The 57671-nt window shown below is 38.9% G+C and carries 47 protein-coding genes and 2 rRNA genes (1 of these 49 only partly in view); 22 read left to right on the forward strand and 27 right to left on the reverse strand.

Going from position 1 to position 57671, the window contains the following annotated elements; genetic code table 11:
• Positions 1–230 precede the first annotated feature (230 nt).
• From ACPF7B_RS00155 to ACPF7B_RS00185, 7 genes are all read left to right on the forward strand, one after another.
• Positions 231–3142, forward strand: a 23S ribosomal RNA gene (locus ACPF7B_RS00155).
• Between the two features lie 181 nt (positions 3143–3323).
• Positions 3324–3438, forward strand: a 5S ribosomal RNA gene (rrf, locus tag ACPF7B_RS00160).
• A 448-nt stretch (positions 3439–3886) separates the two neighbouring features.
• Complete coding sequence (locus ACPF7B_RS00165) at positions 3887–4471, forward strand: spore coat protein U domain-containing protein (protein WP_490505621.1); 585 nt, start codon at positions 3887–3889, stop codon at positions 4469–4471.
• 46 nt (positions 4472–4517) lie between these two features.
• Positions 4518–5051 (forward strand): Csu type fimbrial protein, encoded by a 534-nt coding sequence (locus ACPF7B_RS00170; RefSeq protein ID WP_490505622.1) that lies wholly within the window; start codon positions 4518–4520, stop codon positions 5049–5051.
• A gap of 103 nt (positions 5052–5154) precedes the next feature.
• Complete coding sequence (locus tag ACPF7B_RS00175) at positions 5155–5859, forward strand: fimbrial biogenesis chaperone (protein WP_490505623.1); 705 nt, start codon at positions 5155–5157, stop codon at positions 5857–5859.
• Positions 5860–5929: 70 nt separating this feature from the next.
• Positions 5930–8275 carry a fimbria/pilus outer membrane usher protein gene (locus ACPF7B_RS00180; protein WP_490505624.1) on the forward strand — a complete coding sequence of 782 codons (2346 nt, stop codon included), beginning with the start codon at positions 5930–5932 and terminating at the stop codon, positions 8273–8275.
• Between the two features lie 22 nt (positions 8276–8297).
• Entirely contained in the window at positions 8298–9338 is a 1041-nt protein-coding gene (locus tag ACPF7B_RS00185) for a Csu type fimbrial protein (RefSeq protein ID WP_490505625.1), read from the forward strand.
• Positions 9339–9397: 59 nt separating this feature from the next.
• Here ACPF7B_RS00185 and ACPF7B_RS00190 read toward each other — a convergent pair whose 3' ends face one another.
• The 7 genes from ACPF7B_RS00190 to uvrB all read right to left on the reverse strand — a co-directional run bounded on the left by ACPF7B_RS00190 (position 9398) and on the right by uvrB (position 18784).
• Positions 9398–10366, reverse strand: coding sequence for an NAD(P)H-quinone oxidoreductase (locus tag ACPF7B_RS00190; protein ID WP_490505626.1), 969 nt, complete (start codon positions 10364–10366; stop codon positions 9398–9400).
• Positions 10367–10574: 208 nt separating this feature from the next.
• Positions 10575–13490, reverse strand: coding sequence for an FAD-binding and (Fe-S)-binding domain-containing protein (locus tag ACPF7B_RS00195; protein WP_490505627.1), 2916 nt, complete (start codon positions 13488–13490; stop codon positions 10575–10577).
• Position 13491: 1 nt separating this feature from the next.
• The gene (gene zapE / locus ACPF7B_RS00200; protein WP_490505628.1) at positions 13492–14622 is read right to left on the reverse strand and encodes a cell division protein ZapE; all 1131 of its coding nucleotides are present in this window, start codon (positions 14620–14622) and stop codon (positions 13492–13494) included.
• The gene (gene tadA, locus ACPF7B_RS00205) at positions 14609–15124 is read right to left on the reverse strand and encodes a tRNA adenosine(34) deaminase TadA (protein WP_490505629.1); all 516 of its coding nucleotides are present in this window, start codon (positions 15122–15124) and stop codon (positions 14609–14611) included. Before tadA ends, zapE begins: the two co-directional genes overlap by 14 nt.
• Before the next feature lie 23 nt (positions 15125–15147).
• Entirely contained in the window at positions 15148–15726 is a 579-nt protein-coding gene (locus ACPF7B_RS00210; protein ID WP_490505630.1) for a YggT family protein, read from the reverse strand.
• A gap of 76 nt (positions 15727–15802) precedes the next feature.
• On the reverse strand, positions 15803–16633 hold the full coding sequence (proC, locus tag ACPF7B_RS00215) for a pyrroline-5-carboxylate reductase (protein WP_490505631.1): 831 nt from the start codon (positions 16631–16633) through the stop codon (positions 15803–15805).
• A 108-nt stretch (positions 16634–16741) separates the two neighbouring features.
• Positions 16742–18784, reverse strand: coding sequence for an excinuclease ABC subunit UvrB (uvrB, locus tag ACPF7B_RS00220; protein WP_490505632.1), 2043 nt, complete (start codon positions 18782–18784; stop codon positions 16742–16744).
• A 139-nt stretch (positions 18785–18923) separates the two neighbouring features.
• Between uvrB and lon the strand changes: the two genes are divergently transcribed.
• The 5 genes from lon (at position 18924) to ACPF7B_RS00245 (ending at position 24373) form a co-directional block, all read left to right on the forward strand.
• On the forward strand, positions 18924–21374 hold the full coding sequence (gene lon, locus ACPF7B_RS00225; protein WP_490505633.1) for an endopeptidase La: 2451 nt from the start codon (positions 18924–18926) through the stop codon (positions 21372–21374).
• Between the two features lie 129 nt (positions 21375–21503).
• A complete protein-coding gene (locus ACPF7B_RS00230; protein ID WP_490505634.1) occupies positions 21504–21785 on the forward strand; it encodes an HU family DNA-binding protein in 282 nt (93 codons plus the stop codon).
• A gap of 182 nt (positions 21786–21967) precedes the next feature.
• Positions 21968–22516, forward strand: a complete 549-nt coding sequence (locus ACPF7B_RS00235; RefSeq protein ID WP_490505635.1) for a UPF0149 family protein — start codon at positions 21968–21970, stop codon at positions 22514–22516.
• Between the two features lie 34 nt (positions 22517–22550).
• Positions 22551–23321, forward strand: a complete 771-nt coding sequence (locus tag ACPF7B_RS00240) for a TatD family hydrolase (protein ID WP_490505636.1) — start codon at positions 22551–22553, stop codon at positions 23319–23321.
• Positions 23318–24373, forward strand: a complete 1056-nt coding sequence (locus ACPF7B_RS00245; protein WP_490505637.1) for an NAD(P)H-dependent flavin oxidoreductase — start codon at positions 23318–23320, stop codon at positions 24371–24373. The genes ACPF7B_RS00240 and ACPF7B_RS00245 overlap by 4 nt, the downstream gene beginning before the upstream one ends.
• Positions 24374–24498: 125 nt before the next feature.
• Here ACPF7B_RS00245 and nth read toward each other — a convergent pair whose 3' ends face one another.
• Both nth and ACPF7B_RS00255 read right to left on the reverse strand, forming a co-directional pair.
• Positions 24499–25134, reverse strand: a complete 636-nt coding sequence (gene nth / locus ACPF7B_RS00250) for an endonuclease III (protein ID WP_490506472.1) — start codon at positions 25132–25134, stop codon at positions 24499–24501.
• Between the two features lie 41 nt (positions 25135–25175).
• Positions 25176–25790, reverse strand: a complete 615-nt coding sequence (locus ACPF7B_RS00255) for an RnfABCDGE type electron transport complex subunit B (protein ID WP_490505638.1) — start codon at positions 25788–25790, stop codon at positions 25176–25178.
• 244 nt (positions 25791–26034) lie between these two features.
• Between ACPF7B_RS00255 and ACPF7B_RS00260 the strand changes: the two genes are divergently transcribed.
• Positions 26035–27111 carry an AI-2E family transporter gene (locus tag ACPF7B_RS00260; protein WP_490505639.1) on the forward strand — a complete coding sequence of 359 codons (1077 nt, stop codon included), beginning with the start codon at positions 26035–26037 and terminating at the stop codon, positions 27109–27111.
• Positions 27112–27344: 233 nt separating this feature from the next.
• On the forward strand, positions 27345–28403 hold the full coding sequence (locus ACPF7B_RS00265) for a YkvI family membrane protein (RefSeq protein ID WP_490505640.1): 1059 nt from the start codon (positions 27345–27347) through the stop codon (positions 28401–28403).
• Positions 28404–28479: 76 nt separating this feature from the next.
• On the opposite strand, the gene ACPF7B_RS00270 is transcribed toward ACPF7B_RS00265, so the two are convergent.
• The 12 genes from ACPF7B_RS00270 to ACPF7B_RS00325 all read right to left on the reverse strand — a co-directional run bounded on the left by ACPF7B_RS00270 (position 28480) and on the right by ACPF7B_RS00325 (position 40472).
• A complete protein-coding gene (locus ACPF7B_RS00270) occupies positions 28480–29031 on the reverse strand; it encodes a GspH/FimT family pseudopilin (RefSeq protein WP_490505641.1) in 552 nt (183 codons plus the stop codon).
• Between the two features lie 33 nt (positions 29032–29064).
• A complete protein-coding gene (locus tag ACPF7B_RS00275) occupies positions 29065–29358 on the reverse strand; it encodes a ComEA family DNA-binding protein (protein ID WP_490505642.1) in 294 nt (97 codons plus the stop codon).
• A gap of 82 nt (positions 29359–29440) precedes the next feature.
• Entirely contained in the window at positions 29441–30226 is a 786-nt protein-coding gene (locus ACPF7B_RS00280; RefSeq protein WP_490505643.1) for a segregation and condensation protein A, read from the reverse strand.
• Between the two features lie 115 nt (positions 30227–30341).
• Entirely contained in the window at positions 30342–31349 is a 1008-nt protein-coding gene (gene trpS / locus ACPF7B_RS00285) for a tryptophan--tRNA ligase (protein WP_490505644.1), read from the reverse strand.
• A 112-nt stretch (positions 31350–31461) separates the two neighbouring features.
• A complete protein-coding gene (gene truA, locus ACPF7B_RS00290; protein ID WP_490505645.1) occupies positions 31462–32289 on the reverse strand; it encodes a tRNA pseudouridine(38-40) synthase TruA in 828 nt (275 codons plus the stop codon).
• 21 nt (positions 32290–32310) lie between these two features.
• A complete protein-coding gene (locus tag ACPF7B_RS00295) occupies positions 32311–33147 on the reverse strand; it encodes a MurR/RpiR family transcriptional regulator (protein ID WP_490505646.1) in 837 nt (278 codons plus the stop codon).
• A 12-nt stretch (positions 33148–33159) separates the two neighbouring features.
• Positions 33160–34140 carry a glucokinase gene (locus tag ACPF7B_RS00300; protein WP_490505647.1) on the reverse strand — a complete coding sequence of 327 codons (981 nt, stop codon included), beginning with the start codon at positions 34138–34140 and terminating at the stop codon, positions 33160–33162.
• Complete coding sequence (yihA, locus tag ACPF7B_RS00305; RefSeq protein WP_490505648.1) at positions 34130–34750, reverse strand: ribosome biogenesis GTP-binding protein YihA/YsxC; 621 nt, start codon at positions 34748–34750, stop codon at positions 34130–34132. Before yihA ends, ACPF7B_RS00300 begins: the two co-directional genes overlap by 11 nt.
• A 117-nt stretch (positions 34751–34867) precedes the next feature.
• Entirely contained in the window at positions 34868–35692 is an 825-nt protein-coding gene (locus ACPF7B_RS00310; protein WP_490505649.1) for a symmetrical bis(5'-nucleosyl)-tetraphosphatase, read from the reverse strand.
• 63 nt (positions 35693–35755) lie between these two features.
• Positions 35756–37768: a tetratricopeptide repeat protein gene (locus tag ACPF7B_RS00315; RefSeq protein WP_490505650.1), complete on the reverse strand. Its 2013-nt coding sequence runs from the start codon at positions 37766–37768 to the stop codon at positions 35756–35758.
• A 165-nt stretch (positions 37769–37933) separates the two neighbouring features.
• A complete protein-coding gene (mutY, locus tag ACPF7B_RS00320) occupies positions 37934–39103 on the reverse strand; it encodes an A/G-specific adenine glycosylase (RefSeq protein WP_490505651.1) in 1170 nt (389 codons plus the stop codon).
• Positions 39104–39233: 130 nt separating this feature from the next.
• Positions 39234–40472, reverse strand: coding sequence for a uracil-xanthine permease family protein (locus ACPF7B_RS00325; protein WP_490505652.1), 1239 nt, complete (start codon positions 40470–40472; stop codon positions 39234–39236).
• 221 nt (positions 40473–40693) lie between these two features.
• Between ACPF7B_RS00325 and purU the strand changes: the two genes are divergently transcribed.
• Positions 40694–41542, forward strand: coding sequence for a formyltetrahydrofolate deformylase (gene purU / locus ACPF7B_RS00330; protein WP_490505653.1), 849 nt, complete (start codon positions 40694–40696; stop codon positions 41540–41542).
• 109 nt (positions 41543–41651) lie between these two features.
• Here purU and fabB read toward each other — a convergent pair whose 3' ends face one another.
• From fabB to lpxL, 3 genes are all read right to left on the reverse strand, one after another.
• Complete coding sequence (gene fabB / locus ACPF7B_RS00335; RefSeq protein WP_490505654.1) at positions 41652–42872, reverse strand: beta-ketoacyl-ACP synthase I; 1221 nt, start codon at positions 42870–42872, stop codon at positions 41652–41654.
• Between the two features lie 21 nt (positions 42873–42893).
• Positions 42894–43409: a 3-hydroxyacyl-[acyl-carrier-protein] dehydratase FabA gene (gene fabA, locus ACPF7B_RS00340; RefSeq protein ID WP_490506473.1), complete on the reverse strand. Its 516-nt coding sequence runs from the start codon at positions 43407–43409 to the stop codon at positions 42894–42896.
• A gap of 268 nt (positions 43410–43677) precedes the next feature.
• Positions 43678–44589 (reverse strand): LpxL/LpxP family Kdo(2)-lipid IV(A) lauroyl/palmitoleoyl acyltransferase, encoded by a 912-nt coding sequence (gene lpxL, locus ACPF7B_RS00345; protein WP_490505655.1) that lies wholly within the window; start codon positions 44587–44589, stop codon positions 43678–43680.
• Positions 44590–44850: 261 nt separating this feature from the next.
• On the opposite strand from lpxL, the gene ACPF7B_RS00350 reads away from it, so the two are divergent.
• The 5 genes from ACPF7B_RS00350 (at position 44851) to nagZ (ending at position 49237) form a co-directional block, all read left to right on the forward strand.
• The gene (locus ACPF7B_RS00350; RefSeq protein ID WP_490505656.1) at positions 44851–45366 is read left to right on the forward strand and encodes an LPS-assembly lipoprotein LptE; all 516 of its coding nucleotides are present in this window, start codon (positions 44851–44853) and stop codon (positions 45364–45366) included.
• Positions 45367–45374: 8 nt separating this feature from the next.
• Positions 45375–46187, forward strand: a complete 813-nt coding sequence (gene folE2 / locus ACPF7B_RS00355; protein WP_490505657.1) for a GTP cyclohydrolase FolE2 — start codon at positions 45375–45377, stop codon at positions 46185–46187.
• A 184-nt stretch (positions 46188–46371) separates the two neighbouring features.
• Positions 46372–47406, forward strand: coding sequence for a Holliday junction branch migration DNA helicase RuvB (ruvB, locus tag ACPF7B_RS00360; RefSeq protein WP_490505658.1), 1035 nt, complete (start codon positions 46372–46374; stop codon positions 47404–47406).
• A gap of 13 nt (positions 47407–47419) precedes the next feature.
• Positions 47420–48262: a ferritin-like domain-containing protein gene (locus ACPF7B_RS00365; RefSeq protein ID WP_490505659.1), complete on the forward strand. Its 843-nt coding sequence runs from the start codon at positions 47420–47422 to the stop codon at positions 48260–48262.
• A gap of 33 nt (positions 48263–48295) precedes the next feature.
• A complete protein-coding gene (gene nagZ / locus ACPF7B_RS00370; protein ID WP_490505660.1) occupies positions 48296–49237 on the forward strand; it encodes a beta-N-acetylhexosaminidase in 942 nt (313 codons plus the stop codon).
• 207 nt (positions 49238–49444) lie between these two features.
• Here the strand turns inward: nagZ and ACPF7B_RS00375 are convergent, their stop codons facing one another.
• Both ACPF7B_RS00375 and ACPF7B_RS00380 read right to left on the reverse strand, forming a co-directional pair.
• Positions 49445–50851 (reverse strand): MFS transporter, encoded by a 1407-nt coding sequence (locus ACPF7B_RS00375; protein ID WP_490505661.1) that lies wholly within the window; start codon positions 50849–50851, stop codon positions 49445–49447.
• Positions 50852–50890: 39 nt separating this feature from the next.
• Entirely contained in the window at positions 50891–52063 is a 1173-nt protein-coding gene (locus ACPF7B_RS00380; RefSeq protein ID WP_490506474.1) for a M20 aminoacylase family protein, read from the reverse strand.
• 180 nt (positions 52064–52243) lie between these two features.
• On the opposite strand from ACPF7B_RS00380, the gene ACPF7B_RS00385 reads away from it, so the two are divergent.
• Positions 52244–54619, forward strand: a complete 2376-nt coding sequence (locus ACPF7B_RS00385) for a helix-turn-helix domain-containing protein (RefSeq protein ID WP_490505662.1) — start codon at positions 52244–52246, stop codon at positions 54617–54619.
• 101 nt (positions 54620–54720) lie between these two features.
• On the opposite strand, the gene typA is transcribed toward ACPF7B_RS00385, so the two are convergent.
• Entirely contained in the window at positions 54721–56544 is a 1824-nt protein-coding gene (gene typA / locus ACPF7B_RS00390) for a translational GTPase TypA (RefSeq protein WP_490505663.1), read from the reverse strand.
• 547 nt (positions 56545–57091) lie between these two features.
• Here typA and ACPF7B_RS00395 point away from each other — a divergent pair.
• Positions 57092–57671: the 5' portion of an aminotransferase class I/II-fold pyridoxal phosphate-dependent enzyme gene (locus tag ACPF7B_RS00395; RefSeq protein WP_490505664.1), read on the forward strand. The gene runs 620 nt beyond the window's last position; only the first 580 of its 1200 coding nucleotides appear in the window; it begins with the start codon at positions 57092–57094; the stop codon falls past the right edge of the window.

The raw sequence follows: 57671 nt of genomic DNA on the forward strand, positions 1-57671 counted from the left end.
TCAATTTTACTGACTGTCAGTCAATAATGTCGAAAGATATTGTTGATAAAGACAGATTGATAAAATGAGTTAACTTAAAGTGAAACGTTATCATGTTACATTCGTAGGAGAATTAGAAAGCTATTAAATCATGTAGTTTGGATGATTCTGAAGATATAGAGAATTAATGCATTAGTGTTAACACATTAGTATTAAAGCTCGAAGTTGAAAGAGTCTAATCCCTATTATATGGTCAAGTGAATAAGCGTACATGGCGGATGCCTTGGCGATTACAGGCGATGAAGGACGTGGAAGTCTGCGAAAAGTTTCGGGGAGCTGGCAATCAAGCTTTGATCCGGAAATGTCCGAATGGGGAAACCCGCACAGGCTTAAAACCCTGTCATCCTTTAACTGAATATATAGGTTTAAGGAAGCGAACCTGGTGAACTGAAACATCTAAGTAACCAGAGGAAAAGAAATCAATTGAGATTCCCGCAGTAGTGGCGAGCGACCCGGGAGTAGCCGATATATGATAGCTGTTTATATAGAAGAATCATCTGGAAAGATGAGCCGTAGAGGGTGATAGCCCCGTATTTTAAATGTAGACAGTGGTACTAGGTATATCAACAAGTAGGGCGGGACACGTGAAATCCTGTCTGAACATGGGGGGACCATCCTCCAAGGCTAAATACTCGTAATCGACCGATAGTGAACAAGTACCGTGAGGGAAAGGTGAAAAGAACCCCTGTGAGGGGAGTGAAATAGAATCTGAAACCGTGTACGTACAAGCAGTGGGAGCCCTTTTTAGGGTGACTGCGTACCTTTTGTATAATGGGTCAACGACTTACATTCTGTGGCAAGCTTAACCGAATAGGGTAGGCGTAGGGAAACCGAGTCTTAATAGGGCGTATAGTCGCAGGGTGTAGACCCGAAACCAGGCGATCTACCCATGGCCAGGCTGAAAGTTAGGTAACACTGACTGGAGGGCCGAACCCACATCTGTTGCAATAGATGGGGATGAGCTGTGGGTCGGAGTGAAAGGCTAATCAAGCTTGGAGATAGCTGGTTCTCCCCGAAAGCTATTTAGGTAGCGCCTCATGTAATTTACTTCCGGGGGTAGAGCACTGTTTCGGCTAGGGGGTCATCCCGACTTACCAACCCGATGCAAACTCCGAATACCGGAAAGTATTATCATGGGAGACACACAGTGGGTGCTAACATCCATTGTGGAGAGGGAAACAACCCAGACCGCCAGCTAAGGTCCCTAAATTATCGCTCAGTGGTAAACGATGTGGGAAGGCATAGACAGCTAGGATGTTGGCTTAGAAGCAGCCATCATTTAAAGAAAGCGTAATAGCTCACTAGTCGAGTCGGCCTGCGCGGAAGATTTAGCGGGGCTAAAGCGATATACCGAAGCTGCGGATGTATATTATAGAATATATGTGGTAGGGGAGCGTTCTGTAAGCCTGTGAAGGTGGACTCGTAAGAGCTGCTGGAGGTATCAGAAGTGCGAATGTTGACATAAGTAACGTTAATGCGAGTGAAAGACTCGCACGCCGAAAGACCAAGGTTTCCTGTTCAACGTTAATCGGAGCAGGGTGAGTCGGCCCCTAAGACGAGGCAGAGATGCGTAGTCGATGGGAATCAGGTTAATATTCCTGAACTCTCGTATCATGCGATGGAGGGACGGAGAAAGCTAGACCAGCTGGTGATTGGTATGCCAGTGTAAGCAAGTAGGTAGAGATCTTAGGCAAATCCGGGATCTTAATACTGAGATGTGAATGCGAGGAGCTTACGAGCTCCGGAGTGGTTGATGCTATGCTTCCAAGAAAAGCTTCTAAGCAATAGTGATATGAGAACCGTACCCCAAACCGACACTGGTGGTTGGGATGAGAATTCTAAGGCGCTTGAGAGAACTCGGGTGAAGGAACTCGGCAAAATCGTACCGTAACTTCGGGAGAAGGTACACCTTCCTTGGTGAATGCTTTACGCAGTAAGCTGAGGAGGGTCGCAGTGAAAAGCTGGCTGCAACTGTTTATCAAAAACACAGGACTCTGCAAACACGAAAGTGGACGTATAGGGTCTGACGCCTGCCCGGTGCTGGAAGGTTAATTGATGGGGTTAGCGTAAGCGAAGCTCTTGATCGAAGCCCCAGTAAACGGCGGCCGTAACTATAACGGTCCTAAGGTAGCGAAATTCCTTGTCGGGTAAGTTCCGACCTGCACGAATGGCGCAATGACGGCCAGGCTGTCTCCACCCGAGACTCAGTGAAATTGAAATCGCCGTGAAGATGCGGTGTACCCGCGGCAAGACGGAAAGACCCCGTGAACCTTTACTATAGCTTTACAGTGGATTTTGAATCTTTTTGTGCAGGATAGGTGGGAGGCTTTGAAGCTAAGACGCTAGTTTTAGTGGAGCCATCCTTGAAATACCACCCTGAAAGATTTGGAATTCTAACTTAGGCCCATTATCTGGGCTAAGGACATTGTATGGTGGGTAGTTTGACTGGGGCGGTCTCCTCCGAAAGAGTAACGGAGGAGTACGAAGGTACCCTCAGCCCGGTCGGAAATCGGGCTATTGAGTGCAAAAGCAAAAGGGTGCTTGACTGCGAGACAGACACGTCGAGCAGGTACGAAAGTAGGTTTTAGTGATCCGGTGGTTCTGTATGGAAAGGCCATCGCTCAACGGATAAAAGGTACTCCGGGGATAACAGGCTGATTCCGCCCAAGAGTTCATATCGACGGCGGAGTTTGGCACCTCGATGTCGACTCATCACATCCTGGGGCTGTAGTCGGTCCCAAGGGTATGGCTGTTCGCCATTTAAAGTGGTACGCGAGTTGGGTTCAGAACGTCGTGAGACAGTTCGGTCCCTATCTGCCGTGGGCGTTGGAAATTTGAGAGGAGCTGCTTCTAGTACGAGAGGACCGAAGTGGACGTATCTCTGGTGTTCCGGTTGTCATGCCAATGGCATTGCCGGGTAGCTACATACGGACGGGATAACCGCTGAAAGCATCTAAGCGGGAAGCCTTCCTCAAGATTAGATTTCCCTAGGGGTTTAACCCCTCTAAAGGTCCGTCGAAGACTACGACGTTGATAGGTTGGGTGTGTAAGTGCAGTAATGCATTGAGCTTACCAATACTAATTGACCGTGAGGCTTGACCATATAATAGGTCTTAGACAATTGACTACGAGACATGAAAGCGTTTCCAAAGTTAATGTGAATACACAAACTTAAGTGCACAACAAAACAATCAACGCGAGATAAATCGCCATTGCTGTTACAACCAACTAATCAAATTTATTTGTGAGTGGAGTGAGTATCACTTCAAGCACACACCAGTTTTCCTGGAAACAATAGCGCTATGGAACCACCTGATCCCATCCCGAACTCAGAAGTGAAACGTAGCAGCGCCGATGGTAGTGTGGGAGTTCCCATGTGAGAGTAGGTCATTTCCAGGGCTTAATTTGAAGGCCCCTAGTTCATTGAACTAGGGGCTTTTTCATTGCTGCGTGGAATAGCCATAACCAATCGAAAATAGGCAAGTCCGCGATTTTTAGGCCAATATCAATACCAACAATCCCCGCCGGAGATTGCTTTGAGCTTGAATGGCATTTGAGTAATATAATTAGCCGTTGAGTTATTGAGAAGAATCCCTTGGCACAGTAAATATCTTTTAAAGAGGTATTCATGCTGTAAAAGGTAAACTGTCCAGAATCATTGCTTATATTGTGCATAGCAAAACTTGATCTATCTCAAATTCATATATTTATTGTAAATAATTATAAATATAATTAAATTATCTTATTGAATAATTAATTTTATTAATATAGAATCCCTACTTGGTATTCATTACCTGAATTAAATTTTATTTTTAATTAATTTATTATATAAATATATGGAGTAATCATGAATTTAAAACGTACTTTATTAGCTGGTGTTATTGTTGCATCAACATCGTTTTTCTCAAACGTAAATGCTGCTGTTGAAGCAACAGGTATTATTGATGTTGAATTATTTATTACAGATAGTTGTTTTATTGGCGATAAAGAAATGGGGACTAACGGCGGTAATTTAGGGCGATTAGGAGTTCTCGATTTTGGGATTCATTCACCATCTTATAAAGGTTCAGCAGAAGGGCATTTAGCTGCATCTTCAGATGTGAATGCTAAAATGGGATTAGATGTGCGTTGTAATACTGAAAAGCCATTGGACAAAGCATTAACTGTAAAATTAATAGACAATCTCAATGGAGCAGATAAAGAAAATAAACGTCGTCTTGTAAATCAAAACAATGCCAACGAGAGTGTTGGTTATCAAGTTTTCTCAGATACGGCTAGAACTGCAGAAATTAAAAATGGTGGAAAATTGCCAATTCTTAATGAAGGCCAAGGACGTGGAAAAATCAATCTTTATGGTAAAGCTGATTTAAAAGGCCAAACTGCTGGTCTTTACAAAGATCAACTTAATCTACAAATTTCATTTACTAAATAAGAAATAATAATAATAGGCTGTTACATTTAAAAAAGGTTATTAAATAATGAAATTAAAAATTGCTAAACAGATTATTGTTGGTTTGTTTAGCATTTTTTTGACAACAATCAGCTTTGCAGCTTGTACAAATACTGGAAATAATCGTTGTGATATCCGAGTATCTGCGACAATTGTTCCTGGGTGTAAAGTTGAAGGCCCCAGTGGACAAAATGCATTAGGTACTATAGGCAAGCTCGATTTTGGTGTTCAAGGTTTGTCTAATAAAAAAGTATCTACAACGTTAGAACATTCAGTTGCAAAATTAAAATGCACTCCGGGTACTAAAGTAATGATAGCCATTGATGGTGGTCAGTACCAGAAATCTGGTGTTCGACGTATGAGGCATGAGAAAAAAAATGAATATATAAATTATCGCCTATACGGTCATAGCGACCAATTATTTACAATTAATAAATCGCAACAAGTGCAATTTTCAAAAGATGGGAAAGTTCAGATTTATGTAAAAGGTGAGGCAGATCTAAGAAGAGATTTGTCATCTGGTCTTTATACAGATCGCTTATTACTGACACTTTCATATTAATTGTTTTATGAAATCATTTGAATCTTTAGGATAAGGAATATTTAGCATGAACTCAATCTTTCGGATATATAAAAGGTTATTAATAATATCTTTTATGATTATCGTGTCTTCAATTTCTTTTGGCTTTGCTAATATTGTTATTTCTCCAACACGATTAGAGCTTGAAAATAACGAGCGTTCTACTGGTATTACAATTGAAAACCTAGGTAGAGACACACAAGTAATGCAAGCTCGAGTCTATATGTGGGACCAAAAAGAAGGAATTGAAGATTGGATTCCGCAGAATAATGTCATGATTAGCCCACCCATGGTGAAAATCGCTCCTGGAGAAAAGCAATTATTTCGTATTGCGCTTAGAGCTCCTATCCCTGCAAATACCGTTCAAAGTTATCGTGTAGTAATTGACGAAGTTCCTAAAAAGGTGGATGCACTTTTAAAAGAAGAGATGGTGGAAGAAGAGACACGTCATGGTGTTCAATTTCAGATTCGTTATTCAGTACCGCTGTTTATTTTTGGAAAAGGTTTGTCTAAAAAGGCACTCGATAAGGCTTCCTCGGATGAGTTAGCAAAACAGCTTCATTGGTCAATCGTACATAAAAATAATAAACAATATCTCAAAATTAGTAATAGTGGCCCTTATCCTCTAGATTTATCTGATCTAAACTTCTCCTTGATGTCGATTGAGAGCCTTGGAGCTGGTTATATTTTACCGCGTCATAGTCGTGAATGGATGTTCGAAGGATCAGCCGGTAGAGTACTATATGGACGGATTAATGATGCGGATGAAAGAATCGAGATCGCAAGGTAATTATTCAACACAAATTAACCGTCAAATCATTAGTAGAAAAGAGCAATAGCCTGTAAAGAGATAAGATTTTATGAAAAAAATAGCGAAGAGTGCGCTATCCCTATTTGGAATAGTGGGAGTAAGTTTGTGCTCGAATATTGTTATTGCAGCAACCAATCCAGAATTTAATATGGATCTTTTTTTGGAAATTAATGTCAATGGTGTTCCTACTAGGCATGTTGCACTAGTGGAATATAAAAAACCTTTTTATTACATTAGTGAAAAAGATTTAGAACAGACTCCAATTCTTCTCGATAAATTAAAAGCGGCCGAACCGACAGAGACTCAGCGTGGTATGATCGCTATTAATGCACTTAATAATATTGATGTTAAATATAATGAAACAGCACAAACGCTTGATATTACAGTCCCTCCAAAGTGGCTGCCTACACAAAAAATAGGTGCTAATGCACAAAAAATAGAGGCGAAACGAGGGGAAGGAGTTATTGTAAATTATGATGCTTTTTTCAATAAATCGACAGGATACTCAACAACTTTAAATCTTTGGAATGAAATTCGTGGGTTTGGAGATTATGGGATTCTCAGCAATACTGGTGTTTATCGAAATACATTCGGCGGTAAAAATGATCAAAAAAATCAATATCGTCGATATGATACGTATTGGGAATATTCAGATGAAAATCGATTATTAACAGCTCGGGTCGGGGATTTTATTACAAGACCATTATCTTGGAGTAGTGCCGCCCGTCTAGGTGGTGCGCAGTTATCACATAACTTTGCATTGCGCCCTGACTTAATTACTTATCCTTTACCGCAATTTAATGGTGAAGTAGGTGTGCCATCGACGGTTGATCTAATTGTAAATGGAAATAAACAGTATAGTCAAAATATCAATCCTGGTCCGTATGATATTGATCAGGTGACTCACTTGAGCGGTGCTGGAAATGCTGTTGTTGTTACGACCGATGCTTTAGGTCGAACAGTTGCTGTTGATATTCCTTTTTACGTTACTTCTGATCTCCTTAAAAAAGGTTTAATGGATTATAGCGTTAGTGCTGGGTCACTCCGACAAAAATACGGGGAGAAAAATTTTTCTTATAGCCGTTTTGCAGTAGATGGTAGTATTCGTTATGGTTTGACAAATGAGTGGACACTGGAAGGCCACAGTGAAATTGCGACTTCTTTACAGGTTCTAGGAATTGGTGCCGTGACCAATGTTGGACGTATTGGGTTGGTGAATGTATCGATGATGGGAACTCGTTATAAAGGTAAAAATGGTACACAATTCTATCTAGGATATGAATATAGTCATCCTGACTTTGGCTTTCGAGCCAGTTATCGAAAACGAAATGAAAACTATCGAGATATCGCGACATTAGATGCAGTTTCCGGCGTCTTCAATGAGTCAATGCAACTCTCTTTTAATACGAATATCGATGATTTTGGAAGTATCAGTTTAGGGTATTTCTCCAATAAATATCATGATAGCAAACGTGATAATATTGTGAGTATTGGATGGAGTCGATCGTTCCAAGATTACGGAAATGTATACGCATATATTAATCGTTCTAATGATCGTGATAATCGTTGGACTGCCTCTATTCAATGGTCTATTTCGTTAGCAGATCTAGGTGGTTTTGCTGCCTCTGTTAATAAAAATGATAATAATGAAGATATCTATTCTTTAAGTTACAGTCGCAGTATTCCTTCAGATGGTGGGTTTGGTTGGCGAGCAAACTATAACCGTTATAGTCATCAGGATAATTACTACAATGCTGCGATGAGCTGGCGTAATGAGAAGCTACAAGCAGAAGGTGGTTTTTACGGAACTCGCCATGATAAATCATATTGGGCAGATTTATCGGGGGCCGTTGTGATTATGGATGGCCAATTTATGGCAGCCAATGAGGTTAATGATTCTTTTGTGCTTGTGTCTACCGGTGATGTAGGGGAAGTAGGCGTTAAATATGAGAATAAACCCATTGGTGTGACAGATAAAAAAGGATACCTCCTTATTCCCGATGTACCTTCCTATTATGAATCTAAATATGAAATAGATGGATTGAGTTTACCTTTTAATACCCGTATTGATCAAACAGAGCAATACGCAGCGGTTAAATCTGGTGGTGGTTACACGTTGCGATTCCCAATCGTTAAAACTACACCAATGACGCTAAAACTCGTTGATAAACAAGGAAATCCTATCGAAATAGGTTCTCACGTTATTGCTAATAATGACGAAGACTCTTATGTGGGTTGGGATGGCGCTGTATTTTTTGAACATTTGAATGATTCAAATAATTTAACGGTGAATCAACCAGATGGGAAAAAATGTTACGTTCAAGTGAATCTTGATACCACGCAATATCAAGATGTTGATGGCGTGACTGAGCTTGGTGAACATCAGTGTCGATAATAAAAAACAGAGAAGGAAAATAATGAAAATTTTTTTATATTCCAATTTAATTAAGTCATTGTACTTGATAATAGCCATATTATTTTTTACGGCATTTCCTCGCTATTCTTTAGCAATCCTTGTTGATAATGGGACTTGTAAATCTAATCCTGGCTCAGAGTTTTTAGGAACATATGATCAAGCACTAATATATGCGGAATCTAGAGGTGCGACTATGCGTTTTCACAATTTAGATGGAGGTGTAAAGTGTAACTTAGGTTTCTATAAAGCTCCATCAACGCGACCTACTGCAACGGGTATCTTGAAGTGGAACACAAATGAATTTTTTGTTCATACAGATTCAAGGTTTAAAGATAATAAAATCCCATTTCAAATTTTTAGAATAAGGAATGTTCCAAGTCCCATTCATATACCTCAAAACCTTGGACTTATATATTCTGCAAATTCTCATAATAAAGAGGTATTTCCAAAATTAGAAACCTTAGGATTAAAATTTGATATTGATAAAAATGCATCTTTGGCTCCCGGATTATATGAGGCAACAGTGCATTTCAATTGGAGTTTCCAGAATTTATGTACAACTAAAGCGAAGCTAACCCAACAATGTAAAGGATGGAGTAACCCAAAACTGTCAGCAACTAGAACTGTTTCATTGAGAGTTAATGCCTCTTGTAAAATCTCTGCAGATGATCTTAATTTTGGTAAAGCCTCATTTTTAGATGAATTTAGTGATGTTACCGGTACATTAAAAGTGAATTGTAATAATCCTAATCAGCATTATACCGTTGGTTTAAGTGGTGGGGAAAACTACAGTTCTACAAGAAGAATGCGTAATGGTAATGAATATATTGACTACGAAGTCTATAAAGGTACCGCTGGAAATACTCGTTGGAGTAGCTCAGGTAATGAAAGGATGGATTCGAATAGTAATGATGTCGTTTCTGTTAACAACGCAACAAAAATATATCGTTATCGAGCATCAATCTATAATAAATCACAACAAGGTTTAAAATCCACTGGCACTTATACTGATAATCTTGTGATTGATCTTCGATTTGAGTAATAAATTCCCCCCTTTTTTAAGGGGGGATTATTGCGTTATAACATCATTTCAATAATTAGTTATATTTCCAAGATAATCTTGCCAATGTGTTCACTTGATTCCATTAATGCATGTGCTTTTGCCGCATCTACTAATGGGAAAGTTTTATAAATGATTGGTTTAAAATGCCCTCCCTCGATAAGAGGCAAGACATCATGAGTGATATCCTCTGTTAGCTGACGTTTAAAGGCATATTCGCGTGAGCGAAGTGTACTGCCGGTCACGATTAATCGTTTTTGCATAATTTTCATGAGATTAGCTGTAACCTTCGCACCGGCCATGGAATTAATATAAACTAAGCGCCCATCGGGGTTGAGAAGATCGATATTTTTCTCATAATAATCGCCACCAATCATATCGAGAATCACATCAATACCGATGGGTTTTAAAACTTCTAAGAAGTCGCTCTCTTTGTAATTGATGGCAATGGTTGCACCTAGATTAAGAACGGCTTCTTGTTTCTCTTTAGAACCAACAGTTGTATAAACATCTGCACCAATAATTTTTGCTAATTGGATAGCGGTAATACCAATTCCGCTACTCCCGCCATGAATTAGGCATTTTTCCGCTTTTTTTAAAGCACCACGTTGGAAAAGGTTATTCCAAACAGTGTAGAGTGTTTCCGGTAAACTAGCAGCTTCTATAAATGTTAGATTGGCTGGTTTTGGTAATGCTAAATATTGATCAACACGGACATATTCAGCATATCCGCCGCCACCAATAAGTGAGAAGACTTCATCACCGACCTTCCACTTTGTCACTTCAGAGCCAATCTCTTCGACAACACCCGCAACTTCGAGCCCTAAGATATCTTGTGGCTCACCTTCGGGGGCGGGATAATAGCCTTTACGCTGAATAACATCGGGTCGATTAATACCGGCAGCTTTAACGCGGATGAGGATATCATTGGGCCGAAGCTCCGGACGATTTTTTTCTCCAAGTTGAAGGACGGAAGGATCACCAAACTCTTTGAGAATTATTGCTTTCATAAAGCCTCCTTAATATTGATGAAAATTGAGCGATATTTCTTAATAAAATAAAGATCGATTGCCCAAGTATTCATGAGGTATTCAAGTAGTCACGTTGTCTTTATGCTAACGAAAATCCCTAAATGTGTCTATGTATAGATTTTTAGGGAGGAGTACGTTAGATTGACGAGGGGGCACTTGGTTAAACAATGAATGAGTTGTTCTCTTTTTAGAGTAACTCATTGAGTTTTACTAAGGGATGCATAATCGTTACGTTATTAAAGCGCTCTACCTGTGTGCGGCAAGAAGAACCGGTTGCTAGAATTTCATTAGAAGGATGTTGCTGAATGATTGTTTGCCATGATTGGTTATAAATCTTTTTAGAAAGCGCTTGGTTTTTTTTAATATGTCCAAATGCGCCACTCATTCCACAACAGCCGCTTTTTAAAGGTTCTAAGGAGATGTTGAATTTTTGGAAAATTTGTTGCCATAATTTTGGCGAATGTGTTGCATTTGTTTTTTCAGTACAGTGGCTCAGTAGTTTAAATGACTCATTACTCTTTATTTGTGACAGCGGTAGAATCGCTTCATTTTGCAGGAACTGGTATAACCATTCTTGGACCAACAGGATCTTTGGCATTTCTAAACCAATGGTTTGGTATTCATCACGATAGGTGAGTGTTATAGGTGGTTCGATACCAATTAACGGAATATTATATTGTGCTAATGCTTGCAATAGTTGTTGCTGTTTTTCTGCTTCTGCGCGAAATTGATCCATCGCTCCATAAACATGAGCTACTTTTCCTGAAGGTTGATAAGGTGCGATAAAGACGGTAATTTTCAGTTTATTTAATAATTCGACAGTTGCATTAAATGTTGTTGCGTCATAAAAGCGGAAAAACGTATCAGGTACAATAATTACTGCGCGATTTCGATCTTTTACTCGATTAAGAGGCGTATAATCATCTGTGGATAACTCTGTGTAAAGATTGTGGGAAGAACGATATTTTTTCAGTTCAATTTGTGGTAGATCCACGAGCCCTAAATAATCAAAGGCTTTTTTACCCAGCTTACTACTTGCTACTAAATTATATGCACTGCTTACTTTGCCACTTAAAGGAGCCATCTTTTCTGAACGAAGAAGAATTTTTTCATAGATGGGGCGCTTATATGACTGATGGTAGTGTGCTAAAAATTGTGATTTAGCTGCTGGGATATTAACTTTGATTGGGCATTCGCCAGCACAGGATTTACAGCTTAAACAGAGCGACAAGGAATCATAAACAGATTTTTCAAATGCTGTATCGGTAATATTGTGTGATTTTTGACGTAGCCATTCTTTAATTAATTCAGCGCGCCCTTTAGGAGAGTGAATACGTTCTCGTGTTGCTTTGTAACTTGGGCACATTGCTGAGTCAAGATCATAGTTAAAGCAGGCTCCGTTTCCATTGCAGTAGAGTGTCGTTTGGTAGGCATTTTCAGTCCAATAATGGGAATGAATCTGCTGATTAAAGTCTGCTCTTAAGGGAACTTCATCAATTTTTAACAGAGGCGTGTTATCAGGTGCTGCAATTTTCCCTGGGTTTAGCTGATTATAAGGATCAAAGAGTGCTTTGACAGATTGAACAAGCGGATAGAGCTCCCCAAAAAAAACAGGAGAATATTCTGAGCGCACCCCTTTCCCATGCTCACCCCATAATGCTCCTCCATATTTTTGGCAGAGTGAAAAAATTTTATCGGAAATTGCCCGAATAAGGGGGCGATCTTCTTGTAATTTAAGATCCAAAGCAGGACGAACATGGATCACACCTGCATCTGTATGCCCAAACATGCCATATTTTACGCCTGATTCATCAAGAACCGCTCGAAATTCGCTTATAAATGGTGCAAGGTTTTCTGGTGGAACGGCAGTGTCTTCTACAAAAGGGATCGGGCGACGATTGCCTTGAACCGCACCTAATAACCCCACAGCACGTTTACGAAGTGCATAGATGTCTGTAACCGCTTTTTTCCCTAGCACAGGGCGAATTGAAAGTCGATGATTATTAGAATCGCTTTCAACATAATTTGTAAAACTTGTTAACTGCGCTTGGAGCGCTTCTTCATTATCCGCATTGAATTCCACGAGCTGAATAGCTTTTAATTGTGCATAATCAATATCGGTAAAATATTCCTCCGTCGTTGCCCAGATAAAATCATTTTTAGCAATCTCCATAACGATATTATCAAGCACTTCAATGGAAGTCGGATGTGCCGATGACTTCATTAAAAAGGGTGCATCGTCAAGCGCTTTAATAAAATCATTATAGGTAATCAACACTAGAGCGGTTTGTTTTGGGATTGGCAGAACATTAAGCGTTGCCTCTGTAAAAACAGCGAGCGTCCCTTCTGAACCACATAAAAGATGGTTGAGGTTAAGTTCTTGATCTTGCGTAAAGTGGTCTAAATCGTAGCCGGTAATAAATCGATTGAGTTGCGGGAAGTGATTATGAATAGCTTCTTTGTGCGGCATTAGCTTTTCGGCAAGTTGATTGATCAATGCATTTTTCGGGAGGATATTTGCTTTTTCCAATGAGATTGGCTTACTCTCTATTTTTTCGCCCCCTAATCGGTATGCTAAAATTGTTTTTACATGTTGACTGGTTTTTCCATACTCACAGCTCCCTTGGCCGGAGGCATCGGTATTGATCATCCCGCCAATTGTTGCTCTATTAGAAGTAGAGAGTTCGGGGGCAAAAAAGTATCCTTTAGGGCGCAGAAAAGCATTCAGCTGATCTTTCACGACACCTGTTTGGACTCGTACAGTACGGGTCTCTTCATCAAAATCAAGAATTTGATTCATATGACGTGAAATATCTAAAATTACGCCACTGTTGAGCGATTGACCATTGGTCCCAGTACCACCGCCGCGAGTTGATAAGGTAACAGCCTTAAATTCTGGCTTGCCGAGTAGTGTCATCACAAGCTCAACATCCATATTTTCTTTAGGGAAGAGGATTGCTGCTGGGATAACTTGATAAATGGAGTTATCGGTCGCAGCCATTAGTCGTTCTGAAAAACTGATCTCAATATCGCCAGAGAATTGATGATCTTTGAGTTGTTGAATAAAGTTTTCAATATCTGCATTTGGATGAATTGCGGCCATTTTATTTTCCAGTATTGCGTTTTGGTTGATCAAGATAATCTTGAGATTGCATTTCTATTAAGCGGCTAATAGTACGATCAAACTCAAAGTCGAGTGCTTTTTCTCCTTTGGGTTGATAAAGTTCACTCATTGGGACGTCGGAAGCGATAATTACTTTAACGCCTTGATCATAAAACTCATCAATCATAATGACAAAACGTCGAGCTTCATTTTCTAAAAAACGTGTTAATTGAGGTAAACCACTAAATAAAATGGTGTCAAACCGATTTGCTAATTCAATAAAATCCTGTGATGAGCGGGCTTTTCTACACGCTTCTTCAAAGGTGAACCAAGCACATTTTGAGGTCATACGTACCATTTTGAAATCATGACCATTAATATCAAGTGTCGCAGATTCACCAATTTCATCAGCAACCTCTTCAAACTGACTATCAAAGTGGGCGATCTGTGCTTTTTCATCGCCAACATACCAAACATCAGCACTATCGATATGACGCATACGATAATCTTGCTCAGTATCGAGTACAATGACTTTTAAGCGTTTTTTAATAATTTCTATTGCCGGTAAAAATTGTTGGCGCTGAAGTCCATTTTTGTAGAGCTCATCAGGTTCGCGGTTAGAAGTCGTAATAAAGAAAATACCTTCTGCTAAAAGCGCATCTAGCAGGCGATAGAGAATCATGGCATCAGTAATATCGATTACGTGAAACTCATCGACGCAGAGTACTTTACACTCTTTTGCAAACTCTTTTGCAACGAGTTTTAAAGGATCTTCACTCCCTTGATGCTCCTGCATTTTTTTATGCACATCTTGCATAAAGTGATAGTAATGCTCACGAATTTTGGGAACGTTGATATTATTGAAGAAAAGATCCATTAAAAAGGTTTTTCCTCGTCCTACCCGTCCATAAATATAGAGTCCGCGAGGATCGTTATATGTGATAGCTTTTTCGGCGAAAGGATTCAGCATTTTTTGCATCAATGAACGGGAATCTTTCACCTCAATAGGTTCGTCGTGGAGAATTTGTTCCCGCAGTTTATCGTAACTTTCGGCCACAGAAACCTGTACAGGATCCGCTTTAAAGCCTTTCTCTTTGATCAGCTTGAAATAGGCATCTTTAATCGTTGGCATTATTCTTTTCTCCTCCCTTTTTCCGTCGGCGTTCTCGAAAAAATGCGCGAATGAGTTCGCTGCATTCGTTTTCAAGAATACGAGGAATAATTGTTATTTTATGATTAAACGCTTTATAGTCATTAATGTTTAAATTGGTTCCCAAGGCACCATTTCGTGAATCGCCAGCACCATAGACAACAGTATCTATTCGGCTGTGGAGAAAACTCCCAGCGCACATTGTGCACGGCTCAAGTGTGACATAAAGTATTGTATTGGGTAAACGGTAATTCTCTAAATTTCGGCATGCATTACGAATCGCAATAATTTCCGCATGAGCAGTTGGATCATGATCGGTAATTGAACGATTGTGACCACGGGCGATAATTTTATTATTTTGAACGATAACAGCACCGATTGGGACTTCTCCAATCTTTGCAGCTTTTTTTGCTTCAATTAAGGCTTCTCGCATAAAAAATTGATGAGACTCTATCTCTTCATATGATGGAATGGTCGTTTCCATATAAACGATATCTCTCTATCTTTTTAGTTGAAAAATACAAGTGATGCGTAAAAGTAGTTAATTACTCGTAATCCAATAAATAGTAATAGTACAATTACAGCCGGGCGAAAATCCATCATGCCAAATTGGAGCTTGAAGGGAAAGCGCTTATTGATAGGGTTAGTCAGTTGGTTTAGTAGCGAGATAAATACGGTTTGACGTGGCGATGAGCCAATCCAGCTACTAATCGCTTGAATAAAGTAGGCAAAGATATAGATATAGATAATATTACGAGCAATCTCGAGTAAGACGATGCCCGCAAGAGGTAACGGCGATATCGGAAGCATCGCACCGATTAGCATTAACAGGACATATTTTAAAATCGTAAAAATCGCTGCGGCAATCAGGCAAGACCAGTCGGCTTTACCGATAAGTGGTGTGATTTTGCGAATAGGGAGTAAAACCGGATTGGTGAATTTTACAATCATTTGGATAATCGGATGATAAAAATTGGCTTTTACTAACTGTAATAAAAAACGTAAAAGAATAAATATCATCGCAAAGCTATAAGCAATTTCGATAATAAATTCGAGAATATTTTGAAATAGATTTGGCTCAGGCATGGTGTAAACTTCCTACTACATAAAGGATAAATTACTATTATCTTAGCAGATTTGGTATTTTTCAGATAATTGCACGTTATTGGATCTGTTTTGAAATAATCTCCGAAAGTTCTTGGTCGCGATTATAGGTTGCTTGCATTGCTCGTAAAAGCACTTGATCAAGATGATCATCTTCTAAACTAAAAATGGCGCGTTCTGTCGTTCCGTTGGGAGACATCACATTTTTCTTAAGAGTATCTAGTGGAATACCGGCTAATTGACTATATCTTGCAGCACCTAAAACAGCTTGTTGCGTGAGTTTGAGACTATTTTCATAATCTAACCCCATTGATTCGCCCACTTTTGCCATAATATCCATTAAATAAAAGAGATATGCAGGACTAGAACCAGAGACAGCTACAACGGCGGAGATTAATGACTCTTTCTCTAACCATGCGGTAATACCACAGCTACTAAAGATCAGCTCAACAATAGCTTTGTGCTCGGTAGAGACTTCATTATTTGCGAAAATCCCCGTTGCACCTAAGCCAATGGTTGAAGGGGTATTTGGCATAACGCGCACGATAGGATGGGCTACTTGACCAATCCCTCTTAAAATTGCTTCTACCGATACGCCGGCAGCAATAGAGATGATCAATTGATGTGGTCTGATCAGTGGCTTGATTTCTTCAAGTAGCTTTGGAAATCCTTGCGGTTTAATTGCGAGAACAATGATATCGAGTTTGTCGATAAAGTCGTGGTAGTCCGCAGAAGCCGTGATGTTTAATTCATTCGTGAAGAAATCCCGTTTTTCTTGATTGCGATCGCAAACGTAAAGCGATAGTTGTGCTTCTGTTTGTTGGCTTACACTTGTTAAAATCGCGCGAGCCATATTGCCGCCGCCAATAAAACCGATATGGGTTGTCATGTTGAATACTCCTTTTTTATCGTCTTCGCGTAAGACGATAAATATATTGTTTAAGAATTAGTATGTTATTACAGATGATGGATATCGAGAGTTATCGGATGATTAAATTTATCCATTTAGTAAAAACTCTTTCTTTAAAGATTCAATCTCATCACGCAATCGTGCAGCGGCTTCAAACTCGAGATTTTGTGCATGATCAAGCATCTCTTTTTCTAGCTTTTGCAGATGTTTGGTGAGTAATTTGGGATTATTTTTAAATTGCTGCTCATTACTAATCGCTTCATCATTAATAACTAATTTCCCACGATATTCTTTAATATATTCACTATCGGGTGTTGTATCGCGAGCATCATACATAATGTCTTGGATCTGTTTTTTGATGGTTTGTGGCGTGATGCCATGCAATTGGTTGTACTCTTCCTGTAATGCGCGGCGACGTTCTGTTTCATCAATAGCATAACGCATTGCTTTGGTAATTTTATTTGCATAGAGAATGGCTTTCCCGTCGACATTTCGGGCAGCACGACCAATGGTTTGAATAAGTGAACGTTCTGAGCGCAAGAAACCCTCTTTATCTGCATCCAAAATAGCGACAAGTGAAACTTCAGGAATATCAAGACCTTCTCGTAAAAGGTTAATTCCTACTAATACGTCAAAAACACCTAGACGGAGATCTCGGATAATTTCAACACGTTCAACAGTATCGATATCTGAATGGAGGTAACGGACTTTTACTCCATGTTCGCTTAAGAAGTCGGTCAAATCTTCCGACATCCGTTTGGTTAATGTGGTAATTAAAACACGCTCATTTTTTGCAACACGCTTTGTTATCTCACTAAAAACGTCATCGACTTGAGTATCAGCAGGACGCACTTCAACAACTGGATCAAGTAAACCCGTTGGACGGACAACTTGTTCTACGATCTGCTCAGAATGTTCCGCTTCATAGGTGCTCGGCGTTGCTGAAACAAAGATAGTCTGCGGCATAAGTGCTTCAAATTCTTCAAAGCGAAGCGGGCGGTTATCAAGTGCGGACGGCAAACGAAAACCATAATTTACCAGCGTCTCTTTTCGCGAACGGTCACCTTTATACATTGCGCCCACTTGAGGCACTGCAACGTGTGATTCATCAATGAATAGAATGGCATTTGGTGGGAGATAATCAAAGAGCGTTGGTGGTGGTTCTCCGGGATTGCGTCCAGAGAGATAACGAGAATAGTTTTCGATCCCTTGGCAGTAACCAAGCTCGATCATCATTTCAATGTCAAATTTTGTACGTTGTTCAATGCGCTGTGCTTCCACCAATTTATTTTGTGCCCGTAACTCTTCAAGACGATCTCTCAACTCAATTTTGATTTCTTCAACTGCTGTTAGAAGGCGTTCTTTCGGTGTTACATAATGGCTTGATGGATAGACAGTTAATCTTGGAACTGTTCGTGAGATATGGCCGGTGAGTGGGTCAAAGAAAGAGAGCTTTTCAATCTCATCATCAAAAAGTTCAATACGTACTGCATCACGTTCACTCTCCGCAGGGAAGATATCAATCACTTCACCACGGACGCGGAAATTTCCGCGTTCAAGTACAACATCATTGCGGGTGTATTGGAGCTCAACAAGACGCTTGATAATATCTCGTTGATCGATTCGCTCGCCTTTAGTGACATGCAGAATCATGCTCATATAGTGATCTTTATCTCCAAGACCGTAGATTGCTGAAACTGTTGCGACAATAATTGTATCGGGACGTTCTAAAATCGCTTTAGTCGCTGAAAGTCGCATCTGTTCGATATGATCATTCACAGAAGCATCCTTTTCGATAAAGGTATCTGAAGCGGGTACATATGCTTCTGGCTGATAATAATCATAATAGGAGACAAAGTATTCCACCGCGTTATTAGGGAAGAACTCTTTCATTTCTCCATAAAGCTGCGCCGCGAGCGTTTTGTTGGGGGCAAGAATCATCGCGGGTCTTTGGGTATCTTGGATGACATTTGCCATCGTAAATGTTTTTCCAGAACCAGTAACGCCTAGAAGTGTTTGATACGCTAATCCATCATTGAGCCCTTCGGTGAGTGCTTCGATCGCTTTAGGCTGATCTCCCGCTGGAGAATAATGTGTAGAAAGCTTGAATTTAATTGGATCTGTCACCATATTACAACTCAGTTTACAAAATTTAAAAGTTTAAAAAGCTAATATAGCATAACTTCTAACAATGACGGTTAGGTGTTAAGATCATACATTGTTAGCATGAATGCTCAGTAAAACAACGATATATTGGAGATAAAAACGGATGTCTCAAAAACACGATCAATATGCGGAATTACCAATCCTCGCACTGCGAGATTTAGTCGTATTCCCAGGGACGAAAACGCCGCTACTTGTCGGAAGACCACTGTCGATTGGCGCCTTAGAAATGGCGGTAGAAGTTGATAACCGTGTACTTTTAATGAGTTTAAAAGATCCCGATGAAGAGGCGATTACGCTCGATACTATTTATGATGTAGGAGTTGTGGCACGTATTGTTTCAAGTAAATTATCAAAGGGCGGGTCTTATCAAATTACCGTTGAGGTGATTGAGCGCGTTAAACTACATGAAACAAAAGAGCTCGTGTATGAAAACGGTGAGGGTTATGTTTATGATTTTGTCATGGGGAAATATACACTTGCACCATTTGAAGATGATTTAACCGTTGCAGAAAAAGAAGTTTACTATACAACGTTTGAAAAACTCGTTAAAAAATTATTAGAAAATGCTCAAATTAAACAATTAACGCCGGAAACATTATTAGAAGATAAAGAGCTTACTCCGTTGGTGATGAAGCTTTCTAGCGAAATTCCGATGAGCGTTGAGAAGAAACAATCGATCATGACGGAAGATACGCTTCGCGGTGCTGCGGATGCGTTAATTAATAATTTGACAGTTGAGCTTAGTATTATTGATCTTCAGCGCCGAATTCATGGTTTAGTACAGACACAAATTAGCAAAAATCAGCGCGAGTATTACCTCAATGAACAGATTAAAGCGATTCATAAAGAGCTTGATGAACTGAATGACTCAGGACTTTCGGAATTTGATGAGTTAGAAGAACGAATCAAAGCAGCTAAAATGCCCACAGAAGCGGAAGAAAAAGCGTTAACTGAGATTAAACGTCTTAAATCCATGCCGACAATGTCGGCAGAAGGTACTGTTGCGCGTACTTATATTGATTGGTTGCTCAAAATGCCATGGAATGAACGTTCACGTCTTCGCTATGGTTTAGCAAGTGCAAAACGTATTTTAGATAAAGATCATTCCGGGCTTGAAAAGGTGAAAGATCATATACTTGAGCATTTAGCAGTGATTAGTCATACTAAATCGAAAAAAGGCGATATTCTCTGCTTTATTGGTCCTCCGGGTGTTGGTAAAACATCGCTTGCGCGTTCTATTGCAGAAGCGACAGGGCGAGAGTTTGTACGGATGAGTCTTGGTGGTGTGAATGATGAATCAGAAATTCGGGGGCATCGCCGAACGTACATTGGCGCAATGCCTGGGAAATTAGTGCAGCTTCTTGCAAAGGCAAAAACAAAGAATCCGCTAATTCTGCTTGATGAGCTCGATAAAACAGGCAGCAGCTATAAAGGCGATCCTGCAGATGCACTTTTAGAAGTGCTTGATCCAGAGCAAAATAGTACTTTTAATGACCATTATTTGGATGTTGATATCGATCTATCGGAAGTGATGTTTATCGCGACAGCAAATAGTTACAATATTCCCGGCCCATTGCGTGATCGTATGGATATTATCGAATTATCGAGCTATACAGAGCAAGAAAAGCTTGAGATCGCCAAAAATCATCTATTACCGGAATGTTATAAGGAAAATGGTCTCTCAAAAGAGGAAATCCGTTTTACCGATGAAGGCTTGATGTTCCTTATCAATCATTACACAAAAGAAGCGGGTGTTCGGAATTTAACACGTGAGATTAATACAATCTTCCGGAAGTTTATTAAAGAGCGCCTTCTTGAAAAAGATAAAGGTCGCAAAGGTGAGGTTCTTAATGCAAAACGAATACCGCACTATTTGGGGGCGATTAAATATCGTCATGGCATTAAAGAAGATCAGCATGAGATAGGCTATGTGAATGGACTTGCTTGGACACAAGTTGGCGGCGATCTCTTAGGGATTGAAGTACAGTTAGTGCCGGGTAAAGGGGAGCTCATTGCGACCGGAAGCCTTGGCGATGTGATGAAAGAGTCGATCCGTACAGCCTTAACTGTTATTCGGGCGCGTAGTAATTATTATGGTTTACCTGAAGATTTTTATAAAAAATGGGATATCCATGTGCATGCACCAGAAGGAGCGGTACCTAAAGATGGCCCAAGTGCAGGCGCAGCAATGACTTTGGCGATATTATCCGCCCTCTTAGGCGTGCCTATTCGATCTGATATTGCAATGACGGGAGAAATTACCCTCCGTGGACATGTTTTAATCATCGGTGGATTAAAAGAAAAGTTAATTGCGGCGGAAAGAGCAGGAATTCGTACGGTTTTAATTCCGGAAGAAAATGTGAAAGATTTAGAAGATGTGCCAAAGAATGTTCTAAAAGCACTCGAAATTATCCCGGTGAAAACTTTCGATGAAATAGTTGATTATTCCTTAACTCAATCACTTACAAGAGCTGAAGATTGGGAGCGTTTTAATAGTTTTACATTGACGAATCAGGATGGTGAAGAGATCAAAAAAAGAGCGAAAACGCATTGAAATACTTGACTTAGGTCGATTCGAGACGTATAAAACTATACAGAATTAACGAAGTTTGTTAATTTGTTCAGACATTAAGCACATTCATGGTGCCAATTACATGTTTTTTTAAATAGTAGGAAAAATTTTATGAATAAAACTGAATTAATTGCTGCAGTAGCAGAAAAAACGGACATGACGAAAGTAGCTTCTGCGAAAGCAGTTGAAGCAGTGATGGAAACTATTACTGAAGCGCTTGCAAAAGGTGATAGCGTGACTTTAATTGGTTTCGGTACATTCACAGTACGTGATCGTGCTGCACGCGTTGGTCGTGACCCACGTAATCCTAAGAAAACTATTCAAATTAAAGCATCACGTGTACCAGCATTTAAAGCAGGTAAAGGCCTACGTGAATCTGTAAACAATAAGTAGTATCGTTTACCGAATTACTTAGAAAAATTTTAAAAGGCTTTAGTGCATATTGTACTAAAGCTTTTTTGTTGCTTGTAAGTTATGTAATAGATTTATAGGGAGTTTTCTTTGTAGTGTCATGGCGGATAAACCGCTATAATGTAGGGTTATTGTTAGTCATATATAGAAAGTGAGTATAAAACATGGCAAATGAGCAACAAGTTCCTCAAACAGTGACTTATGAGTTATTACAAGCTCAATTTGATGGATTAAATTTAGCAGAAGCACAAGGGTTATTAGTTGCGCTTTTATGCGGTACTTCTTTTGATCACTTTAAGGATTGGTTATTGGAGCTTGATAATATTCGTTTTGATAAAACACCGCTCAATGAAGAGATTTTGAAAATTCTCTATGAAAAAACGGTAGAAGAGATGGATTCTACCGAGTTTAATCTCCGATTGCTTTTACCGGATGAAGAGTATCTTCAAGCGCGTATCGATGGTTTTGTCAGTTGGTGTCATGGTTTTAGTTATGGTTTTGGTCTTTCAAGTGAGCTTTATGAGGCACTTGATGAAGATGGACGGGATTTTATTCGTTATGTGATTGAATTTTCGAATTTAGATTCGCAAGAAGTCATTGAAGGGTTAGATAGCGAAACCGATCGTCTTGCACTTGAAGAGTTAGTAGAATTTGTACGGGTAGGAGCTTTAATGATCTATTTCCATTTGAAAGATAGACCTAAAGTTCATTAATTATTGAGATCTCATCAAAAGTAGTGCCAATATCATGCAATCCATATTTGTTGATTCTCATATTCATTTAACCTCTGAGCTCTATTCAGACATCGGATCGCTCTTAGCAGATGCACGTGTACATGGGATTCAAAAGTGGATTGTGCCGGGAATAACGTTGAGTGATATCCCTCTACAACTTGCTTTAAAGGAACAATTTGAGGGCGTTGATATTGCTTTTGGCATTCATCCATGGTTTTTAGAATCCATCTCTCCAAATTGGGAGGAACAGTTAAGGATGGCAATTGATCAATATCAGCCCATTGCGATTGGGGAGTGTGGTTTAGATTTTTCCTATGAGTTACCTCTTTTGCAGGAAGAGATTTTTATCAGGCAACTCGATATTGCTCAGGAACAGTCATTGCCGCTTATTATTCATTCTTACAAAGCAGTAGATAATGTTCTTCGAGAACTTCGAAAGCGCCCAAATATTTGTGGTGTTTTACACGCATTTAATGGCAGCATACAGCAACTGAAACAAGCGCTTGATCTTGGATTTTATATCGGCTTTGGTGGTGCTGTAACGTATCCTCGAGCCAAAAACCTACAAAAACTATTGGCAGAAGTTCCAGTAGAGCGTCTGCTTTTAGAAACAGATGGACCCTTTCAGCGGGGAGCCTATCGGCAGCAAAATGAATTACATTATCCAGTAGATCTTTTTGAGATTGCCCAGTTCATCGCAGAACAAAAATCGCTTGATCTATCAGATCTTGCTAAGATAACGACAGAGAATTGTAATGAATTATTTAAATTGGAGCCAAAATGACAGTGAAGAAGCCCGCACGTTTAACACAATTGCTCTCCATAGAGTATCCTATTGTTCAAGTTCCACTGTATCATGGAGGATCAACGGAATTAGTTGCAGAAATTTCTAATAATGGTGGCTTAGGAATGATTGCTGGTGGTTTCTTAACTCCAGAAGCATTGCAGCATGAAATCGCAGCGGTACGGGCTTTAACGGATAAGCCCTTTGGTGTTAATTTAATGGTCACAACTAAAAATACCTTAGAATCCTCACATTACGAAGATGCTCTATCGCGCATGAAAGGATTTGCCAGTACAGAGGCGCTAGATATAGAAGCCTTAAATACTGATGCGTGGGAACTTTCATCACTGGAATCACTGATTGATATTGTTCTTGAAGAATCGATACCTGTTGTGAGCTTTTCTTTTGGTATTCCTGAGGCTGCTGATCTTGATCTTCTCAAAGAAGCGGGTATTAAAATCATTGGGCATTCAACCCATATGGTTGAAGCACTTTTATGGGAAGAGCGTGGTCTAGATGCGCATTTTTTACAAGGTATCGAATCTGGAGGAATGCGCCAAACATTTATTGGAGATGCAATGCAATATGGGTTAAGTGCCGCCTCATTGATTACTCAGGCAAATGAAGTATTAGAGAAACCATTTATTGTATCAGGTGGTATTTTCAATAAATCGTTGTTTGCTGCGGCAATTATTCAAGGAGCGGATGCTATTGGTATTGGTACTGCATTCATGATGACGCCGGAGAGTGGTCTGAGTGAAACAGAAGTTGAACAGTTACTTAAAAGTAATGAGTACGACAGCGTCTTTACTCAGCATTGGACAGGCATTATGGGGCGTTGTATTAGCAATCAAGGCACGCAAGAATTACGCAAAGTAAGGGGCAAAACATTGCCTTTTCCCGAACAATTATTCCTCGTGCATGCAGCAACGATTGATGAACTTGAGTTAGGTGACCAAGTCGATCAATACCAACCTATTTGGGCGAGTATTAATGCGCCCTTTTGCAAGGTTGTACCGGTCAAAGTGTTAATTGATTCTTTAGTGAATTAGTTATTATTAATTATGACGAAACATCTAAATAGAAACCTTCATTGCAGCGTGTTATGAAGGTTTTTTATAATGTGTTCGATTATTTTTTTGTAACAACGCGTTGTATGAGAATGTTGTATTTATCTTTACTCATCGACTTTATTTAAAAATTGGCATTGATCGTAGACAACACATGAACCACAACGAGGTTTTCGTGCTGTACAGGTGTAACGTCCATGGAGAATTAACCAATGATGAGCATCAAGTAGAAATTCTTTGGGAATTCGCTTGAGCAACTTATCTTCTACTTCAAGTACATTTTTCCCTGGGGCTAATCCTGTCCGATTAGAAAGCCTAAAAATATGCGTATCAACGGCCATTGTTGGTTGACGGAATGCGGTATTTAAAATGACATTTGCGGTTTTACGCCCAACTCCCGGTAGCGCTTCGAGTGATTGACGATCATCTGGTACAACGCCGTTATATTTTGTACTTAAAATTTCACAGGTTTTATAAAGATTTGCCGCTTTTGAGTTAAAGAGCCCAATCGTTTTAATATACTCTTTGATACCTTCTTCACCAAGTTCATACATGGTTTGTGGGGTGTTGGCTGCTTTGAAGAGGTGTACCGTGGCTTTATTGACGCCAACATCTGTTGCTTGAGCTGAGAGAAGAACCGCCACTAATAATTCAAAGGTAGAGCTATAAACTAATTCTGTCTTTGGCTCAGGATTTTCACGACGTAAGATGGTAAAGAACTGCGTAATCTCTTCTTTGTTCATCAAACGCTTATATTCTTTTTTCTGACTCATAATCGATCTCTTTATTGATATTTTTTCTTGGCCATCTGAATTAAATCAAGCATGCTCTCTTTAGAAGCAGGTGCCGCGAGTTCTTTTTCAAGTGGTGGCTGAGTATCGGTAACATTTGTTCGTAATCGTTCACGCTCTTTTTTTGCATTAAAGCGTTGGCGCGATTTTTCGGCTCGCTCTTTTTCCCATTGGCTTAATCCGTGGGTTGTATCAGTTAAAGAATGAGCAAGGGGTTCGATAACAATGCAGTTAAGAGGGCAGGGTGGAATGCAGAGCTCACAACCTGTACACTCTTCGCGGATTACTGTATGCATTAATCGGCGAGTACCTACAATTGCATCAACAGGACAGGCTAAAATACATTTCATGCACCCAATACAGAACGCCTCTTCTATACGAACAACTTGTGGAGGTTTATGACATCCTAACGATTCGTTCAGTGGAATGATTGGTTGATTGAGTAATTCAGCTAAGGAACTTATCACCCGTTTTCCACCGGGCGGGCATCGATTAATTGGTGCATTTTCATTGACGATCGCAGCCGCATAGGCCAAACAGCCTTCATACTCGCATTGACGACATTGAGTCTGGGGTAGTAATTGATCGATCTTTTCGATTAAATTCATAGCTGTATTGAAAAATTTATCTATTTAAGAAATTATGAATGCTTTTAAGGCAATCATCATAGGAGATTCACTATTATTTCGCAATGATAAACTTTGTGTTGCGATAGTGAGTAATGGGGAAAAAAATAGGTGTCTGTCAATAATTTGCGTAAAATAGCATTCAATATATTTTAATGAATGTCGAATCACTTATTTAGCTGTATTAAAGATTGGAATAGGATCGTCCACTTTTTTAGGAGTTTATATGCTTTTTAGTCGAGTAAATCGTTTAATCTTTTTCTGGATAGGGGTAATTTTAACGATCTACCTTATTCACCGTTTAGCATCAGTACTAATTCCTTTTTTAGTCTCATTTGGGTTGGCTTATCTTGGAAATCCATTAATTGAAAAAATTGAATCTAAAAATATTTCACGAGTTTGGGCCGTTAGTATCGTCTTTGTTGGATTAGTAATAATTCTAGCCCTACTACTTTTGGTGGTAATTCCACAACTGATTAATCAGATATTGGTATTTTTAGATAAAATCCCCACCTACTATTTTTGGGTACAAGATAATATCTTTCCAAGATTAAAGCATTATCTCTCGTTGGAAAGTCTTGAAATTAGTAAAGAGCAGGCGAGTCGAGCAATATCAAAATCATTAAATATTTTGGGTGAAATTACCTCGCGTATCGCACCTTCTATTAGCAGTTTAATATTGGGTGTTATCGGTTTCTTCGCGAGTTTAGTCTTAATTCCTATGATAACCTTCTATTTAATGCGTGATTGGGTATCGATCACTGATCAGATGGAGACATTGATTCCTCGTTCAATCTTTCCGCAAACTAAGGACTTTTTACATGAAGCAAACTTTATGCTCAGCAGCTTTTTACGAGGGCAATTGACGGTGATGTTTTGTCTAGCATGCATTTATGGTATTGGTCTGAGTCTTATTGGGGTTGAATATAGTTTAGTAATTGGATTAATTGCCGGTTTAATTAGCTTTATTCCATATATTGGTGCAACCTCAGGTGTGATTATGGGATTAGTTGTTGCTTGGTTCCAATATGGTACATTTACACATTTAGCACTCGTGGGTGTTGTCTTTGGTATCGGACAATTAATGGAGAGTTTCGTATTAACACCTAATCTTATTGGTGATAAGCTCGGAATGCACCCTATTGCAGTTGTTTTTGCATTGATGGTTGGAGGAAGCCTCTTTGGATTTGTCGGTATTTTATTGGCACTTCCGGTATGCGCTGTCTTGATGGTGGCTTTACGTAGACTGTATCACTGGTATGTCAATAGTGATTTCTATAAAGGAAAAGAGAAATCAGCATAGCATTAGCTTAATAGTGCTATTCGATGGATCGTGTGGAAGCCGGTACTTGGGTGCTGGCTTTTTTTATCCCTTCAGAAAAAACTTTCAGATAGAAAAACAGGAATTAAATCAATAATTTTCAGCAGTATCACCCTGAATTTATAAGATTTTCACTTTTATGTAGCATGTCAGTTGAAATGTGTGTTATTGATATAGGCACTATTACAAAATAATAAAAACAAGGAGGATTTTATATGTTTCATATTTTGCGAATTGCAAGCGCCTTTGTTGGAATCATTGTTGGCGCAGGTTTTGCTTCAGGGCAGGAGATATTGCAGTACTTTACTAGTTTTGGTTATATGGGAACGATCGGGGCGCTTGTTGCGACGCTACTTTTTGCCTATTTAGGAATGATGTTAACGCGTGTTGGAAGTATGATGCAGGTTCATTCTCATAGCGAAGCAATTTATAAGCTAAGTGGACGTTTTCTAGGTTTAATCATTGATATGATCTTAGTTTTAACGCTATTTGGTGTTGGCGTTGTAATGGTAGCTGGTGCAGGAAGTTTAGGTCAGCAGATTTTAGGCTTGCCCCCATTTATTGGTAGTTTGGTGATGACTGTTTTGATTATCTCTACTGTATTGATGCCGATTCAGCGAGTGATTAGCCTTATCGGTAGTATTACTCCTTTTCTAATTTTAGCACTAGCCGTGATCTGTATTTATAGCCTGTTCACCTATCAAAAAAGCTTTGCCGAATTAGAGCCGATTGCAACAAGCATTGAAACGTCACTACCTAATTGGTTTATCTCTGCTATTAATTATGTCTCTTTTAATATTGCTGTGGGCGCTGGAATGGCTTTAGTGATGGGGGGGAGTGAGAAGAATGTGAAGATTGCAACTTGGGGAGGTTTAATTGGTGGCTTAGGTGTTGGAGTATTAATTTTGATTGCGCATTTAGCTATTTTTTTAAAAGTGGATGTTGTTGGTACATTTCAATTGCCGCTTTTGCGTATTATTCAAGATATTTCCCCAATATTAGGAATCTGTATGGCGGTTGTTCTTTTTGGAATGATTTATAATACTGGTGTTGCAATGTATTATGCGTTTGTGGCGCGTTTTACTGTAATGCAGACAAAACGTTCTTATATCTTTGCAATTATTACTGGAATCGTTGGATTTATCGCAAGTTTTGTGGGTTTTACTGATCTGATTGCTTATTTTTATCCACTTATTGGCTACCTTGGATTATTGCTCATTGCTATTTTAATCTATGCTCCTTTTAAGTTGCGTAAGATAAAGCGTGCATCGTAGAAATGTAAGTTCCAATTATGTAAAAGTGATTGGAAGATCATGATTGTAGATATTAATATCTGATTAGGGGAGTAGCTTAACGGCAGCCCCCTTTTTTTATTTCGGTGCGAAAGAATCCATAAACATTAATAACCCATTGTGTGGTTTTTTGATTGTCGTTTTTTCTATGCTGATGGCATATTGTAAGACGACCATTGGGGAGTGAACGCCCCATACCATAGGCATATTGTCTATGGGGAGCAATATTAATCCCCCCACCGATATTGGTGCTTGAGAGAATATAAAATGGCGCGAATTTTTTCGGGGAGCTAAAACGGATGATGCGATCTAATGTAGGGGTAAATGTTTTATTATGATCAAAAAAGAGTAACCAACCTTGCCATTTTTCATCTTGATAATCGTTACATCGTTTACCGTCTGTTGAACCACAGATTGAAATTGAGTGATTAGTGATAGAAGCAAGATTTTTAGCAAATTGTAGGTCATTGGATAGCGTAAAGATCAATTCTTGCGCTAAAATATTTTCTTTTATAGTTTGATAGCTTGATGTGGCAAAAAAAGAGAGCAAGCTCATAATGGTCATCATGACTAATAACTCAATAATTGTAACGCCTTGCTCCCTATACATTTTGTTAATAAGATCTACCAATTATCACAAACTTTATTGTTCATTAGTCGGCTTATCGGTAAAAAGAAGAACCTCAATATTTTTTTCAATGGTTTTCTCTCCGATACCTTTTACCGCTAAAAGATCTTGTGCATTCTTAAAATCGCCATGTTCATTACGGTAATCGACAATTGCCTGAGCTTTTACCGGACCAATATCTTTGAGATTTTCAATAATAGTTGGTACATCTGCTGTATTAATATTGATAGGCTCTGCAAAAACGATTGATGTTATCGTCATGATTGCTAAAACTGTAAAGCTCAATAAACCTCTTAATAGTAGTATCATAGCTCCCTCCTTAACGGGATTGAAAATAATCAAGGAGCTATAATTTTAGGTTTTAAAAACGAAAAACGGTAAATCAAAAATATTAGGCAGATAGAGTAATATAAATCTCTTCGTAGGCGGCTTTTTGTTCAAGAATAATTTTTTGGTTTCGCGCAAGCTCAAGTAATGAAAGAAAGGAGATGGTAACACCGTAACGGCCTTCCTCTGGATTGAATAAGTTAGAGAAAGTTGTTGCCTCACTCCGGGAAAGACACTCTATAATTTGATTCATCCGCATCGTGATAGAAATTTTTTCTGACTCAACCTGATGTTTCTGTCGTAAATCTGCCCGCGCAAGGATTTTTTGAATGGCATTTACCAACTGTGATAATTCTACGGCCGGAGGAGGAGGCGAAATTTTAATATCAGGCGTTGCAGGCGATATTGGAAAAGTATCTCGATAAAGAATCGCTTCTTTGTTGAGAAGAATCGCAACCTCTTTATATTGTGCATAGATTTGTAATCGCCGAATTAACTCTTGGCGAGGGTCGAAATCTTCATCTTCGTCATTATCTGATTCGGGCATTGGTAATAAAATACGTGATTTAATTTCCGCAAGCCAAGCCGCCATAACTAAATATTCTGAAGCAAGCTCAAATCGTTCTGCCTCCAAATGTTTAATGTAGGCCATATATTGTTCGGTTATCTCTTTAATTGGGATATCGAGAATATCGAAGTTATTTTTTCGGATAATATGAAGAAGGAGATCAAGCGGTCCTTCGAACTGATCTAGCCAAATCTCAAAAGCATCTGGCGGAATAAAGAGATCAAGCGGAAGTTCAAGTTGCTCGCCTTTAAAGATCGCAGTATTATCGTGTTGTTCGCTCATGAGTTGGATTTAGCCTAAAATGGGATGTTTAATTCTACGATATTTTTCTGAAAGTAAAAGAAAAATCAAGAATACAAGAAATATATTCTTGATTTTTAAAATATCGAATTATCAATTAGACAAAGTTACGTAAACCAACAGCATCTTTAAGTTTCTCGAGCATTTCTCGGGCTGGGATACGAGCCTTAGTGGCACCTTCTTGTAAAATCTCTTCGATTTTTTCAGGGCTAGTCATTAGCTCATAATATTTTTCACGAGCGTCTTTTAACTCCTCATTAATAAGATTGAAGAGCATTTTTTTTGCTTCACCCCAGCCAATTCCATCAATAAATGCTTGGCGATAAGCAGAAACTTCCTCATTTGAAGCGAATGCACGATAAATCTCAAAGAGGTGGGAATTGTCTGGATCTTTTGGTTCCCCAGGTTCTAGTGAGTTCGTCACAATACGGTTAATTGATTTTTGTAATTGCTTTTCAGGTAAGAAAAGAGGAATTGTATTGTTATAAGATTTACTCATTTTACGACCATCAAGCCCTGGTAAGATAGCTGTCTCGTCATCGATCACCTCTTGCGGCATCACAAAAAAATCTTTTTTATAGATATGATTAAAGCGCTGTGCGATTTCACGGGCAATTTCTACATGTTGACGCTGATCGCTTCCAACAGGTACAAGATCGGCATTAAAGGTTAAAATATCTGCTGCCATTAAAACAGGGTAAGAGAATAGTCCCATTGTGATCCCTTTATCGGGATCATTTTCAGCGGCAATATTATCATCAATAGCCGCCTTATATGCGTGGGCACGATTCATAGTTCCTTTTGCCGTTACACAATTTAAAAGCCATGTAATTTGAGGAATCTCTTCGATATCGGATTGACGATAAAAAACGGCTTTGTCTGTATCAAGACCTAATGCTAGCCATGTCGCTGCGATTTCAAGACGCGATTGATTGACAAGCTCGGGATCTTGACATTTAATTAATGAGTGAAGATCCGCAAGGAAGAAGAATGTACGATCATGACTTTTACTAAGCTCAATTGCAGGGCGAATGGCGCCGGCATAATTTCCTAAGTGTGGGGTTCCTGTAGTACTAATTCCTGTTAAAACGGTCTTCTGTTTCATTGAATGATTCCTTTATATCAAAATAGAGAAATGCTATTGCAAAATAGTATTCTTAATTGTTCAGCCTAATATAGTAACGTATCAATCGTTTGAAATTCATTTTTTAGTATGATTATTTAACGATAAATTGTTTGTTATATTTGGAAAATTGCGGCGCAAGCTCTTTGGGGTATTCAACATTGTAAAGGAATAGCCCCTGTGGAGGTGCAGTAATGCCCCCTTTAGTTCGGTCGCGACTTTCTAGAACCTCTTTTACATAGTAAGGTTCCTCCTTTCCTAAGCCTACTTCTAAAAGCGTCCCAATAATGTTACGAACCATATTATGCAAAAAGGCGTTCGCTTTAATTTCCACTTCGATTATAGAACCATTTTGTTGAAAACGAATGTGGTGCATATTGCGAAACGGGGTGTTTGATTGGCAATCTGTTGAGCGGAAAGCTGAAAAGTCATGCTCTCCAATTAAAAATTGGCTAGCGGCTTCCATCTTCTCAATATTGAGTTCATGGTAACACCAATGTGTATAAAAGCGCTGAAGAGGACTTCGAAAAGGATGATTGAAAATTTTATAGCGGTATGTACGACTAATAGCGCTGAAACGGGCATGAAAATCCTCTTTCACCAGTACAATATCTTTAATAGCACAATCATCGGGGAGATTTGAATTAATACCTAAAAGCCATGAACGCTTTGAACGCGTAACACTTGTTTCGAAATGAATAACTTGGTTTAACGCATGGACGCCAGCATCCGTTCGTCCTGCACAAACAATTTTGACGGGTTCATTGGCGATAAAGCTGATTGCGCGTTCAAAGACGCCTTCAATTGAGCGGACAGGCGGGTTTAATTGTTTTTGCCAGCCTTTAAAATCACGGCCGTCATATTCTAGTAAAATGGCATATTTTTGACGAAGGTGTTGTTCTGAAGAATGCTCAATATCCATAAATGTCCCTATTAACCAGTATTACTCTTTGATACGTTTAGAATCGATAATCTTAAGGGAATTTTCCATCGCAATACGGAATTCAGGACCTTTTTTAAGTGCTAATGTTACGAGCAGGATATCTACAATCGCTAAATCGGCAAGGCGTGAAATCATTGGCATATATTCAGATGTATCTTCTTTAGTGCCTGATTCTAAAATAACTGTCGCATGAAAACTTAGCGGGGAGTTTTTGGGTGCAAGCGCAATGACCGCGGCGCCATTTGAGAGTGCTAAGTCCGCAGAGTCAATAACATCTTGACTTTTCCCTGTATGGGATACTGCAATCATCACATCTCTAGAGGTTAAAAGACTTGCAGCTAAGCTATGAACATGATGATCCGTATATGCAGATACCGGGATTCCAACTCGAAGTAATTTTTGCTGTATATCATTTGCTACAACGCCTGAAACACCATGTCCAATACACATTACTTGATTTGCATGTTCAAGAAGCCCTATCGCTTTATCAAGATCATCCTCCTTGAGGTAGTTCTTCATGTTAAGTAAAGCCGCGCTCGATTGGTCGATCAGTTTTGTAATAATGCTTGAGGTTGAATCATGAGGAGAGATACTGCCATGAACAAACGGGACACCAGATTGTAAACTCTTTGCAAGAAGCTGCTTAAAGGTATGAAATCCTTCGTAATTAAGCGCATGACAAAATCGCATAATAGTCGGTTCAGAAACTCCTGCTTTTTCGGCAAGAGCACTAATTGAAAGGTCAACGGCTTCATTGGGGTGATTCAGTACCCAGTCCGCAACTTTGGCCTCAGATTTACGAAGATTATGATAATTATTTTGAATGTGGGATAGCATAATTCGCTCCTTTTATAGATACCGAGGTAGTAGCTGTTGAAGGCCAATTAATGTTGCATAAGGATGCGTGATGATAAATGTGGGAATCGCTTCTAAGAGTTCTTTAACGGAGATTTTATTTATAAAACAGTCGCGAAAAGATGAATATTGAATGAAATCTGCAAAGCGAGGCGCAAAACCACCGCCAATATAAACGCCTGCGTTAGCGCCGGTTGTTGTGGCAATATTTCCTGCAGTATTACCGAGCATCATGCAGTAGCGGTTAAGTACCTCGATAGCAAATGGTTCTTTATGATTGATTGCAGCCGTTAAAAGCCCTTTAGGAGTTTTTTCAAAGGTGATTTCTTTGTGATGAATATCTGCAAGTAATTCAATTAAACGTGTGATTCCTTCTTTACAAGCAAGAAAATCTTCATTAATAACGGGTCGATTGAGTTGCTTTTGTGCGATCTTTATTAGTTCAACTTCTTCTAAATCCTGCGGTGCATAGAGGGCTTGCCCACCTTCAGAAGGAATAGAAAAATTCCCCAATTCTGATTGAATGTTCAGCGCTGTGCCAAATCCTGTACCTGTGCCGATCACTACACGTGTTTGCAGCCCAGAAGGAATAGTCGCGGCAGAGGAAGTGCCAATTGTTCTAAGATCATTATTAGAAAGATATTGCAAAGAGGAGGAGAGCGCTTCAAAGTCATTAATAAAAGTGACTTTACCATTAAATGTTTTGGCGATATCTTGCTGACTAAAATTCCAGTGGATGTTTTTAAGATTGAGTTGATCACCTGTAATGGGTGCCGCAACAGCAATAAGAATGTGATCAGCTTCCTCTTCACCCAAATCTGCGAGATAGGCCAAAATAACTTCTCTTGGTGAATCAAAGTTATGGGATGTATAGGTTTTTACATTCCGTACTGCTTGGTATTCATCAATAAATGCAAGCCGGGAGTAGGTTGCCCCCATATCTGCAACAATGACTCGTGGTTCTTTACGATTCATGGTGATTTACCCATTCTCCTAAATAATGTAATGCTTCTTTTAGACCAATTTCAGGTTTTGTAGAAGAGAAAAGTTGCACGGTAATCGGATTTGTAAACTCGCCTTCTATCGCTTTGCGAACTTTAAAAAGTGCATTATTGGCTTCACTTTTACTGAGCTTATCTGCTTTTGTTAATAATATATGTGTTGGAAGTTCCTGAAATTCGCACCAATGGAGCATCTGCTTATCTAAATCTGTGAGTGGATGTCTTGAATCCATGAGCATGACAAGTGCATCGAGTTGTTTACGCTCTTCAAAATAGCCTTGGAGGATTTTCTGCCAGTGTTCACGCATTGGTAAGGGAACTTTTGCATAGCCATAACCTGGTAGGTCAACAAGGTAGAGGCCTTCTTTTATTTCAAAGTAATTGATTAATTGTGTGCGGCCCGGTGTCTTACTTGTTCGAGCAAGACCTTTTTGTCCCGTAATAAGATTTAATGCACTCGATTTACCCGCATTAGATCGACCAGCAAACGCAATTTCAGCAAAACTATCTTCCGGGAGTTGGCTTAAACTATTAGCACTTGTTTTAAAGGTCGTTTTTCTCAATAAACCCCGAATGTCTTGCATTGCGTAACCTCTTTATAAACTGTATGGAATAACGGGGCATTTTACCTTTTATTCCTTAAAAAAGCATTAAAGCACGTAATAAACTTGAGCAAAGTCGCTTCCATGGTATGTAATTGCTTAATTTTTTCTTGAAGGTACAGAAATTAATCTTGGATCTTGATGATCTAGTTTTAGCATCGTAAGATTGCCGCCCCAAACGCAACCAGCATCTAAACAGAGTGTATTATTTTCATCGTGAATACCTAGACTTGCCCAATGCCCATATAAAATTTTTGTCTTTTTATGAAGGGGACGTTCAAACTTAAACCACGGTAGCATAATCGTAGGATCATATTCTTCGCGTTTATTTTCAAAATCCATGGAGAGATCAAGGTGTAGATACCGCATACGTGTAAAGTAGTTAATAATTACCCGAATACGATCTAGGTCTTCTAAAGATTCGCTCCAGGCACTAGGATAATTCCCAAACATTTGTGCCATAAGCGTTAAATAGGATTCCTTTGAAGATTGTTCAAGGATTTCATGAATTTCATTATTTAGTGAGAGAGCTTCCTCAATACTCCAAAATGGTGGGATACCGGCATGTGCAATAGCGATATCAAATTCATCAATATATCGCATTAAAGGTTGTTTGCGGAGATACTCTTGGATATCAATGGATTGGGGGCTATCTTTTAGTAAATTATAGGTATCGCCACGGCGAAGCTTGGTTTTTTCAGCTGCATACACAAGATAGGAGAGATCATGATTTCCAAGGACAGGGAAGATTGATGTTTGGTGTTCCATTAAATACTGAATGACATCCAATGATTTAGGGCCACGGTTAATGAGATCGCCGACAAGATAGAGTTGATCTTCTTGATGGTCAAATTGTACCTTTTTAAGTAAGCTTTTAAACTCATCAAAACAGCCATGAATATCGCCCATTACATAAATTGCCATAAAATTCCCCTATGAAAAATATTTAAAGAGAGGCTGAACCTCTTTAGTATGATGAATTCTTTCTTAAAGCTGAGGGTTGCTTCTTTCGATATAATCCATGATCTCAATAAGCCCATTAATTTCCGCATCTGCAGCCCAAGGATAAGTCACTATTCGTTCAGCATCGATATCAGTGCGATTAGCTGTACGGAGATAATCTAAAACATCTTCTTCATTTTCACCCTGTAAAAGTGCTAATGCCACAGTAAAATAAGGCACTGCCCGCTCATGTTCATTAGTTGATGTAAAGTAATAAATTAGATCAAATACTGCTGGCAAAGAGTAGTAATGAGGCATGAAACGATTTTTAGTAATGCTGAAGTTGATGTTGCCTAATGCGGCGTTATAAAAGTGTAGTGATTCATCATATTCTTTGAGCTGGAGATAGGTCCACCCAAGCATTGATTGTGTTCGCCCCCAATTATAGTAATCGGGAGAGGTTGCGTGTTCATGAGTGTCTAATTTAAAGAGCAGTATCTCTTTTGCTTTCTCATATTCTTTAAATTTGAGATAGAAAATCGCATAGTTTTCAAGTGCAAGAATCGTGCGGATATCATCGGTTGTAAGATATTGCAAATCGAGTGCTAGCGCCGCTTTATAATTAGCATCAGCACGATCGAAGTCATTTACTGTTTCATAGAATACCGCTAAATTCCGAAGAACATTCGTGTATTGAGGAGAATATGGATGGTTCTCTAAAATAGTTTTTGCGCGTGTTAAGAGCTCATAAATTACAATACGCTCGTAGGTCATATCAAATGTCCATACGAGTTTTACCAAAATATCAGCAATCTCAAGGTCATATCCAGGATAGATTTCATAAATATCGAGCGCATTCGTATATTGAAAGCGCGCTAAATAGGGGTTATCTTCTAAATCTGCCAGTTTCACTAAAGCTTTTGCATGAAGAGGAGAACTTTTTTCAGTCGAGGTTAATTTTACGGACTGAATATAGTATTGACGTGCCTTAATAGGATCATCTGCCAGCAGATAGTAATCGCCGGTTGTTAGAAGCATTTCTACTTGGTTAACTAAGGTTGCATCAGTAAAACCTGGAAGCATGGGATCATTTTTTACATCTATCTCGGGCTCTTCAGGGTAAGGGTATGTCTGTGCGATAACATCGCTCTCATCTTCTTCTAGATAGTCTGTGTACTGATTATCATAATAACTTTCTGCACTACCGGTTTCACCGTAATAGTCATCTTCAGAAAAACTTAAAGAACCATCAATTTTATCGACATGCTTCATAATCGAGAGTTCATTATTATGAGTATTATCTTTGCTCACTTTAGTGACAGGTTCTTCGATAATCTCATTTTTTCGATGTGGAAAGAGCGTAAAAACTAAATAATTTCCCAGTTTATTTTCTTGTAAAGCTTTAAGTGCAGGACTGAGATTGATAATAGGTGATTCGCTATTGAGCGTTAGTTTATCGAGAGTGTCTGAAACTTCGGTTATTTCGTCAATATGATCAATAGCATTTTCAGATAACTTGCTTTTTTGAGCAATAATATCTGAAATTGTGTCATGGATATTTTCTGTAGTGGCAATATCAATAATTTCTGGTTCATGCCCCTTCATTGCAGTAATACTGGGGATTTTTTCGTGATCTAATAGCTTTTTTATCATATAGAGCCGGCTAGCAACGCCTAAGTTCATTGGCAATAGATCAGTCGCATCTGGCATTGTCGTTGTATCGACGTCTTCAAGTTCTTCAAAAGGCACAGATTGTAAGGAGATCTTAGGCATTTGAACGACTATTTCATCTCCGCCTTTATTGGTCGGCGTAGATTGTAATAAAAGCTCGGGAAGAATGAGGATATGATTATTTTTTTTCTCTTTTGAGGAGGTTATAGTGCTTTGATAAGATTCAAGAGCGATTGAGAGAAGAGAGATAGATGGACGCTCATTGCTACTTTCTAATGCTTTAGCAAATGAGTGTAGGAGCGCAAGATAAATCATTGTCACTACTAGTAGGAAGTAACGTAGCTGGTGCAACAGATGCATAATTTTGTGCAACAGGGAATGATTCATAAGTCGCTCAACCTTTGATAAGAGTTTAACGGGAAAGATTTGATAATAATGCTTGTTAGTATACAACAGAAGCGTTATGCAAAAAAGAGAGCGTGTACGCTTGTAAAGTGTTAACTATCTGTTTTTATGAATAAACAAATTTTCCTTCATATTTGAAGAATGGGTTTACATAAAATATTTTTCAAAAAGATCTGCAATGGGTTTAGGCGCAGGGTATTGTTGTAAGTCTACTTTACGTACCCATCGATAGCGATCTTTTTGTTCAAACTTTAAGAGAATCATTAATTCAGGATAATCTTCCACAGAAATTTCAAATACTGATGCATTGAGCCGATAGTGACTAAATTGATGCTCGAAGTTTGTGACAGCTTTTCGTTTTTGAAGGCTTTCAAGCGTCTGATTTTTCAGTAGAGAACTCGATTTTTGTTGCGTATTTCGTCCTTTTAGAAGCAGCTCAGGTAATGAGTAGAGGTTCCCCCATATCCCTTTTTCTGGGCGTTTTTCTAAAAGAATCTCGTTTTTAGTATTTCTAAGTATGAAGAACGCCACAGATTCTGTAGGATTTGCTTTTTGGGGAGATTTAGCTGGAATATCCGTTACTTTTTGAAGCTGAAAACTGGTGCAGATATTTTTTAAAAAGCATCTATCACATTCCGCTTTGAGTTTACATAAAGTGGCACCAAAATCCATTATTGCTTGGGTATAATCCGCAGGGTTTTGATGACATAAAAAGACCTCACTGATTGGTTTTAATCGTTTGTCGAGCTCTTTACGTGGAGCGGTTATGCCCGTAATTCTTGCTAAAACCCGACGAACATTGCCATCTAATATTGCATAGGGAAGATTAAATCCTTGTGCTAAAATTGCGTTTGCCGTGGTTGTCCCAATACCTTTGAGGGAGTGAATTGACTCAAAATCAGGTGGAATGATGCCATCGAATTTTTCTACGAGTTGCTTTGCCGCGGCATGTAGATTTCTTGCCCTTGAATAATATCCTAATCCTTGCCAAAGTTTTAATACAGCTTCTTCATTAGCTGAAGCGAGATCTTCCGGGGACGGAAATGTCTTCATAAACAGCTCAAAATATGGCAGGACAGTTGCTACTTGTGTTTGCTGTAACATAATCTCAGAAATCCAGATGCGATAGAGATTTATTTTTTTGGAAAACCGCTTTTGCGGTTTCCATGGCAGATTATGGCGGCCTTCACGTTCAAACCATTCGAGTAGGCGTTCTTGGAAAAAACGAATTTGTTTCGCAGTAACAGGTGCTAAAAGTGTCGTATCTTGCGAAATAGACTCTAAAAGCTCGGATGTAAGTGGATTTAACGAAGACATAGCATTTTTTATCAGAATAGAATTGCTAAATTGTAATCAATAAATACTTTTCTGCCTATTTAAAAAGCCCTAGTGGGCTTTTTAAATAGGCTGTGGAGTTTTTATAGCTTTGGTTATAGATGAAAAAATCTTATAGATCTACTTCAGGTTCTTCTGACTTTTCAACTTTGGGATGCGGTAAAATCAAATTAAGGACAATGGCAAGTACTGAAGCTAAACCAACGCCCGCAAATGGAAAACTACCAATTTGAATTGTATAACCGCCAACGCCAGTTATAAGCGTTGCACTGACAATGACTAAATTTCGAGGAATAGTGATATCAACTTTTGCATCGATTAATGCCTTAAGACCAAGACTTGCAATTGTTCCAAAAAGAAGGATCATAATTCCGCCCATTACAGGTAGTGGAATAGAGTTTAAGAAGGCGTTAAATTTCCCGAAAAAGGCCATGACGATGGCGAAGATTGCGGCATAGGTCATGATAATAGGCTTATCATTTTTAGTAATCATTACTGCTCCGGTAACCTCTCCATAAGTTGTTACAGGTGGCCCACCAATAAGGCCGGCAACACAGACCCCTAAACCATCGCCGGCTAATGTTTTATGGAGTCCTGGATTTGTCGCATAATCTTTACCAGTTACTTTTCCAATGGCCATGATACCGCCGATATGTTCAATTGCAGGGGCAATTGCCACGGGGAGCATAAAGAGTGCAGCCATCCAGTTCACTTCGGGTGTTACAAAGTGGGGAATTTTAAACCAAGGTGCATCTATGACAGGTGCAAAATCGACTAATCCCAGACATGCCGCAACGGTATAACCTACTGCAATACCTAAAAGAATTGGTACAAGACGTAAGAAACGTTTACCAAACATTGTGACTAAAACAGTTGTTGCAAATGTCAGTGCAGACACAATGATTGATAATTTGTAATCGATAATTTGTTCACCATTTGATAACCCCATTGCCATCTGAGTCGCGACAACTGCAACAGAAAGCCCAATCACAATAATCACCGGACCAATCACGACAGGTGGAATAAGTTTATGAACACTATCGATACCTTTTAATTTAATGGCAGCAGCGAAGACAAAATACATAAAGCCGGCGGCAAAGAGTCCGAAGAATGTTGCACCCATTCCCCACGTGCTAATTGAGAAGATGATTGGGGCGATAAATGCAAAAGAAGAGCCCAAAAAAATTGGTACCTTCCATCCCGTTAACATTTGGAAAAGAATAGTACCAATACCTGCACCAAGAAGTGCCATGGATGGGTTCAGCCCAGTCAGAAGCGGGACAAGAACCATTGCACCGAACGCGACAAAGAGTATTTGTAGCCCGGCAATAGCATTATGAAAAACTTGCATATATTGCTCCGAAGAAATGGAAGAGATGAAAAACTGTAGGGGATTATAGCAGGAATTTTTTATCAAAGATGAGTTTAAAGCAGAGATTTTGAAGTCTTTCTACATTTTTAGATTTGAGAAGTTGTTTTATTTATCTTTTTTTGAGATATTCTTAATCCTAAAAAGAGATGTTGGTTTTATTGTATTTTAAGAAGATTGATTTTTACAGATAAAGGGTTTTTATGAAGATGTATCGTTTGGTGATGTCTTGTCCCGATGGTGTTGGGATTGTAGCGGCAGTCAGTCAGTTTTTAGCTGCTAACGGCGGTTGGATTATGGAGGCGAATCATCATTCAGATCTTGAAACAGGTCGATTTTTTATGCGCCATGTAATTAAAGCGGAAACACTCCCTTTCGATATTGATGAGTTTTCAAAACGTTTTGCACCTATTGTAGAGCAGTTCTCTTTAGACTGGCGTATTGTTGATACCTCAAAAAAACATCGTGTTATGTTAATGGCTAGTAAAGAAGCGCACTGTTTGGTGGATATTTTATCGCGTTGGCATGCGGATGAATTAGAGTGTGAAATTGTTGGGGTAATTTCTAACCATGAAGATTTAAGAAGTATGGTGGAATGGTATGGAGTTCCATATCACTATGTGCCGGTGGATAGCCAAAATAAAGCGCCTAGCTTTGCGCAAGTAAATGAAATTATTGATGCATCAAATGCGGACACAATTGTTTTAGCTCGTTATATGCAGATTATTCCTCCAAATTTATGTGAAAAGTATCGCTACCAAATTATTAATATTCATCACAGCTTTTTGCCATCTTTTATTGGAGCAAAGCCGTACCATCAGGCGGCAGTTCGAGGGGTAAAACTCATTGGGGCGACATGCCATTATGTGACTGAAGAGCTCGATGCAGGTCCTATTATTGAGCAAGACGTCATTCGTGTCTCACATGCTGATTCTGTAAAAGATATGGTACGACGAGGGAAAGATATTGAAAAAATTGTGCTGTCTAGAGGATTGCGTTATCACTTAGAAGATCGAGTGATTGTTCAAGGGAATAAAACAGTCGTATTTTAAATTGGCAAAAGAGTATAAATTTAGATTTTGATTAAATAAAAAACCGCATCTCTTATTTCGAGATGCGGTTTTATGTGTTTTCAAATGTTCTTGATCTACTTCAGAATCATTAATCCTTATAGCGACTAAGAACTAATGCGGAGTTTGTGCCGCCGAAGCCAAAGCCATTGTTAAGCACATTATCAATTTTTGCATTATCAATACGCTTACGCACAATTGGGAAGTCTGCAAGTGCAGGGTCGATTTCATCAATATGTGCACTTTCAGTAATGAAATTATTTTGCATCATCAATAAGCTATAAATTGTTTCATTAACACCAGCTGCGCCAAGAGCATGACCTGTTAATGATTTAGTTGAGCTAATATGCGGAATTTTATCACCAAATACGCGACCAATTGCTAATAATTCAGGTGTGTCGCCTGCAGGTGTGGATGTGCCGTGAGTATTGATGTAATCGATTTCACCATCGAAATTTTCAAGAGCCATACGCATACAGCGCTCAGCGCCTTCACCGCTTGGTGCAACCATGTCATATCCGTCAGAGGTAGCACCATAACCTGTAATTTCAGCATAAATTTTCGCACCACGTTTTAGCGCATGTTCAAGCTCTTCAACAACAACAATACCGCCACCGCCAGAGATCACAAAACCATCGCGATCTTTATCATAGGCGCGTGATGCAACTTCTGGGCGGTCATTGTATTTTGATGACAATGCGCCCATTGCATCAAACATTGCGCTCATATATGGATGAAGCTCTTCACCACCACCGGCAAATACCATATCTTGTTTGCCAAGTTGAATTTGCTCATAGGCATTACCAATACAGTGAATGGAGGTTGCACATGCCGAACTGATAGAGTAGTTAACACCTTTTATCTTAAAGGGTGTTGCTAAACATGCAGATACAGTTGAACCCATAGTTCGTGTGACCATATATGGGCCGATACGCTTGGTGGCATTGTTTTTACGTAATATATCGATACTGTCGATCTGGTTTTTTGTAGAGGCACCACCAGAACCAACAATAAGTCCAGTGCGAGGATTTGAAACCTCTTCCTCTGTTAATCCAGCGTCTTCAATTGCTTGTTGCATTGCGAGATAGGCATATGCCGCAGCATCAGCCATAAAACGGAAATGTTTACGATCAATTTGTGATGCTAGATCAACATTAACCGGTCCATGTACTTGAGAACGGAATCCTAAATCCGCCATCTCTTGAGAAAACTTGATTCCAGATTGAGTATTGAGGAGTGATTGTAAGACCTCATCTTTGTTATTGCCAATACTCGACAAAATTCCAAGGCCTGTAATAACAACACGTTTCATTAATAATATTCCTCCAGAAATTTAGAAGTTGTCTGTTTGTGTGAAAAGACCTACTTTAAGATCTTCCCCAACATAGATTTCTTTGCCGTCAACTTCCATTGTTGCGTCAGCAATTCCCATCGTTAATGATCTTAAAATAACACGCTTCATATGGATGTTGTAGGTGATTTTTTTAGCGGTTGGCAACACTTGTCCGCTGAATTTTACATTGCCAGCACCAAGAGCGCGTCCACGCCCTTTACCGCCCATCCATCCAAGATAAAATCCGACCAATTGCCACATTGCATCAAGTCCAAGGCATCCTGGCATGACGCTATCGCCAATAAAATGGCAAGGGAAGAACCAAAGATCAGGATTTAAATCGAGTTCTGCTGTAATGGAGCCTTTACCATATTTCCCACCTTTTTCAGTAATTGAGATAATACGATCAACCATTAACATTGGTGGCATTGGAAGCTGAGCATTGCCTTCGCCAAAAAGATTGCCTTTTGCGCATTCAATTAACTCATCATATGTAAAACTCGATTGTGTTGTAATTCTCGTCACGTCTTATAGATCCTATATATGTTATTTAACATTTGTTGGGTGATGCCTGATCTAATCAGGCAGTAATACCATTTTTTGTTCGATATTTAATATTTATAAAAATAATTTTTAACCTGAGATTATACCTAAAAATAATTCAAGATGGATGCTTTCATTGTAAAAAATACTTTTTATGTAATATTTCTGGCTCATTTTCAATGAGCTAAAGTGAAGAAATGTGTAGGAGTGAGAGAGTAAACTTTATTTGAATTATATGCCTTCATAGATTTATATAAAGATCGTCTTCTCCATCTGGCCGTGTTTTAAAGCGACGATGTGCCCATAAATATTGTTCTGGTGCATCTAAAATCCATTGTTCAAACATTTGATTAATTCTTCGTGTGTCTTGCTCTAAGTTATTTGTAGGGAAGTCATTAAGTACAGGCATAATCTTAATATGGTAACGATTGTTTTTACGAATGACATAGTAAGGAAGTGCAGATGCTTTTCCAAGACGACATATCGTTGAGGTCGCTGTAATTGTAAGTGCTTTTACACCAAAAAAAGGTACAAAAACATGATCGGTACTGCCATAGTTTTGATCGGGGGCATACCAGATAAGATCGCCTTGTCGAAGTAATTTAATCATTCTGCGCGTCTCATCACGGGTAATAGGCTCTAGTCCCGATTGTTCAAAACGACCTTTATATTGTACATACTCATAATATTCATTTTCATGAGGGCGATACATTCCACGGACTTTTGTTTTAAAAGAGATCGCTCTTCCGCCAAGTTCTAGGGGGGTCATATGTAGTGTTAATAGAAGCGCCCCCTTATTGCTCGCTTCATAGTCTGTTAGATTTTCAAGACCTTCATAAACAAGATATTTTTCAAGCTGTTTTTGTGGCATATACCAAGCAATAATAACTTCAAAGATTGCCATTCCCATTGAAATAAAGTTTTCTTTAACAAGTTTTTGTTGTTCACTTGCAGTGAGCTCTGGAAAGCAAAGCTCAATATTACGTCTGATGATTTTCTTGCGACTCTTTGCAACATAATAGGAGATTCGCCCTACGATTCGCCCTAAAAAGAGGAGAAAAGGAAGCGGTAGACGAGCGGCAATTTTTGCTAAAAAAATACCAAAAGCAAGGAGTTTATGATCGGAGGCTTTTGGTGGTTTAATTTTCTGCATACATCATTAATTTTCTTTAAAATGGTGCTGAATTATACCATTTTTCATATATTTTTTGTTTCAAAGTGTTTTTTTCTTATACAAAACAGCTATTCATGCCCAGGTAGGATAATCGTTAAGGTTTTTATTAATGGGATTTATTCTCATGGTGCTGTAAAATTGGCAAAGAATTAAGTAGTTTCTATTTCGATTACTGAAAGAGATGATGCAAACTTTGATTTCGATCAAGTTTTTTTGTACTCTAGTTAAAGGTTTTTTAGCATGCAATTAACGCATAAAATGAGATATTTTTTAATATTTAGCTTACTGACACTGCTTGCAGGATGTGGTTTTCATCTTCGTGGAAATGTGTCTATACCGAGTCAGTATAAAACAGCTTTTCTTATAACTAATGAACCCGCTTATTCAGTTGATAGTGTTGCTTTTTATGTGAAAAGAGGGCTTCGTTCTCAGCTAGATTTTGTTGAATCTAGAGAAAAAGCAGATCTCGTAATTGATATGGATGAAGTTTATGGGGCTCGTATTACTGCTAGTAATTCGACCGGGCAATATCGATCTTATACGACGGATTTAATTGCAAGGATTGCCATCTATGATAATTCAGGGAAAACAATATTCCCACGTGAGAGTTTTTCAAGCTCACAGGATTTTTCTCTCAATGAACGTGATCCACTTGCAAAATCAACTGCTGAAGAAGCAATAAAAGGTGAGCTAGCCAAAGATATCAGTGATGCATTTATTAGAAGACTACAATTAAAAATGAGAATAATAAAATAGGAGCCATTGTGGGTAATAACCAATTTTCCACTATTAAAGATGTACAAGCGTATCAAGATGAACGTGATGTTGAAATTTCACAGGTTGGTATTAGTGGGTTGCGGCTACCGCTTTTTTTTGAGAATCAGGGATTCGCACAGCATACGGTTATGGATGCCGCTTTTACGGTAACGCTTCAAAAAGAGCGAAAAGGGACGCATATGTCACGCTTTATTGAAGTATGGGATCAGCAAAAAAAACCTCTCTCACTAAATGGCATTGGTGGGCTTTTAAAGGATCTTCAGAAAAAATTAGATGCAGAAAATGCGCAAGTTAATATAAAATTCCCGCTCTTTTTTGAACGAGAAGCCCCGGTTTCAAAGGCAAAAAGTAAAATGGACTTTGAGTGTGAAATCTGGGCAGAATCAGGCAAAGAGGCAGCGAAAGATCGCTATATTTTAAAGTTGATGGCACCTGTTACAAGCCTATGTCCTTGCTCAAAGGAAATTTCAGAATTTAGTGCGCATTCTCAGCGCTCGCATTTGACAATTGAATTGGTGATGAAAGATTTTTCGGCTTTTGAGTCTCTTGATATCGATATGCTGTTACGGGAGATGGAGTCGGTAGGCTCTTCGCGTCTTTATCCTCTTTTAAAGCGACCTGATGAAAAATATGTAACGGAAATGGCTTATAAAACACCTCGTTTTGTAGAAGACTTGGTGCGTGATTTAGTGGTATATCTGCGTGAAAGAACCGATTTACAATCATTTTCGGTGCAGTCGGAAAACTTTGAATCGATTCATAATCATCAAGCGTATGCAAAGGTAAATTACCGATTTTAATCTTGAAAAATTATAGCAATATGAGAGACCCTAATGATTTATAAGAGAAGTCATTAGGGTTTACTTTTTGTTATTATAAGATGATTAAAAAGAGTCTTAATGACTATTTATGATAATCGCTGCGCTCGTTATTCAGTTTTTTATATGATTATGGGCTTCTAAATTATTTAATGAAGGAAAATGCATGATTGAGTCGGATCGACTAATTGTAAGTGATACACCCTTTGAAGAAGAGAAGGTGATTGACCGAGCAATTCGCCCTAAGAAGTTAGCGGATTATACAGGGCAGTTGCCAATACGTCGACAATTAGACATTTTTATTCAAGCTGCTCGTAAACGCAGAGAAGCACTTGATCATGTCTTGCTATTTGGGCCGCCGGGGCTCGGTAAAACTACATTGGCACATATTATTGCTTATGAAATGGGGGTTGGCTTAAAGCAGACATCAGGTCCAATTCTTGAGAAGGCCGGTGATCTTGCTGCAATTCTAACCAGTTTAGAAGAGAATGATATTCTCTTTATCGATGAGATCCACCGTCTAAATCCGGCAGTTGAAGAAGTTCTCTATCCTGCAATGGAAGATTATCAACTCGATATTATGATCGGCGAAGGTCCTGCCGCCCGTTCAGTGAAGATTGCTCTTCCTTCATTTACACTTATTGGCGCAACTACTCGAGCAGGTTTACTCTCCTCACCACTTCGAGATCGTTTTGGTATCGTTTCTCGTTTAATGTTCTATACCAACGACGAATTGACTCAGATCGTGAAACGCTCGGCAAATTTACTAAATGCACCTATTACTGAAGAAGGCGCGTTTGAAATAGGGCGTCGTTCTCGTGGCACACCTCGCATTGCTAATCGATTATTGCGCCGAGTACGAGATGTTGCGCAGGTTTCATCGAATGGGGATATTACCATTGAGATTGCTCAGCAAGCACTTGAGATGCTTGATATTGATAATGCAGGATTAGATGAACATGACCGAAATTTTTTACGTTTAATTGTCCATAAGTTTGATGGTGGTCCAGTAGGAATTGATACTTTAGCGGCGGCTCTTGGAGAAGAAAAAGGAACATTGGAAGACATGATTGAGCCTTTTCTCATTCAGGAAGGCTTTATTATGCGAACTCCCAGAGGACGAGTAGCAACGAATCATTGCAGAGGTTATTTTGGCTTGCCGATTGAACCAGTTGATGATTTTGATAGCTCTTTGTCGTAAAAAATTTAAGAAGATGAAAATAGAAGATTTAAATCAACATCAAGATTCTGATCGTATTCATGACTTTTACTCTTTAGTAGAAGAAGCTTTATATGAAACAAGTCCGGTCGAAAAATGTCAAAAAATCGCAATATTGCATCAAAGAATGCAAAGTGAAGAGTTAACGCCATATCAAGATCATGATATTACGATTTCAAAAGAAGCAGGTCGTCCTGAAAAGCCAATTTTAGTCTCTCCACAACAAGTTCCGCGCCGTGGTTTGGGAAGTAATGAAGGTGTTTTAGCACTTGTACATGCAATTTGCCATATTGAATTTAATGCGATGAATTTAGGATTAGATGCGGCTTATCGTTTTCGTAAGATGCCTTGCCAGTTTTATAAGGATTGGATTTCAGTTGCGAATGATGAAGCGAAACATTTTCAGATGTTAGCAAATTATTTAGCACAAAACGGCTCGTTTTATGGGGCGTTTGAGGCGCATAGTGGCTTATGGGATTCAGCAGAACGAACTGCACATGATCCGCTTGTACGTATGGCACTTGTACCGCGTGTTTTAGAAGCAAGAGGGCTTGATGTAACACCCGGGATTATGAATCGTCTGAAAGAAGTTGGTCGCCCTGATATTGTTGAGTTATTACAAGTGATCTTAGAAGAAGAGGAAGGACATGTATTAGTGGGTAACCGATGGTACCGCGAGTTATGTGCTGAACGCAACCTTCCTCCTAAAGAGACCTTTTTTCAGTTATTAGAAGAGTATGGTCAAACCTTAAAACCGCCTTTCAATATTGAAGCGCGTTTACGTTCAGGGTTTACCCAAGAGGAGATCGATTTTTTGGTTGATTCGATTAATCTATAAAATTTCATAACAATTATTATCGAGGATATGACCGTGGATTTGAGACTAAAAAAAGCGCGACACGAGCGACTAAAAGATCAATTAATGACATTATCGCGTTCGGTGTTTATCGGTATTTCAGGGCTAACGTTAACAGATGAAGAGAAAAAATGGCTTCGGCATCCTTTAGTCGGTGGCGTTATCCTTTTTTCGCGCAATTATCAAGATAAAGAACAATTGCAAAAATTGACTCGTTCTATCAAAGAGATTGACCCTGCATTACTAATTTCAGTCGATCATGAAGGTGGTCGTGTTCAGCGGTTTAGAGAAGGATTCTCAAAAATTGCCCCCATGCGAAGCATTGGTGAACGCTATGATTCTGATTCAGAAGAGGCTCTGCGGTTAGCCCATGATTTGGGAAAATTAATTGCTATTGAGTTACAAGAAGTGGGTGTCGATTTTAGTTATGCCCCTGTTTGTGATCTTGACTATGGGATAAATCCTGCTATTGGAGATCGTGCTTTTCACTCTGATCCGAAGGTTGTTTCCCAATTAGTACTGAGTTTTTATGATGGACTAAGATCAGGAGGCTCTATCGGTATCGCGAAACATTTTCCAGGTCACGGCTATGTTAATGTCGATACACATTTAGCGCTTGCTCGAGATGATCGAGATCTCACAACTCTAGAAGCACACGATTTATTACCTTTCAAAAGGCTCATTGACGCCGGAATTGAAGGCTTGATGCCGGCGCATATTATTTTTTCTTGTCTTGATAGCGAGCATACCGTGATAACTTCTTCAAAATGGATGCAATATCTGCGGGGGACATTAGGATTTAAAGGAGTAATTATTAGTGATGATCTTGATATGCAAGGCGCTGCGCATTTAGGCGCTGTTCAGGAGAAGGTCGAGGCTTGCTTTTCATCGGGGATTAATATTGTTCTTCTTTGTAACGATATGGTAGCAATTCGTTCTTTATTGCAAGATGCTTGATTCTTATTATCTATGGGTAACTGCTTTTTTATCCCCAATTTCTGTGGATAAGTTTCGGGATAATTCCATCATAGTTTTAGGATAAAGTTGATATTTCTGTAATGCATTGATAATACTGGTTTATTAGGGTGTGAATAAATAAAGTTAAACCGCCCAATAAATGAGCGGTTTAGTATATTGATGCTATGAACTTTTTAGGAAAGGTTGCTATCTTCCTGCATTTTTAGGAACTAAGAATACAATTGAAAGATACGATAATACACAGAAGCCAACATTTACGAGTAATCCTGTCATGCCTGCAAAGTTAAGTTCAGCAGCTGTTGGCTCAACGCCGATTAGTGCTGAATAAACCGTTGCGGAAATTGCGATACCAAATGCACCACCTAACGAGCTTGCCATTTTGTAGATTCCGGATGCAATCCCTACTTTTGCTTCAGGAGCATTTGAAACAGCAGTATCAGTAGAAGGCGTTGCATAGAATCCTAAGCCAAGACCAAAGAGTACAAAACCTAAAGATACAGCAATCAAGTATGGTGTTTGTGCGAGGAATGTTAAAGACATTAATGCGATACCAACGCCTGTTGTAACTGATCCAAGCAGCATTGGTTTTTTCGCTCCCATTTTTTGAAGGATAATTTGGCCAACTGGAATCATGCCAAGAACAGCAATAAGATATCCGATAGACAACGCCCCCGTTTGAAGAGATGAGAAACCTCTCGCATGCTGAATATATGAATTCACAACAAAGAGGGAACCTGCAACTGCATTAAGCATAAAGTTTGAGAATGTTGCGCCGCTATAAGGCATATTTTTAAAGAGTGAAAAGTCGATAAATGCTTTTTCTGCCATTTTAATTTCAACACGGAAGAAGATAAGAAAAGCAATAATAAAGACTGCTAAACTGCTTAATACAACTGGGCTTGCCCAGCCTAATTCGCCACCTTTTGTGATAAAAATATTCAGTGAGAGTAATCCAATTACGAATACTACTAAACCAAAGTAATCGAATTTGGAGCTATTACTCTCCATTTTGCTCTCTGGTGTGCCTTTAATTAAGAACATTCCAAGAAGTGCACAGATAATTGAGAAGATAAAGATCCAATGCCAACCAAGGCTCGTTGCTATTGCGCCACCTGCTAATGAACAGATACCTGATCCTCCCCATGAGCCCACAGACCACCAACTTAAGGCTGTTTGGCGTGAGGTGCCCTCATAGTAAGTTTTAATTAATGCGAGAGTCGCTGGCATAATACATGCAGCAGAAAAGCCTTGAATGATACGGCCAACAGAAAAAACTAGTGCATTCGGAGCAACAATTAGAAGTAGTGAGCCGATGATGCTAAGAATAAAACCAATATAGGTGAATCTCATTCGTCCAAATTTATCAGCGAGCCCTCCAGCAACAACAATAAAACAGCCTGAAATTAATGAAGTAATACTGACTGCCAAACTGAGTTCAGAGGAAGTAATACCAATATCTGCTTGAATCGCGGGTCCTGCGACTAAAAGAGTTTGGGCAAAGAGCCAGAAGGTTAGTACACCAAGTACAATGCCTACGGTTAATTTGGCATTCCCGACAAATTGAGGGGTGTTTTTTTCAATATGAGTTGTCATAAAGATTTCCTTTCTTGTAATGGAATATGATGTCAGAAATTATTTTTCAAGATATTTTTCGGTAAGTGCTGCCCAAAATGCCGCAGCTGGGACGATACATTCATCATTAAAGTCATATCCAGGGTTATGTACATTGCAAAATCCTGGTTCATCGCCATTTCCGATAATGAGGTAGGAGCCCTTAGGGTTGTGTTCAAGCATAAAGGCAAAGTCTTCACTTCCCATAAATTTCACGCCATCATGAACATGATTTGCTCCAACAAGAGATTCAGCAATGCTACGCGCAAATCTTGTTGCTTCAGGATCATTAATTAAAACTGGGCTGCCATTAATATGTTTAATTTCTACTTCTGCACCAAAGCTCTGGCCTTGTAGTGTGGCAATCTCTTTAATACGTTTTAGCATGAGTTTACGGGCATCTTTATCTAAAGAGCGAACAGAAAGTTTAAGAACTGCAAAATCATTAACCACATTAGGCGCATCTCCCGACTGAATAGAGCCGATGGTTACTACTGTTTGAGCAAAAGGATCAACATTGCGAGAGACGATCGTTTGTAAGGCCGTACCGATATAACATGCGATAATTGTGGCGTCGATTCCTCTTTCTGGCATTGCTCCGTGAGCCCCTTTTCCGTTTACTTCGATATGAATCGTATCGGAAGATGCCATCATTGGGCCTTCTCTAAAGTAGAAATCGCCGGTTTTATGCCCTGGCATGTTGTGCATACCAAAAATCATATCGCATGGGAATTTATCAAATAGCCCATCATCAACCATTACTTTCCCACCATAGAGGAGCTCTTCCGCTGGCTGGAAGATAACGTGTAAAGTACCATCAAAGTTTTTCGTTTCTGCTAAATATTTCGCTGCTGCGAGAAGGATTGTTGTATGACCATCATGTCCGCAGCCATGGAATCTTTCAGGAATCCGACTGCTCCAAGGTTTTCCTGAATTTTCTTGGATAGGGAGTGCATCAATATCGGCACGTATACCAATAACTTTGTTACTTTTACCGACCTTTAGTGTGCCGACAACCCCCGTTTTAGCAAGTCCGCGATGAACTTCATAGCCCCATTCAGATAATTTTTCTGCCACAAGGTCACTTGTACGTTGTTCTTCAAAACCAATTTCAGGATGGGCATGGATATCATGTCGAATATCAATAAACTCTTGTTCATTCTTTTTAATGGCATCGATTAATTGTTTCATAATTTCTCCTTTTTGAGTCGACATTTAATCTACCTTTATTGTATTTACAAAGTTTTTGATTAAAAAGAGTGAGATAATCGGGATTTACAGCCTTATTTATTTCTAAGATTTTATAAGAAATGTAAAATAGCAAAAATCCCCATGAGGAAATTTAAGATATTTGATCTAAGTTCAGGAGATGAGATGATAAAAGAAAATAATTTGGCAGAATATCAAATTAAAGCGTGTGTATTTGAAGAGGAGATCATCGATTCTTATGCAGGGATTACTTTTTTATTTGTTTTAAAAGGTAAAATACAACTTCAAAGTTATGGATTAAGTGGATATTTGAATCGCGATGATTTAGTGATTATTAACCGTAATAGTGAATATCGCGTGCGAGGAAATGGTAAAAATATTGTAATTCAGCTGCGTATTTCTAATCATTATTTCACACGTTATTATAAGAATTATTTTCACTATAAATATATTGTGGATGATGAATATTTCCCTCAATATAAGCAAAAAGCACTGAAACAATTACGCTGGTTAATTGCGAAAGCAATGATGGTGAAAATTCAAGCAAATGATGAGATGTATTTAGAAGCAAATTTGCTAATTTCTGACATTATGTTGACTTTAGTTTCCTATTTCCAGGAAGAGAACAGTGCAGATTATCCTTCGATTGCTCAGTATAGTGATCGTATGGAACGAATTTTAAAGAGTTTGGAAGCGAACTATCATTTACCTATTACGCTTAAAAGTCTTTCAGAAAAAGAGCATCTTTCAGTGCCTTATCTTTCGCGGCTTTTTAAAAATGAAGTGGGGCTTGGATTCTCACAGTATTTAACAAGCCTACGTTTTAAACATGCTGTCTATGATCTGATTAATAGCAATAAGCCAATCTATCGAATCACAGAAGATCATGGGTTTGCAGATAACAAAACCTTTATTGAGCTCTTTAAAAAACAGTATCATACAACGCCGAGCGAATTCCGTAAAACGCATAAAAGTGAGAAGATTTCTGAAGAGGAAAGTGTGTTATCAACCGAGAAATCGCTTCATTCAATTGCAGAGGCTATTTCTGTGGAAACCTTGGTTCCTTTGCTTGCCAATATTATTAACTCGGCAGAACAGCCTGAAGTGCGTGATGAGTTTATTCATATTGAATCACAAGTAATTAATGTTCCGAACGGTAAACAGCATCAATCGATAGTATTGCAAAATTATATCGTTTTTATTGGTGATGTATTAGAGTTGTTGAAAGAGACGATTCGTCAGCAACTATTACATCTTAAACGTTACGCTAAGATCAGTTATGTCGAGGTCTCACATCTTATCTCGGGTGCTATTATTGCGCCTCATATTGTGACAGATGAAGATTATCCAACTTATTCATCGTATATCAATATCGATACTGCAATCGAGTTTTTGAAGCAAAATAATCTCTCTTTAGTATCGCGTATCTACTTTGAACGGGCGAGACTTGACCTTAAAGAATATCTGCAAAAAATTCGAAAGTTTATCTATCATGCTATTGATAGTTATGGCTCAAAATATGTAGCAACATGGCATTTTGTTTTTTATACCGATATTAATGTCGTTAATATGCAGGAATATTTTGAAATATTCCTGCGAGTGAAGGAAACTCTACAATTGATTGTGCCCGAACTCGTTGTGGGTATATTCTACCCGCGTTCAGAACCCGATGACTTAGCAACATTGACAAAATATAAACAGTATCTACAAACGATCGATTTTTTCAGCTTTCGTGCAAATTTCCATGACCTCATTGAGGATGCAGCCTCTTCTGATTATGAATTGCTTCAAAATGAAATTAGTTATATTGAAAATAAAGCTCAAGAGATTAATCAAAAGCTTAAATCATTGGCGATAGACGTCCCTACTTATTTAATGGAGTGGAATACGTTAACAGGCACTACTCGTCGGACAAATGGATCTTATTTTCGTGGTGCATTAATCTTTCAAACGTTACTTGGTGTGAATCCTCATGTGTCTGCAATTGGTGTCACATTGAATACAGAAACACAACGTGAAGCGGCCGAACATTATATTATTGATACAAATGCGATTGCGCTCTATTACATTCACTTAATGCCGCGACCGATTCTCTATGTTTTAAAATTTTTGCAAGATTTACAGGGGAAAGTCATTGCTCAAGGAGATGATTATCTCATTACTGAATATGATGATGGTTACTATATTGCGTTGGTGAATCCTTCTATCTTTAATCCACATCTATCCATAGAAGAAAATATGGTAGGAAGTTTTCGGCGTAAAAAAATTGTGACGATTACAGGACTCGCTCGAGGAACTTATCAGGTAAAGCATTATTTGTTTGATCAACAACACGGTGCGCTTTACCATGAATACGGTCGTTTCAAAACGCGTTATCGTTATGATAGTGAGATGATTGAGAATTTACAAATGACTGGTCCCGAGTTAACTGTTTATGATGAAGCGATTGATGCACATGGATTTACAGTTTTGGCCGATTTTGATATTAATGCTATCCATTTTTATCGATTATATCGAGTGAATCCACAAGCTTTAGAGTAATTAGTAAGTTTTGTAAGCGGTAAAGAAAAAAGCCACCGAATGAATAATTGGTGGCTTCTGATTTTGTAGTAACTATTTGATTTAACAGTTTTTAATTAAAATTAATTATCTTTTGATGATCGTTGTAATTTACGACGATCTGCTTCAGTTAGGTAACGTTTACGAAGACGAATTGATTTCGGTGTTACTTCAACTAACTCATCGTCATCAATGAACTCAATCGCACGCTCAAGCGTTAATTTGATGGGTGTTGAAAGTGTTAATGCTTCGTCTGTTCCTGCAGCGCGGATGTTCGTTAATTGTTTTGCACGAAGGGCATTGACAACAAGATCATTATCACGGCTATGGATGCCGATAATTTGGCCTTCATAGATCTCATCTCCATGGCTAGTAAATAGACGGCCACGCTCTTGTAAGTTAAAGAGTGCATAGGCAAGGGCTTTTCCTTGACCATTTGAAATTAGGACACCATTTTGACGTTGTCCAACAGAACCTTTCTTAATAGGACCGTAATGATCAAAGTTATGGAACATCAATCCTGTACCATTTGTTAATGTCATAAATTCAGTTTGGAAACCAATTAATCCGCGTGATGGAATGATATAATCGATACGAATACGCCCCTTTCCGTCGGGTGCCATATCTTGAAGTTCAGCAAAGCGAATGCCCATTTGCTCCATAATATCGCCCTGGTGGCGCTCTTCAATATCGAACGTTAATGTTTCGTAGGGCTCCATTTTTACGCCATCTTCCTCACGGATAATTACTTGAGGACGACCTACAGCCATCTCGTAACCTTCACGGCGCATATTTTCGATTAATACCGAAAGATGAAGTTCTCCGCGACCCGATACTTTAAATACATCAGCACTCTCTGTTTGTTCAACACGAAGAGCCACATTATGAAGTAACTCTTCCTCTAAGCGCTCTTTAATTTGACGAGAGGTAACAAATTTACCCTCTTTACCAGCAAAGGGAGAAGTATTAACTTGCAGCATCATTGATACCGTAGGTTCATCAACTGTTAATGGTGGCAATGCTTCAATGCACTGCGGATCACAAATCGTATCGGAAATAAAAAGTGGATCTAGCCCTGTAAAACTGATGATATCGCCTGCTTGTGCCGACTCAAATTCGATTTTATTTAATCCATGGAAGCCAAGAATTTGCTGAATTTTTCCAGAACGCTTATTACCTTCGCGGTCAATAATTGCGACGTTCATGTTTTTATGAACTTTACCACGTTTAATACGTCCAATTCCAATTACACCAACATATGAGTTATAGTCAAGTGATGAAACTTGTAATTGGAATGGGGCATCTACTTCAACATTCGGTGCGGGGACGTGATCCACAATCGCTTGGAATAGAGGTTCAAAGTCACCATCGCGCACATCATCTGTTAGCCCTGCAAAGCCATTTAGGCCTGATGCATAAACCACAGGAAAATCGAGTTGTTCATCGGTTGCACCGAGCTTATCGAAAAGTTCAAATGTTTGGTCTAACACCCAATCAGGGCGTGCTCCGGGGCGGTCAATTTTATTAATAACAACAATAGGTTTAAAGCCCATCGCAAACGCCTTTTGTGTTACAAAACGCGTTTGTGGCATTGGTCCTTCAACAGAGTCAACCAAAAGAAGTACAGAATCTACCATTGATAAAACACGCTCAACTTCACCACCAAAGTCAGCATGTCCTGGAGTATCAACGATATTAATACGATAATCCTTCCAGTTGATCGCCGTATTTTTTGAAAGAATTGTAATGCCGCGTTCTTTCTCAAGTTGGTTGGAATCCATTACACGCTCTGCAACATCTTCGCGTGCATCAAATGTTCCGGAACTTTTTAATAATTGATCAACCAAGGTTGTTTTACCATGGTCAACGTGAGCGATAATGGCTATATTTCGTAATTTATCTATCATTTTCTCTTCTTTTGTCTTCAACTCATCGAGTAGGAATATGGATGAGCTCTGGTTTGTCTACTTTTTAGGGATGTATTATAGCCTATTTTGAGAGATTTTCTGAGTTAATTTATTTATGATGATCTTGGCTAATTGATTGAAAAATCGTGATCTATGGCTTTCTTTGGGGGGTGAAAAGAGTTTTTTTATTTGAAAAATAAATCTTCGAGCCAATCGGTTGACAATTGTTTTAAAGATGCGTAATTTGCGAGATAGTTGTTATTTTATGAATATTCAAGAGCAGTTTTATAAAAACTAATAAAATCAGTAGGTTGTTTTCAGTGTTGTTTTACTAGGGGGATTATTAATCTTTTCGCTCATGCCATAAAAACATGGAAACCGTACTATTTTTGTGAGAAGGCTATAAAATGACGATGTTAAAGCAGATGACTTGTTATTCAACATATTAAAAAATAATAATTTATTATTGAGTAATAAATTTAATTGGGTAATAGTCAGCTATATTTAGAATATATTAAAATTTTTTTGTATAAAAGAAGAGGGAAAGATGTCACAGCAGCCATCCACTGATTTTAAACGGCTCAACCATTTACCGCCGTATGTTTTTAGTGTTATTGATCAACTAAAAGCTGCCGCTGCCGCTAATGGTCAAGATGTGATCGATTTTGGAATGGGCAATCCAGATCGACCAACACCCAAGCATATTGTGGATGCCTTAGTTGCTGCTGCACAAGAAGGCGCAAATCATCGTTATTCAGCATCAAAAGGGATCGTTCCTGTTCGCGAAGCGATTTGCGATTGGTATCAACGTAAATATGACGTTTCTTTAAATCCTGAAACTGAAGCCATTTATACAATCGGTTCAAAAGAGGGGCTTGCAGATTTAACATTAGCCGTTTTAAGTGAAGGGGATGTTGTTTTGGTTCCAGATCCCGCATACCCTATTCATCCTTACGGCCCGATTATTGCTGGGGCAACCGTCATCCATATTCCTGCTGGACCTGAAGATGATTTTGAAGCAAATCTACGAGAAGCCATTGCTAATTCACCCGTTAAGCCAAAAATGCTCTTTTTGAATTACCCGTCGAATCCAACTTCTGAATGTGTGGACATCGCATTTTTTGAAC

The organism is Ignatzschineria sp. 22MB058224 (assembly GCF_058188435.1).

Coding starts and splice junctions, on each gene's coding strand:
- mutY (WP_490505651.1), bottom strand. CDS start 39,103: ATGTCTTCGTTAAATCCACTTACATCCGAGCTTTTAGAGTCTATTTCG.
- ACPF7B_RS00190 (WP_490505626.1), bottom strand. CDS start 10,366: ATGAAAGCAATAATTCTCAAAGAGTTTGGTGATCCTTCCGTCCTTCAA.
- ACPF7B_RS00375 (WP_490505661.1), bottom strand. CDS start 50,851: ATGACAACTCATATTGAAAAAAACACCCCTCAATTTGTCGGGAATGCC.
- lon (WP_490505633.1), top strand. CDS start 18,924: ATGTCTCAAAAACACGATCAATATGCGGAATTACCAATCCTCGCACTG.
- ACPF7B_RS00365 (WP_490505659.1), top strand. CDS start 47,420: ATGAAAATAGAAGATTTAAATCAACATCAAGATTCTGATCGTATTCAT.
- ACPF7B_RS00230 (WP_490505634.1), top strand. CDS start 21,504: ATGAATAAAACTGAATTAATTGCTGCAGTAGCAGAAAAAACGGACATG.
- ACPF7B_RS00310 (WP_490505649.1), bottom strand. CDS start 35,692: ATGGCAATTTATGTAATGGGCGATATTCATGGCTGTTTTGATGAGTTT.
- ACPF7B_RS00195 (WP_490505627.1), bottom strand. CDS start 13,490: ATGGCCGCAATTCATCCAAATGCAGATATTGAAAACTTTATTCAACAA.
- ACPF7B_RS00235 (WP_490505635.1), top strand. CDS start 21,968: ATGGCAAATGAGCAACAAGTTCCTCAAACAGTGACTTATGAGTTATTA.
- ACPF7B_RS00385 (WP_490505662.1), top strand. CDS start 52,244: ATGATAAAAGAAAATAATTTGGCAGAATATCAAATTAAAGCGTGTGTA.
- ACPF7B_RS00350 (WP_490505656.1), top strand. CDS start 44,851: ATGCAATTAACGCATAAAATGAGATATTTTTTAATATTTAGCTTACTG.
- tadA (WP_490505629.1), bottom strand. CDS start 15,124: ATGGAAACGACCATTCCATCATATGAAGAGATAGAGTCTCATCAATTT.
- ACPF7B_RS00210 (WP_490505630.1), bottom strand. CDS start 15,726: ATGCCTGAGCCAAATCTATTTCAAAATATTCTCGAATTTATTATCGAA.
- ACPF7B_RS00260 (WP_490505639.1), top strand. CDS start 26,035: ATGCTTTTTAGTCGAGTAAATCGTTTAATCTTTTTCTGGATAGGGGTA.
- ACPF7B_RS00165 (WP_490505621.1), top strand. CDS start 3,887: ATGAATTTAAAACGTACTTTATTAGCTGGTGTTATTGTTGCATCAACA.
- ACPF7B_RS00275 (WP_490505642.1), bottom strand. CDS start 29,358: ATGATACTACTATTAAGAGGTTTATTGAGCTTTACAGTTTTAGCAATC.
- ACPF7B_RS00240 (WP_490505636.1), top strand. CDS start 22,551: ATGCAATCCATATTTGTTGATTCTCATATTCATTTAACCTCTGAGCTC.
- typA (WP_490505663.1), bottom strand. CDS start 56,544: ATGATAGATAAATTACGAAATATAGCCATTATCGCTCACGTTGACCAT.
- ACPF7B_RS00270 (WP_490505641.1), bottom strand. CDS start 29,031: ATGTATAGGGAGCAAGGCGTTACAATTATTGAGTTATTAGTCATGATG.
- ACPF7B_RS00280 (WP_490505643.1), bottom strand. CDS start 30,226: ATGAGCGAACAACACGATAATACTGCGATCTTTAAAGGCGAGCAACTT.
- fabB (WP_490505654.1), bottom strand. CDS start 42,872: ATGAAACGTGTTGTTATTACAGGCCTTGGAATTTTGTCGAGTATTGGC.
- ACPF7B_RS00180 (WP_490505624.1), top strand. CDS start 5,930: ATGAAAAAAATAGCGAAGAGTGCGCTATCCCTATTTGGAATAGTGGGA.
- purU (WP_490505653.1), top strand. CDS start 40,694: ATGAAGATGTATCGTTTGGTGATGTCTTGTCCCGATGGTGTTGGGATT.
- ACPF7B_RS00300 (WP_490505647.1), bottom strand. CDS start 34,140: ATGAATCGTAAAGAACCACGAGTCATTGTTGCAGATATGGGGGCAACC.
- ruvB (WP_490505658.1), top strand. CDS start 46,372: ATGATTGAGTCGGATCGACTAATTGTAAGTGATACACCCTTTGAAGAA.
- ACPF7B_RS00325 (WP_490505652.1), bottom strand. CDS start 40,472: ATGCAAGTTTTTCATAATGCTATTGCCGGGCTACAAATACTCTTTGTC.
- lpxL (WP_490505655.1), bottom strand. CDS start 44,589: ATGCAGAAAATTAAACCACCAAAAGCCTCCGATCATAAACTCCTTGCT.
- truA (WP_490505645.1), bottom strand. CDS start 32,289: ATGGATATTGAGCATTCTTCAGAACAACACCTTCGTCAAAAATATGCC.
- nth (WP_490506472.1), bottom strand. CDS start 25,134: ATGAACAAAGAAGAGATTACGCAGTTCTTTACCATCTTACGTCGTGAA.
- ACPF7B_RS00255 (WP_490505638.1), bottom strand. CDS start 25,790: ATGAATTTAATCGAAAAGATCGATCAATTACTACCCCAGACTCAATGT.
- trpS (WP_490505644.1), bottom strand. CDS start 31,349: ATGAAACAGAAGACCGTTTTAACAGGAATTAGTACTACAGGAACCCCA.
- yihA (WP_490505648.1), bottom strand. CDS start 34,750: ATGCAAGACATTCGGGGTTTATTGAGAAAAACGACCTTTAAAACAAGT.
- ACPF7B_RS00265 (WP_490505640.1), top strand. CDS start 27,345: ATGTTTCATATTTTGCGAATTGCAAGCGCCTTTGTTGGAATCATTGTT.
- ACPF7B_RS00185 (WP_490505625.1), top strand. CDS start 8,298: ATGAAAATTTTTTTATATTCCAATTTAATTAAGTCATTGTACTTGATA.
- zapE (WP_490505628.1), bottom strand. CDS start 14,622: ATGCCAACGATTAAAGATGCCTATTTCAAGCTGATCAAAGAGAAAGGC.
- ACPF7B_RS00295 (WP_490505646.1), bottom strand. CDS start 33,147: ATGCTATCCCACATTCAAAATAATTATCATAATCTTCGTAAATCTGAG.
- proC (WP_490505631.1), bottom strand. CDS start 16,633: ATGACAACCCATATCGGTTTTATTGGCGGCGGCAATATGGCTCGCGCG.
- ACPF7B_RS00315 (WP_490505650.1), bottom strand. CDS start 37,768: ATGAATCATTCCCTGTTGCACAAAATTATGCATCTGTTGCACCAGCTA.
- ACPF7B_RS00245 (WP_490505637.1), top strand. CDS start 23,318: ATGACAGTGAAGAAGCCCGCACGTTTAACACAATTGCTCTCCATAGAG.
- ACPF7B_RS00170 (WP_490505622.1), top strand. CDS start 4,518: ATGAAATTAAAAATTGCTAAACAGATTATTGTTGGTTTGTTTAGCATT.
- uvrB (WP_490505632.1), bottom strand. CDS start 18,784: ATGGTGACAGATCCAATTAAATTCAAGCTTTCTACACATTATTCTCCA.